The 46,851-nt window shown below is 64.0% G+C and carries 41 protein-coding genes and 1 tRNA gene (1 of these 42 cut by a window edge); 14 read left to right on the forward strand and 28 right to left on the reverse strand.

Annotated features, from left to right (window positions below; all coding sequences use genetic code 11):
• From VK792_RS07965 to VK792_RS08015, 11 genes are all read right to left on the reverse strand, one after another.
• Positions 1–186: the 5' portion of a TRAP transporter large permease gene (locus VK792_RS07965; protein WP_326296931.1), read on the reverse strand. Its footprint begins 2,169 nt before the window's first position; only the first 186 of its 2,355 coding nucleotides appear in the window; the start codon lies at positions 184–186; its stop codon lies off the left edge, out of view.
• 15 nt (positions 187–201) lie between these two features.
• Positions 202–1,140, reverse strand: a complete 939-nt coding sequence (locus VK792_RS07970) for a TRAP transporter small permease subunit (RefSeq protein ID WP_326296932.1) — start codon at positions 1,138–1,140, stop codon at positions 202–204.
• A 112-nt stretch (positions 1,141–1,252) separates the two neighbouring features.
• The gene (locus VK792_RS07975) at positions 1,253–2,341 is read right to left on the reverse strand and encodes a TRAP transporter substrate-binding protein (RefSeq protein WP_326296933.1); all 1,089 of its coding nucleotides are present in this window, start codon (positions 2,339–2,341) and stop codon (positions 1,253–1,255) included.
• Between the two features lie 212 nt (positions 2,342–2,553).
• Positions 2,554–3,282: an alpha/beta fold hydrolase gene (locus VK792_RS07980; protein WP_326296934.1), complete on the reverse strand. Its 729-nt coding sequence runs from the start codon at positions 3,280–3,282 to the stop codon at positions 2,554–2,556.
• Positions 3,279–4,127: a class III extradiol dioxygenase family protein gene (locus VK792_RS07985; RefSeq protein ID WP_326296935.1), complete on the reverse strand. Its 849-nt coding sequence runs from the start codon at positions 4,125–4,127 to the stop codon at positions 3,279–3,281. Before VK792_RS07985 ends, VK792_RS07980 begins: the two co-directional genes overlap by 4 nt.
• Positions 4,128–4,139: 12 nt before the next feature.
• Entirely contained in the window at positions 4,140–4,499 is a 360-nt protein-coding gene (locus tag VK792_RS07990; RefSeq protein WP_326296936.1) for a protocatechuate 4,5-dioxygenase subunit alpha, read from the reverse strand.
• 57 nt (positions 4,500–4,556) lie between these two features.
• Positions 4,557–5,447: an amidohydrolase family protein gene (locus VK792_RS07995; RefSeq protein WP_326296937.1), complete on the reverse strand. Its 891-nt coding sequence runs from the start codon at positions 5,445–5,447 to the stop codon at positions 4,557–4,559.
• Positions 5,444–6,493 carry a 4-oxalomesaconate tautomerase gene (locus tag VK792_RS08000; protein ID WP_326296938.1) on the reverse strand — a complete coding sequence of 350 codons (1,050 nt, stop codon included), beginning with the start codon at positions 6,491–6,493 and terminating at the stop codon, positions 5,444–5,446. Before VK792_RS08000 ends, VK792_RS07995 begins: the two co-directional genes overlap by 4 nt.
• Before the next feature lie 147 nt (positions 6,494–6,640).
• Entirely contained in the window at positions 6,641–7,315 is a 675-nt protein-coding gene (locus tag VK792_RS08005; RefSeq protein WP_326296939.1) for a 4-carboxy-4-hydroxy-2-oxoadipate aldolase/oxaloacetate decarboxylase, read from the reverse strand.
• A gap of 11 nt (positions 7,316–7,326) precedes the next feature.
• Positions 7,327–7,806 carry a cytochrome b gene (locus VK792_RS08010; RefSeq protein ID WP_326296940.1) on the reverse strand — a complete coding sequence of 160 codons (480 nt, stop codon included), beginning with the start codon at positions 7,804–7,806 and terminating at the stop codon, positions 7,327–7,329.
• Positions 7,806–8,543, reverse strand: coding sequence for a PIG-L deacetylase family protein (locus tag VK792_RS08015; RefSeq protein ID WP_326296941.1), 738 nt, complete (start codon positions 8,541–8,543; stop codon positions 7,806–7,808). The genes VK792_RS08010 and VK792_RS08015 overlap by 1 nt, the downstream gene beginning before the upstream one ends.
• A 114-nt stretch (positions 8,544–8,657) precedes the next feature.
• On the opposite strand from VK792_RS08015, the gene VK792_RS08020 reads away from it, so the two are divergent.
• The 9 genes from VK792_RS08020 (at position 8,658) to tcuB (ending at position 15,917) form a co-directional block, all read left to right on the forward strand.
• On the forward strand, positions 8,658–9,857 hold the full coding sequence (locus VK792_RS08020; RefSeq protein WP_326296942.1) for a LysR family transcriptional regulator: 1,200 nt from the start codon (positions 8,658–8,660) through the stop codon (positions 9,855–9,857).
• A 397-nt stretch (positions 9,858–10,254) separates the two neighbouring features.
• Entirely contained in the window at positions 10,255–10,644 is a 390-nt protein-coding gene (gene ligA, locus VK792_RS08025; RefSeq protein WP_326296943.1) for a protocatechuate 4,5-dioxygenase subunit alpha, read from the forward strand.
• Positions 10,644–11,525, forward strand: a complete 882-nt coding sequence (locus VK792_RS08030; RefSeq protein ID WP_326296944.1) for a class III extradiol dioxygenase subunit beta — start codon at positions 10,644–10,646, stop codon at positions 11,523–11,525. The genes ligA and VK792_RS08030 overlap by 1 nt, the downstream gene beginning before the upstream one ends.
• A 12-nt stretch (positions 11,526–11,537) precedes the next feature.
• On the forward strand, positions 11,538–12,482 hold the full coding sequence (locus tag VK792_RS08035) for a Gfo/Idh/MocA family oxidoreductase (protein WP_326296945.1): 945 nt from the start codon (positions 11,538–11,540) through the stop codon (positions 12,480–12,482).
• A gap of 122 nt (positions 12,483–12,604) precedes the next feature.
• Positions 12,605–12,694, forward strand: a tRNA-Ser gene (locus tag VK792_RS08040).
• Positions 12,695–12,793: 99 nt separating this feature from the next.
• Positions 12,794–13,030 carry a DUF6538 domain-containing protein gene (locus VK792_RS19520; protein ID WP_353962940.1) on the forward strand — a complete coding sequence of 79 codons (237 nt, stop codon included), beginning with the start codon at positions 12,794–12,796 and terminating at the stop codon, positions 13,028–13,030.
• Positions 13,031–13,265: 235 nt separating this feature from the next.
• Entirely contained in the window at positions 13,266–13,478 is a 213-nt protein-coding gene (locus VK792_RS08045; protein ID WP_326296946.1) for a hypothetical protein, read from the forward strand.
• Between the two features lie 2 nt (positions 13,479–13,480).
• On the forward strand, positions 13,481–14,872 hold the full coding sequence (gene tcuA, locus VK792_RS08050; RefSeq protein ID WP_326296970.1) for an FAD-dependent tricarballylate dehydrogenase TcuA: 1,392 nt from the start codon (positions 13,481–13,483) through the stop codon (positions 14,870–14,872).
• The gene (gene tcuB, locus VK792_RS08055) at positions 14,862–15,917 is read left to right on the forward strand and encodes a tricarballylate utilization 4Fe-4S protein TcuB (protein ID WP_435404836.1); all 1,056 of its coding nucleotides are present in this window, start codon (positions 14,862–14,864) and stop codon (positions 15,915–15,917) included. The genes tcuA and tcuB overlap by 11 nt, the downstream gene beginning before the upstream one ends.
• A gap of 129 nt (positions 15,918–16,046) precedes the next feature.
• Here tcuB and VK792_RS08060 read toward each other — a convergent pair whose 3' ends face one another.
• The 6 genes from VK792_RS08060 to VK792_RS08085 all read right to left on the reverse strand — a co-directional run bounded on the left by VK792_RS08060 (position 16,047) and on the right by VK792_RS08085 (position 27,040).
• Positions 16,047–21,335, reverse strand: coding sequence for a DUF4214 domain-containing protein (locus VK792_RS08060; RefSeq protein WP_326296948.1), 5,289 nt, complete (start codon positions 21,333–21,335; stop codon positions 16,047–16,049).
• 354 nt (positions 21,336–21,689) lie between these two features.
• Positions 21,690–23,312 carry an alpha/beta hydrolase gene (locus VK792_RS08065; protein ID WP_326296949.1) on the reverse strand — a complete coding sequence of 541 codons (1,623 nt, stop codon included), beginning with the start codon at positions 23,310–23,312 and terminating at the stop codon, positions 21,690–21,692.
• A 237-nt stretch (positions 23,313–23,549) separates the two neighbouring features.
• Entirely contained in the window at positions 23,550–24,047 is a 498-nt protein-coding gene (locus VK792_RS08070) for a hypothetical protein (protein ID WP_326296950.1), read from the reverse strand.
• Positions 24,048–24,207: 160 nt separating this feature from the next.
• The gene (locus tag VK792_RS08075) at positions 24,208–25,548 is read right to left on the reverse strand and encodes a serine hydrolase domain-containing protein (RefSeq protein WP_326296951.1); all 1,341 of its coding nucleotides are present in this window, start codon (positions 25,546–25,548) and stop codon (positions 24,208–24,210) included.
• Between the two features lie 271 nt (positions 25,549–25,819).
• Positions 25,820–26,197: an alginate export family protein gene (locus VK792_RS08080; protein WP_326296952.1), complete on the reverse strand. Its 378-nt coding sequence runs from the start codon at positions 26,195–26,197 to the stop codon at positions 25,820–25,822.
• A gap of 30 nt (positions 26,198–26,227) precedes the next feature.
• Complete coding sequence (locus VK792_RS08085; RefSeq protein WP_326296953.1) at positions 26,228–27,040, reverse strand: hypothetical protein; 813 nt, start codon at positions 27,038–27,040, stop codon at positions 26,228–26,230.
• A 104-nt stretch (positions 27,041–27,144) separates the two neighbouring features.
• On the opposite strand from VK792_RS08085, the gene VK792_RS08090 reads away from it, so the two are divergent.
• Positions 27,145–27,627, forward strand: a complete 483-nt coding sequence (locus VK792_RS08090; protein ID WP_326296954.1) for a hypothetical protein — start codon at positions 27,145–27,147, stop codon at positions 27,625–27,627.
• A 140-nt stretch (positions 27,628–27,767) separates the two neighbouring features.
• Here the strand turns inward: VK792_RS08090 and VK792_RS08095 are convergent, their stop codons facing one another.
• The 10 genes from VK792_RS08095 to VK792_RS08140 form a co-directional block, all read right to left on the reverse strand.
• Complete coding sequence (locus tag VK792_RS08095) at positions 27,768–28,214, reverse strand: MarR family winged helix-turn-helix transcriptional regulator (protein ID WP_326296955.1); 447 nt, start codon at positions 28,212–28,214, stop codon at positions 27,768–27,770.
• A 30-nt stretch (positions 28,215–28,244) separates the two neighbouring features.
• Entirely contained in the window at positions 28,245–28,946 is a 702-nt protein-coding gene (locus VK792_RS08100) for an ABC transporter ATP-binding protein (RefSeq protein ID WP_326296956.1), read from the reverse strand.
• Positions 28,939–29,709: an ABC transporter ATP-binding protein gene (locus tag VK792_RS08105; RefSeq protein ID WP_326296957.1), complete on the reverse strand. Its 771-nt coding sequence runs from the start codon at positions 29,707–29,709 to the stop codon at positions 28,939–28,941. Before VK792_RS08105 ends, VK792_RS08100 begins: the two co-directional genes overlap by 8 nt.
• Positions 29,706–31,571, reverse strand: coding sequence for an ABC transporter permease (locus VK792_RS08110; protein WP_326296958.1), 1,866 nt, complete (start codon positions 31,569–31,571; stop codon positions 29,706–29,708). The genes VK792_RS08105 and VK792_RS08110 overlap by 4 nt, the downstream gene beginning before the upstream one ends.
• Positions 31,572–31,710: 139 nt before the next feature.
• Positions 31,711–32,919 (reverse strand): ABC transporter substrate-binding protein, encoded by a 1,209-nt coding sequence (locus VK792_RS08115; RefSeq protein WP_326296959.1) that lies wholly within the window; start codon positions 32,917–32,919, stop codon positions 31,711–31,713.
• Positions 32,920–32,975: 56 nt separating this feature from the next.
• Positions 32,976–34,049 carry an aromatic ring-hydroxylating dioxygenase subunit alpha gene (locus VK792_RS08120; protein WP_326296960.1) on the reverse strand — a complete coding sequence of 358 codons (1,074 nt, stop codon included), beginning with the start codon at positions 34,047–34,049 and terminating at the stop codon, positions 32,976–32,978.
• 18 nt (positions 34,050–34,067) lie between these two features.
• Positions 34,068–34,646: an amino acid synthesis family protein gene (locus VK792_RS08125; protein WP_326296961.1), complete on the reverse strand. Its 579-nt coding sequence runs from the start codon at positions 34,644–34,646 to the stop codon at positions 34,068–34,070.
• Positions 34,643–35,227: an amino acid synthesis family protein gene (locus VK792_RS08130; protein ID WP_326296962.1), complete on the reverse strand. Its 585-nt coding sequence runs from the start codon at positions 35,225–35,227 to the stop codon at positions 34,643–34,645. The genes VK792_RS08125 and VK792_RS08130 overlap by 4 nt, the downstream gene beginning before the upstream one ends.
• Positions 35,220–36,107, reverse strand: a complete 888-nt coding sequence (locus tag VK792_RS08135; RefSeq protein WP_326296963.1) for a UPF0280 family protein — start codon at positions 36,105–36,107, stop codon at positions 35,220–35,222. Before VK792_RS08135 ends, VK792_RS08130 begins: the two co-directional genes overlap by 8 nt.
• Positions 36,104–37,552: a 6-hydroxynicotinate reductase gene (locus tag VK792_RS08140; protein ID WP_326296971.1), complete on the reverse strand. Its 1,449-nt coding sequence runs from the start codon at positions 37,550–37,552 to the stop codon at positions 36,104–36,106. The genes VK792_RS08135 and VK792_RS08140 overlap by 4 nt, the downstream gene beginning before the upstream one ends.
• Positions 37,553–37,976: 424 nt before the next feature.
• On the opposite strand from VK792_RS08140, the gene VK792_RS08145 reads away from it, so the two are divergent.
• From VK792_RS08145 to VK792_RS08160, 4 genes are read left to right on the forward strand one after another with little or no spacing between them, the layout of a single operon-like run.
• Entirely contained in the window at positions 37,977–38,810 is an 834-nt protein-coding gene (locus VK792_RS08145) for an FAD binding domain-containing protein (protein ID WP_326296964.1), read from the forward strand.
• Positions 38,800–41,526, forward strand: a complete 2,727-nt coding sequence (locus tag VK792_RS08150; protein WP_326296965.1) for a molybdopterin-dependent oxidoreductase — start codon at positions 38,800–38,802, stop codon at positions 41,524–41,526. The genes VK792_RS08145 and VK792_RS08150 overlap by 11 nt, the downstream gene beginning before the upstream one ends.
• Positions 41,523–43,586: a hydantoinase/oxoprolinase family protein gene (locus VK792_RS08155; RefSeq protein ID WP_326296966.1), complete on the forward strand. Its 2,064-nt coding sequence runs from the start codon at positions 41,523–41,525 to the stop codon at positions 43,584–43,586. The genes VK792_RS08150 and VK792_RS08155 overlap by 4 nt, the downstream gene beginning before the upstream one ends.
• Positions 43,583–45,274, forward strand: a complete 1,692-nt coding sequence (locus VK792_RS08160) for a hydantoinase B/oxoprolinase family protein (RefSeq protein WP_326296967.1) — start codon at positions 43,583–43,585, stop codon at positions 45,272–45,274. Before VK792_RS08155 ends, VK792_RS08160 begins: the two co-directional genes overlap by 4 nt.
• A 9-nt stretch (positions 45,275–45,283) precedes the next feature.
• Here the strand turns inward: VK792_RS08160 and VK792_RS08165 are convergent, their stop codons facing one another.
• Positions 45,284–46,687 carry a M20 family metallopeptidase gene (locus VK792_RS08165; protein ID WP_326296968.1) on the reverse strand — a complete coding sequence of 468 codons (1,404 nt, stop codon included), beginning with the start codon at positions 46,685–46,687 and terminating at the stop codon, positions 45,284–45,286.
• Positions 46,688–46,851 lie beyond the last annotated feature (164 nt).

The following is a 46,851-nucleotide window of genomic DNA, read 5'->3' on the forward strand; positions in this document are numbered from 1 at the left end:
CGACGACGTGTCGATTGCCTGGTGGATCAACAGGCCGGCGCTGTCCAGCGTGGCGATGATCCCAAAGGAAATGGCCCCCGCGCCACCGATGGCAAACGCCACCGGAAAACCCGACAGAATGGCCGAAAAGAGCGTGAGAAAGACGATGATCAGGCCGATCTCGACGCCATCAAGTCCGAATAGCATGTGTCAGTCCCCGCCTCAGAATTCCGCGTGGTCGTAGGCTTCTTCACCAGCCTCGAGCACGTCTTTGTCCAGATATTTACCTTCCGACGCTTCGCCCTCTTTCCATTCAAGGTAAGAGCGCCAGAAAAACGCCATCGCCTGCAGGAAGATCAGGCCGCAAAGCGCGACGATCAGGATCTTGAAGATGAAGTAGGCGCTGAAGCCGTTCGGGCTGAAGCCGATGGTTTCCACGTTCCACTTCAGCAGCCGGGCCTTGCGTTCCAGCAGTTCCAGCTTGTCCGAGGCCGAGATCTTGGGCGTGATAAGGTGACGCCACATGAAGAACCACGAATACATCCAGATCAGCGTCGCCATCGGCATCATGAAGATCAGGCTGCCGACCATGTCGATCACGCGCTTGGTGCGGAACTTGACCGCAGAATAGACCAGGTCAACCCGCACATGCCCGCCCTGCACGAAGGTGTAGGTCAGGCAAAGCGCCACCACCATGGCGTTATAAAGCTTCAGTTCCTCGGCGTACCACGAGATGTCGAACTGCAACGGAATGCCAAACCCGAACGAAATGTCGGGCCGGGTGAAAATCCGCTGCATGAAGACGATGACCACCTGCTGCAACACCATCAGCAGCCCGGCCCAGGCAAAGGTGCGGCCCAGCGTGTTGGCCAGGAATTCCAGCCCGCGCACCATGCCCCACATGAAGCTGTTCTTCCACATGCCGATGGCCGTCAGAACCAGGAACGTGGTGAAGACAACGTAGAAGAATTCAACCGACCCGCCATAATAGGCAAACCGCATGAGCGCGAGCGGATCGTTCCAGTTCAGCCAGCTGGCCGGATGCGTGATGGCGTAGCCGAAATTGTAGAAGGCCATGCCGATGTTGGTCAGGACCCAAAGGATGCCGTCGCCAAGGGCGGCAAAGGCTTCGCCCAGGCTGACCGCGCGGACCTCATCCATGTGTTTTCCCCCAAGGACCCCTCCCGGGTCCGCTAAGCATTGTCAGGACTTGCCCGAGCCGAAAGGGCCCCTGCGGTGCAAGGGCCCTTCCGATTTCAAGCGCTGGCGAGGATCACTCGCCGCCCAGCACGCGCACGCGCTGTGCAACATAGAAGCCGTCCGACTTGTTGATCCAGCTTGCCGACTTGGCCAGCGAGGCTTCGAACGAGGTGCGGATCTTGGCGAACAGTTCGTCGTTCATGTTCTCGTCCATGACCTCTTTCGAGGCGGCGCCGAACGCATCCCAGACGTCGTCCGAGAACTGAAGCGTCTTGACGCCCTGCGCCTGCAGACGGGCCAGTGCGGCACCGTTGTTGGCCAGGGTTTCCGACAGCTGGAAGAACGTGGTGGCCATCGAGGCGACGTTCAGGATCTGCTTGTGCTTTTCGCTCAGGTCGTTCCAGACATCCAGGTTGACCGAGGAGGACAGCGCCGAGCCCGGTTCGTGGAAACCGGCGGTGTAATAGATCTTCGCGACTTCCTGGAAGCCTGCGCGCTCGTCGGCCATCGGGCCAACCCACTCCAGACCGTCCAGCGCGCCCGAGGACAGCGCCTGATACAGTTCGCCGCCGGGGATGTTCTGCACCGATGCGCCCAGCTTGGACAGCACCTTGCCACCCAGACCCGGCATACGGAATTTCAGGCCGTTGAAGTCGGCGGCCGACGCGATTTCCTTGCGGAACCAGCCACCCGACTGCGACCCCGAGTTACCGGCCATCAGGCCCTTCAGGTTGAAGATCGAGCCCAGTTCGTCATGCAGTTCCTGACCGCCATCCTGATAGTACCAGTTGGTGACTTCCTGCGCGGTGCCGCCGAACGGCACGGCGGTGAAATAGGCATAGCCCGGGTGCTGACCGATGAAGTAGTAGTCGGCCGAGTGATACATGTCGGCCTGGCCCGACGACACGGCGTCGAACACTTCGAACGCACCCACCAGTTCGCCCGGTGCCTTCTTGTCGATGGTCAGTTCGCCATCGGACACGGCAGCGACATACTGCTCCAGGTAGCTGGCGGCATCATCCAGAACGGCGAAGCCACGCGGCCACGACGTGACCATGGTCAGAGTCCGCTTGCCCTGTGCATAGGCCGGAGCGGCCAGCGTGGACGCGGCGGCGGCGGCACCGCCAACAGCAGACGTTTTCAGAAAAGAACGACGATCCATATTTTTCCTCCCGTTTATGTGGATGCGCGAAACGCAAGCGTCCGCGTTGCGCGCGGATCGTTGAAGTGCCGCGACGGTAGCGGCAGCATTCAGCAGATGGAATACCCACTGCTACGGATTTTGGTGATTTTCGCGGTCGCCAACGGGCGCATGGGCCGTTTTTCTGCGCCCCGACAGCCTGTCGCCGGGCCCGACGCGCGCCCGTGTGGGTGTCAGCGCGCCGGGAAAAGCCCCTTGCGCCGCATCCAATCGGCAATCACGTTGGCGGTTTCGACCGGTTTTTCGATCGGCAGGAAATGCCCGGCCCCCTCGATCACCGCGACCTCCGCCTCGGGGGCCATGGCGGCGATCTCGTCATGATGAGAGACCGGGCTCCAGCGGTCATTGCGCCCCACGGACAGCAGGATCGGGCAATGGACCGCCGCAAGATAGGCCCCGGCATCAGGCCGGCCCATCAGGGCCCGGATCTGCGCCTCGTGCACCTGCGGCCCCTTGGCCAGCACCATCTCGCGCAGTGCACCCATCAGCACATAATCGCCGTGGCGGCTGTCATCCACCATCGGCGGCAACCACGCATCGCACAACGCGCCCATGTCGGCATGGCCCTGCGCGATCTTGGCTTCGCGCGTTGCGGTTTCCCCCTCGGCCAGCGGATGATGCCCGGTGTCGGCCAGAACCAGCCCGCGCATGCGATCGGGCGCGATCCGGGCCATTTCCATGCCCACGCGCCCACCCATCGAATGCCCCAGCACGATCAGCGGACCGTCAACGGCCGCCAGCACCCGCTCTGCCATGCCGGTGATCGACGCCGGCCCGTCGACATCCGCCGCGTACCCGCCAAGGCCCAACAGCGCGCGTACCGGCGCCCAGACCCGGGCATCGGACAAAAGGCCGGGGACGAAGACCAGCGTCACATCCCCGGCGGTTTTCAACAGGCTCACGCCGCGCATTCCAGCAGCAGGGTCCCTGCCCCGGTGTTCGAGATCGGAATATGGTAGTTCCGAGTGATCTCGGTCACGTCATCGCCAAGAGCGCCGCGCATCATCAACCACATCAGGAATTCGGTGCCCTGCGCGCCGGCCTTTTCGACCAGTTCCTGGCGGGTGATCTTGGTCAGCTCGTCGGGATTGTGCACGATGTTGTCCAGGCAATACTGGTCGAACTCCTTGTTGATGAAGCCCGCCCGCGCACCGTCCAGCTGATGGCTCAGCCCGCCGGTGCCCAGCACCACGATCTTGGCATCCTCGGGGAAGGACAAAAGCGCGCGGCGCAGCGCGCGGCCAAAGTCCAGCGCCCGCTTCAGCGTCGGGATCGGGTGTTGTACGGTATTGGCCGAAATCGGTACGGCGCGCGGCATGTCTGGGTTGTTCGGCGCCCCCGGCCAGAACAGCTGCATCGGCACCACGAACCCGTGGTCGACCGGCAGTTCCTGGCAGGACGTGATGTCGAATTCATCCGCCACCATGGATTCGATGATGTGCCACGACAGTTCCGGCGCCCCGGGGAACGGCGGCAGTTCGGGCAGGCCCCAGCCTTCGTCCTCGTTGCGGTATTCATGCGCCGCGCCGATCGCGAAGGTCGGCATCTTGTCCAGGAAAAACCCAAGCCCGTGATCGTTGTAAATGTTGATCACATAGTCGGGCTTGTTGTCCTTCACCCAGGCATGAACCTTGGGATAGCCATCGAAAAACGGCTTCCAATAGGGATCGTCATACAGTTCCTGCTGGATCGCATTGCCCACGGCAGGGATGTGCGAGGTGGTGATGCCGCCAAGAATTTTTGCCATGATCGTAACCCCTTATGCCTGGCTCTTCAGGAATTCTTTGAACTCCTCGGTGGTCCGGCCGGTTTGCAGCCCGCCGACGTCCTGCACTGACAGCTTGAAGATGCCGGCCAGCTTGGCGAGGTAGTAGATATTGCCACCCGCCGCGATCATCCCCAGGATATCGCTGTTGCGGATCGCCTGTTTCTGTTCCTCGTTCAGGCCGTATTTTTCCATCCACGCTTCGGGATCGGCCTTGAACGCCTCGCGGTTCACGGCCTTGTTGAAGTCATAGCACATCTTGTTCAGCGCATAGCCCTTCATCGCCTGCTTGCCATCGAAGATGGTCGTGCCGGGGATGTCGAGGTGATAGTCGTAACCGGGCAGGTCATGCATCGGTTTTCCTCCTGATCTATGCCTTGTCGTCCGGGTTTCGCCGGGCAGGCAAAGCGGTCACGCCCAGTACAGGCGCATCGGGTTGTCCACGAGCAGCTTTTGCTGTTCTTCGCGGGTTCGCGCGATTTTCGGAATGAAATCCACCAGATTGCCGTCGTCGGGCATATGCGATTTCATATTGGGATGCGGCCAGTCGGTGCCCCACAGTACGCGGTCGGGAAACCGTTCCACCACCGCCCGGGCAAAGGGCACCACGTCGTCATACTCCGGCGGACCGGATTTCGACAGCCGTTCCGGGCAGGTCACCTTGGACCAGACCCGCGGGTTGTCTTCCATCAGTTGCAGAAAGCGCTGGAAATCGGGGTGATCGACCCCCTTCTCCACGTCCGGACGGCCCATGTGGTCGACCACGATGATGGTTGGCAACTGGTTGAGGAACGGGATCAGCTCCTCCAGGTCCTGGCCCTCGAAATAGACCACGATGTGCCAGCCCAGGGGCGCGATCTTCTCGGCAATGCCCAGGAACACCTCTTTCGGCGTCGCATCCACCAGCCGCTTGACAAAGTTGAAGCGCACCCCGCGCACCCCGGCCTCGTGCATCTGCTGCAACTCGTCCAGGGGGATATCGGCGCCGACGCTGGCGATCCCGCGCGCCAGGTCGCCGGCGCTGCGGCAGGCATCGACCATGGCGCGGTTGTCCTTGCCGTGGCAGGTCGCCTGCACGATCACGTTGCGGGCAAATCCCAGATGATCGCGCAGCGCATAAAGCTGATCCTTGCCCGCGTTGCAGGGCGTGTATTTCCGCTCCGGCGCGAAGGGAAACTCGGGCGACGGCCCAAAGACGTGGCAATGCGCATCCACGGCCCCCTCGGGCAGCACGAAATCGGGTTTCTTGGGGTTGGGGTGAAACACCAGCCAATCCGCGTCCATCACCTGTTTCTCGCTCATGCGAAGACCTCTCCATCCATCAGTTTGCGCGCGGTGCGCAGAATTGCCGCCTCGGCCACAAGGCCCGTGTCATCCAGCGTGGCCACCACGGTCATTTCGCCGGTCGGGTGCTCCACCGACAGCACCCGTTCGCGGCCCACGCCGCGGTCTGCCATGTCATAGCCCACGGCCCCCGGCGTCAGGCAGGCGGTGGCGACGGAAACCGCCCCCAGCACGCCGATCGTCTTGTGGCAGCGGTGCGGAATGAACGTCCGCGTGCCGATTGCCCCACCGTTCACTGCGGGGCTGACCATGGTCATCTTCGGCACCGATTTCGCCGCCACGTCACCCAGGTTCATCCGCGGCCCGCAGGCCAGCCGGATCGCCTCCAGCCGTGCCCGCAGGTCGGCGTTGCCTTCCAGCTCCTCCGGCGTCTCTTGCCCGGAAATCCCCATGTCTGCCGCGCGCAGGACGACACAGGGCATGCCGTTGTCGATCATCGTCACCTCGACCCCCGCAACCACGTCGACCACGTTGCCCGTGGGCAACAAGGCCCCGCAGGACGACCCGGCGGTGTCCTGGAACGCAATCGGCACCGGCGCCGATGTCCCCGGCACCCCGTCGATCCGCGCCTCCCCCGCATAGCTGACCTTGCCGCCCGGGGTCTGCACCCGCGCCACCGCCACCTGGCCGGTATTCTCCATGAAAATCGTCACCGGCGTCTCGCCGTCCTGTGCCGCCACCAGCCCGCGCTCGATGGCGAAGGGCCCGACACCGGCAAGGATGTTGCCGCAATTCTGCGCGTCGGTCACGATGGCCTGATCGACGAACACCTGCAGGAACAGGTAATCCACATCGACCCCCACCCGTTCCGAAGCTTCCACCACCGCCACCTTACTGGTCAGCGGATCGGCCCCGCCCATCCCGTCGATCTGGCGGATATCCGGGGATCCCATCACCCCCAGCAGGAATGCGTCCCGGTCGGCCACGGCCACCAGGTCTTCGGCCAGGAAATACCCACCTTTCGAGGTCCCCCCCCGCATCCACATGCAGCGCACTGCGTCCACCAGCCCGATCTCCTCATCATCTTGCCGAAAATATCCCGGGGGTCCGGGGGCAGCGCCCCCGCACGCGCGCCAGCGCGCCCCGATCGGATCGCGCCAGCGATCCGAAACCTCTCATCCCGCCGGATCGCGCCTGCGATCCGAGCCGCGTCACAGGTATTTCAACCCTTTCTCCGCCAGGCGTCCGCGCATGTCATAGATGTCCAGCCCCAGCTCTCCCGCCGCCAGCCGCGCGCGCTTGGCAACCTCCGCCTCCTCGCGCTTCTGCGCCTTGACCAGCACGTCCTCGGCCTCTTCACGGCGCACGACGCACACCCCGTCATCATCGGCGACAATCACATCGCCGGGGGTGACCAGCGCCCCCGCGCAAACCACCGGGATATTCACCGACCCAACGGTTTCCTTCACCGTGCCCTGGGCAAAAATCGCCTTGGACCAGACCGGAAACTGCATCTCTTCCAGGTCCATCACGTCCCGCACACCGGCATCGATGATCAGCCCCTTGACGCCCCGTGCCTGGGCCGAGGTCGCCAGAAGGTCGCCGAAATAGCCGTCTTCACAGGGGCTGGTCGGCGCCAGCACCATGATGTCGCCGGCCTGACACTGTTCGATGCAGACATGCACCATCCAGTTGTCCCCCGGCGGCGCAGAGATCGTGACCGCGCTCGCCGCCAGCCGGGTGCCGCGATAGATCGGCCGCATGTAGCTGGCCATCAGGCCCTTGCGGCCCTGCGCCTCGTGCACGGTGGCGACACCGCATTTTCCCAGCGCCGCGACCACCACGGGATCGGCGCGCTCGATGTTTTGAACGACTACTCCGCCCATCTCATCCTCCCTCAGAACATCCGCTTGGGCACATCGGTCTTCCAGACCAGCTTGTGTGCCGCCACCGCGCCGACGTGGATCACCACCAGGGCGATCAGGATCGGTTTCATGATCTCGTGCACTTCGCCGATGCTGCCGCTGGCGGTGAACCAGGCCACCATCCCGCTGACCGGCATCAGGATCATGATCGCGTAAAGCGCCAGGTGCCCGACGACCGCCAACTTCTTGAACAGTTCCGGTTCGTTCTCGGGGGCCGCAGGCGCGCCCAGGCGGACCTTCAGCGCCATCCGCCACAGCGCGAAGACCAGAACGCCCGCGCCCATCGCGATATGCCCGATGACAACCCAATTGTAGTCATAGACCCCGTCCCGGACGACCCCGCGAAAGGCGCGGCCGATTTCCTCGAACAGGGTATAGTTCAGCGCGATCATTCCCACGACCGCCCAGTGCAGGACCTTTTGCAGGCCCGTGTATCCCGCCGCGACCTTCATCAGTCCAACTCGTCCACGGTGCGCGGGAAAATCGCCTGGAAGCCCTCGGCATAGCGGCAATCGCGCCCGCCCGACATGCCGCCAGAGTTGCGGCGGAAATGGTTGCCGCGGTTCTGGGCGACGTTTTCATAGAAGTGCCACAGGTGCTCTTGGCCCTGCATGCACTGGATCGCGGCCCATTTCTTGTCCCACACCGGGGTGATGTCCAGGAACACGTTGGGCTTCCATTCCATCTGTTCGGTCTGGTGCGGCTCGAACAGGTACAGCTGCGGCGCGCCCAGCACCTTCTGGCCGGGGTTGTGGCCCCAGGCCTGCGCCACCATCCGCGCCTCCAGCGCGAAATCGGTCGTGCGCATGTGGTCGGTGTTGTAGGGGTCCCATTTCGAATGGCTGAACATGAACTTGGGCTGCACTTCGCGGATGATGTCGACCATCTGCTCCAGCGTTTCGCGGCCCAGGTCCAGCGGATAGTCGCCGCGGTCCAGGAAGCGGATATCGGTCACCCCCAGCGCGGCGGCGGCGTTCTCGGCCTCTTCGCGGCGTGCGGCCTTCACCCGCTCCAGCGTCATACCGTCCTGTTTCCAAAGCTTGGCGCTTTCGCCGCGTTCACCGTAGCTTAGGCAAACGACGGTAACGTCGTAGCCCTTGGACTGGTGCAGCGCGATCGCACCGCCCGCCCGCCAGACGAAGTCGGCGGAATGGGCGCTGATCACAAGCGCGGTTTTCTTGTCGGACATGGGTTTCTCCCGGTTTCTTGGGCGGTGTCTTTGCGGCGGAGATTGCATAAAACCATCGGGTTTGCCTATTTCGATTAAGGCCGGTAGCATAAGTTTTCGCTATTAGGGTCTGCCATGGACTTCCCCAACCTTCGCCACATGCGCGTGTTCCAGGAGGCGGTGCTGAGCGGTTCGGTTTCCGAGGCCGCGGCGCGCTGCCACCTGTCGCAACCCGCCGCGACACAGGCCATCCGCAAGCTGGAGTCCGAGCTGGGCACCACGCTGCTGGTGCGGCGGATGCGGCGGTTCGCGCCGACGCCCACCGGGGCGCTGTTCGTGCGCCGGGTCAGCACGGCGCTGGAACACCTGGCGCAGGGCGCGCGCAACGCGACGCGGGGCGGCAAGGGGCGCGCGGGGTTCGACCGGTTGCTGACGGCGGCGCAGCTGCGCGCGCTGATCGCCATCGCCGCCACCGGCAGCTTCACCATCGCGGCGCGCTCTCTCGACCTGTCGCAACCGACGATTCATCGTGCTGCGCGGGGGTTGGAGGACCTCTGCGCCTTGCCGCTGTTCCGGGCGACACCTTCGGGGGTGGAACTGACGCCGGCGGCGCAGACCTTTACCCAGAGCGCCAAGCTGGCGCAGGCCGAAATCCGGCAGGGCATCGAAGAAATCGCGGCGGAACTGGGGGATACGCGCAGCACCTTCCGGCTGGGCAGCCTGCCGCTGGCGCGGTCCACCATCGTGCCGCGCGCGACCCACGCGCTGATCACGGCCAACGCGGGCGTGCAGGTGCGGGTGATCGACGGACGGTATACGGAACTGCTGCGCAGCCTGCGCGAAGGCGATCTGGACTGCCTGATCGGGGCCCTGCGCGACCCCGCCCCGGCCGAGGACGTGACGCAGGAACCGCTGTTCCGCGACGCGCTGGTGGTGGTGGCGCACCCGTCGCACCCGCTGGTGGGGCGACACGGGCTGACGCTGGAAGATACCCTGTCTTTTCCGTGGGTTGCGCCGCCGCGTGAAACCCCGGCGGGGCAATACCTGTTCGACACGCTGCGCATTCAGGACCTGCCGGAAACCCCGGTGCGGGTGGTATCGTCATCGCTGGTGATGCTGCGCGGGATGCTGGCCGAGGGGCCCTATATCTCGCTGATTTCCCGCCACCAGATCGCGATCGAGGCCGCGGCGGGGAATTTCGCCGCGCTGGATATCGCGCTGGAGGGCAGCGCCCGGCCCATCGGGCTGACCTATCGCACCGGGTGGCGACCAACGCGGATGCAGCAGCGCTATCTTGACCTGCTGCGGCAGGCATCGCGCGGCCTGGGGGAATAATCCGTCTATTCAGACAGGCTATGACCGGCGGCTGCCCGCAGGTGGTCAGATTTTGTTAACAAACTGAATTTCATCAGCAAACCCGGCATGCACATTGTATGCACATCCTATGCACAATCCATGCGCACAAGGATGCGCCTGCCGATGCAGCACACCGGGCGACACCAAACCGCCAGACGGCGAAACATGTGCCCACCCTGGCCGCCCCCCTCGCCCCCCGCACCAGTCGCCGGGCCGCCGGACCACCGTGTCCGGACGCACCGCCCGCACGCCCCCTATAGCAATTTCCAATACACTCACGCGCCTTTCAATTGGGCCAGCGCGGCCCCAGTTGCTACCTCTCTGCCACGAGAGAGGACCGGCTGGCCGCGCCAGCCCAACCGACAAGGAGTGCCAAATGGAAAAAGACTACGAGGACATTCCCGGCACCTTCGTCTTCGACGCCGACCGGTCGCGCGAGGGCTATCACCTGAACCAGTTCTGCATTTCCCTGCGGCTGCAGAAGAACCGTGATGCCTTCAACGCCGACGAGGAAGCCTATCTGGACAAGTACCCGATGACGGCGGACCAGCGCGAGGCGGTGCTGAAGCGCGACTGGAACCGGCTGCTCGAACTGGGCGGGAACATCTATTACACCTCGAAACTGGCCGCCAACGACGGGATCAACTTCCAGAACCTTGCCGGGATCATGACCGGCATGGGCGTCGAGGCCTATCGCGACATGATGCTGCACGGCGGCCGGTCGATCGAGGGCAACCGTTACAAATCTGAATGGGAGGACGAGTGATGGCACGGATCATCGCCGGCGTGGGCTGTTCCCACGTCCCCGCAATCGGTGTCGCCATGGACACGCATATCACCGATCAGCCCTATTGGCAGCCGGTCTTCAAGGGGTTTGAAAAAAGCCGCGCGTGGATGAAGGACAACACGCCCGACGTGATCTTCCTTGTCTACAACGACCACTGCACCGCGTTCGACGCATCGTGCATCCCGACCTTCGCGCTGGGGGCGGCAGCGGAATTCCAGCCCGCCGACGAAGGCTGGGGCCCGCGCCCTGTGCCGGTGGTGAAGAACCACCAGAAACTGGCGAGCCATATTGCGCAGTCGCTGATCCTGGACGAATTCGACATGACCATCATGAACGAGATGGAGGTCGACCACGGGCTGACCGTACCGCTGTCGGTGATGTTCGGCGACAAGACACCCGAAGACGACTGGCCCTGCCTTGTGATCCCGCTGGCGGTCAATGTGGTGCAGTACCCTGCCCCCACCGGGAACCGCTGTTACAACCTTGGGAAGGCCATCCGCCGCGCGATCGAAAGCTATCCCGAAGATCTGAACGTGATGATTTTCGGCACCGGCGGCATGAGCCACCAGTTGCAATACAAGCGCGCCGGCCTGATCAACCCGGAATGGGACAACGCGTTCCTTGACCGGCTGACCAGCGACCCGGTGGGGCTGAGCCAGATTCCCCATGTCGAATACCTGCGCGAAGCCGGGTCCGAAGGCGTGGAAATGGTGATGTGGCACGTCATGCGCGGCGCGCTGGAAGACAACGTGGTCGAGGTGCACCGCCATTATCACGTCCCCGCGTCGAACACCGCCGTGGGCCATATCATCCTGGAAAACCGTTCGTATCACGACGCCCGCAAGATCGCGGCGGAATAGGAAGGAAAAGACATGCGGATTTGTGTCGCTGGCGCCTATGGCGCTTTCGGGATCAAGCACCTTGACGCGCTGGCCAATATCGACGGCGTGACCGTGACCTCGGTCATGGGGCCGACCCGGGCCAAGATCGACGCACTGGCCGCCGAGCGGGGCATCGGCCACGCCGCCACCACGCTGGAGGACTGCATCGCCCGCGATGACGTGGACGCGGTGATCCTGGCCACGCCCACCCAGTTGCACGCCGCACAGGCCATTGCCTGCATGAAGGCCGGCAAGCCGGTGCTGGTGGAAATCCCGATGGCGGATTCGCTGGCCGATTCCGAAGAGATCGTGCGCGTCCAGCGCGAGACCGGGGTTCTGGCCATGGCCGGCCAGGTGCGCCGCTTCAACCCGTCGCACCAGTGGATCCACAACAAGATCGTGGCCGGCGAGCTGAAGGTCCAGCAGATGGACGTGCAGACCTATTTCTTCCGCCGGTCGAACATGAACGCCAAGGGCGAGCCGCGATCCTGGACCGACCATCTGCTGTGGCACCACGCCTGCCACACGGTTGATCTGTTCCAGTACCAGACCGGCGAAACCGTGTCGCAGTGCTACGGCCTGGAAGGCCCGCACCACCCTGATCTGGGCATCGCGATGGACATGTCCATCGGCATGAAGACGCCGTCGGGTGCGATCTGCACCCTGTCGCTGTCGTTCAACAACGACGGGCCGCTGGGCACGTTCTTTCGCTATATCTGCGACAACGGCACCTATATCGCCCGCTATGACGACCTTTATGACGGGCGCGAGAACCAGATCGACCTGTCGGACGTGGCGGTGTCGAACAACGGGATCGAACTGATCGACCGCGAATTCGTTGCCGCGATCCAGGAAGGCCGCGAGCCCAACGGCTCTGTCGCCCAGGTTCTGGAGGCGATGCGCACACTGGACCGGATCGAAAAGAGCTTCGCCTGACGCTCCCTGACCGGGGTGTGCCAGGTGCATGCCCCGGCCTTTTTCCCTGCGGGCACAAGAGATTGCAGCGAAGCCGCAATTTCTGCTTGTCATCGCCCGCCCTCCCCCATAGACAGGCCAGCGGAGACGTGGCCGAGTGGTCGAAGGCGCTCCCCTGCTAAGGGAGTAGACGGGAAACCGTCTCGAGGGTTCGAATCCCTTCGTCTCCGCCACTTGACCTGTAACCCACTGGTCAATCTACAGTTTTCCAAGAGCGAAACTGGCAAATCCGGCTCCTGCTACAGAATACTGCTACAGTGGGAGCGCCAAGGATGGGCATTACTCCGCATCTCGTGCTTCGCGGCACGACATATTATTTTCGCATGGCCGTGCCCCGCCACCTCGTCAAAAAGGTGGGTCGGGCCGAAGTCTCGACCTCTCTGAGAACTGTTCATCGCAAGGAGGCGACGCTAAGATGTCGCTATCTAAGCAATTCGTTGGACGTTTATTTTCAGGGGCTTGGAATGCAAGATGGCCCGAGCATTGAGGACATTGACGCCGAGATATAGGCGTACTTCCAGCGGGCGCTGAACTGGTCGCTGGAATACACCGAGGTGTTCATGGACGATCCGACGCTTGATGCTGACGCAGAAGCGGCAGGGATGCCTGATCTGATCGGGCACTATCAGGCCCAGCTCAAGTCCGGCAAGTTCAGTCAAGCCGTGCAGAGCGATGCAAGCGACCTTCTGGCTCCCTTACTCCCCATCGGAGGCAAGGCCGACCTGACACGCCTGTCGCGGTATCGTGCAAGCGAAGATCGAACAGTTCCGCCGCCTCATGGGGGATTTGACAGGGGACTACTCCGGCCTTGGTCAAGGCGATCCGCGATTTGCGGGGATGGCCGCGACGGGCTATCCGCCGCTGGCGGGTGATGAGGACGAAACAGACGGCGAAACATTGCAATCAATTGCAACGCGGTTCCGCGCTCATAAAGAAGAAGTCGGTGACCTGTTGTGAGCCTGTCCGAGACCCCCGATATTGTCGTGATCGGCGGCGGCAATGCCGCGCTTTGTGCCGCAATCACCGCCGCCGAGGCAGGTGCCCGCGTGCTGATCCTTGAAGCCGCGCCAAAGGCCTATCGCGGCGGCAATTCCCGCCACACGCGGAACTTTCGCTGTATGCATCATGGGCCGCTGGGCCCGCTGGTCGACAGCTACACCGAAGAGGAATACCTGGCTGACCTGCTGAAAGTCACCGGCGGCAAGACCCACGAAGGATTGGCGCGACTGGCGATCCGCACGTCCGAGGAATGCCTGCCCTGGATGGATGCGCATGGCGTGCGCTTTCAGCCGTCGCTGTCGGGCACCCTGTCTTTGGCGCGGACCAACGCGTTTTTCCTGGGCGGCGGCAAGGGGTTGGTCAACGCCTACTACCGCACCGCTGAAAAGCTGGGGGTGCAGGTGGCCTATGAGGCGTCGGTGACCCATCTGGAGCTGACCGAAGACCGGATCGACTATATCGACTACACCCAAGACGGCGGCACCCACCGCATCGCACCGAAATCGGTCATCGTCGCCTCGGGCGGATTCCAGGCCGATACCGATTGGCTGGCCCGCGCCTGGGGGCCGGCGGCAAAGAACTTTCTCATTCGCGGCACGCCCTACAATCGTGGCGTCGTGCTGGCCGATCTGCTGGCCCAGGGCGTCGAACAGGTGGGCGACCCGACGCAATGCCACGCCGTCGCCATCGACGGCCGTGCCCCAAAATTCGACGGCGGCATTGTCACGCGGCTGGATTGCGTGCCGTTTTCCATCGTCGTCAACAAGGACGCCCGGCGGTTCTATGACGAGGGCGAGGATGTCTGGCCCAAACGCTATGCGATCTGGGGGCGGCTGGTGGCCGCGCAGCCCGATCAGGTGGGCTATGTCATCATTGACGCCAAGTCGCTGAACCTGTTCATGCCCTCCGTCTTTCCGCCGATCCAGGCCGACACGCTGGAGGAACTGGCGCAAAAGATGGGACTGCCCGCCGATGCGCTGGTGCAGACCGTGGCCGAGTTCAACGCCGCCTGCGGGGATACCTCGAGTTTTCACCCGACCGAGCTGGACGGTGTCACAACCACCGGACTGACCCCGCCCAAGACCAACTGGGCGCGTCCGACTACCGACCCGCCGTTTTACGGCTATTCGCTGCGCACGGGCGTCACCTTTACCTATCTGGGGCTGAAGGTCGACGAGCGCGCGCAATGCGCCATCGGCAATCGCCCTGTCACCAACCTGTGGGCGGCGGGCGAAACCATGGCCGGGTCGATCCTTGGCCAAGGCTACCTTGCCGGGTTCGGCATGACCATCGGAACCGTTTTCGGACGCATCGCAGGCAAGGAGGCCGCAGCCCATGCAACTGCAAACTGATCTGCTGCAAGAGGCCCGTCGTCAGGCCGAGATCTGCAACGCCTGCCGCTACTGCGAAGGCTATTGTTCAGTGTTCCCTGCCCTACACGCGGAACGCGCGTTCAGCGATGGCGCGCTGACGCAACTGGCGAACCTGTGTCACAACTGCCGGGGCTGCTTCTATGCCTGCCAATACACTGCCCCGCATGAGTTTGACCTGAACCTGCCTCAGGCGCTGGCCAATGTGCGGCAGGAGAGCTGGGAAGACCTCGCCTTTCCACGCGCTGCCGGCAAGGCGTTCCAGAAGAATGGTGTGCTGATCGCCGTGGCGGCGGTCCTTGGCTTTGCGCTGCTGTTCTGGGCCGCACGGGCGTCGGGGTCGCAGGGCGGCGAAGGCTTTTACGCCGTGCTGTCGCACAATGCGATGGTGGCGATCTTCCTGCCCGCGTTCCTGTTTCCACTGGTCAGCATCGGCGTCAGCCTGCGCCGCTACTGGCGGCGGGTCGAAGCGGGGCCGTTCAGCGCCGCGCATCTGGTCGTGGCCGTGAAACAGGCCGCCCATATGAAGGACCTGAAAGGCGGGCACGGCGATGGCTGCAACTTCGAGGACGAAGATCGGTTCAGCCATGCGCGTCGGCTGGCGCATCAGGCGGTGATGTACGGGTTCCTGCCGTGCTTTGCGGCGACCAGCGTGGCGACGCTGATGCATTACGCGCTGGCCATGCCCGCGCCCTACGGCCTGCTTTCCCTGCCAAAGCTGCTGGGGGTGTCGGGCGGCCTGCTGCTGGTGCTGGGCTGCGCCGGGATGATCCGGCTCAAGCTGCGGTCCGACCGGGCCCTTGGTGCGCGCGGCGCATTTGGCGGGGAAATCGCGTTTGTCGGCCTCTTGGGGGTCGTGGGCTTCAGCGGGCTGGTGCTTTTCGCCCTTGGCCAGACGGCGGCGATGCCCTTGCTTCTGGCGCTGCATCTGGGGGCGGTGCTGGCGTTTTTCCTGTTGATGCCGTTCACCAAGATGGCACACGGGTTCTACCGGCTGGCCGCCCTCGCCGTGAATGCAAGAAATTGACGGGTGCGCATCGGCAAAAGCTGGACGACCCGAGTCGCCCGGCAGCCCGTCCGGTCGCCGGCACGCAATCCGGCAACGTTCCGATCCGGAAAAAGCACCGGCTTTCTTATGCGGATGCATCACATCCGGTCAGACGAACATTCCCACGTCCATGGTTGACAGGTCGGCACCCACGAACGTTACCATGGTCCCCGCGTCGTTGAACACGACATTTGCGCCGACCTGGGTCATGTACGCCCGAGCCTCTTGCGCCGTGGCATAGCCGAAGCCGTCGAAGCGCAGGCTGTCCCAAAGCTCCAGGTCCAGCACCCGGTGCGACCCGCCATCGGATTGGTCGAAGACGAAAGTATCGCTCATCAATCCGCCGATCAGCACATTCGCGCCTGCGCCACCGGCAAGAACGTCGTCGTTTCCCTGGCCGCGCATCCACGCCATCAAAGGCGCAGCCGTCGCATTGATGAATTCGCGACTCTGGGCAAAACCTTCGACCACCTGGGCGCAGGTCATGCCGGCCCCCAGTCGACCCAGCCAATCGGCCAATCCGCCCGCATCCGCCGCCCGGTCCAACACGTTCCGATAGAGCAGACTGACGAAGCCGGCATCGTCGAGCGCGCCGTAGGTGTTCTGGAATTCGGGGGAACCGGTGAAGCCCTCGATTGCGGTCAGAAAGGGTGTGCCCGAGCCCAGTCGCCCCACCCAGTCGCGGAAACCGCCCAGATCGGGCTGCCGGTCCAGCGTCGCCCCGTAGAGGCGAAAGACATCGTCCGACCAGTTGCTGTCGGTGTGACCATGGCTCCAGGCGACGGCGTCGGTTTGGGTCGTGTTCTGGAACTCGCGGCTGTCCGAGAATCCCAACACCACGTCCGCACGGGATGCCCCCCCTGCCAGCGCGTTCAACCACCCCTGAAGCCCTGCTGGGTCCGAGGGACGGCCCAGAACGTTCTGGTAGAGCAATTCCACGAAGGCCGGATCGTCCAGAGCGCCATACGTATTCTGGAATTCCTGGCTGCCCACGAAGCCTGCCGCCACCTTGGCGGGTGTCGACGCCCCTTCGAAAATCGCCTGCGTCCAGGTCAGATGCCCGCCCATATCGGGTTCGCGCGCAAGGGTGGCAAGATACAAGCGATAGACCTGCCAGGCCACGTCAAGAACCAGCGCCACCTTGAGCCCGTCGCCATAGACAAAATCGTCGCCGGGGCCGCCGTCCAGGTGATCGACACCGCCTTCTCCGGACAGGGTGTCGTTCCCTGCCCTGCCCTCGATCCGTTCAGGCGCCGCGGTCCCGTCCAGCCTGTCCGCCGCGTCGGTTCCGTCGATGGTCGCGCGCGCAACGATCGCATCGGTCGGCGTCGCCCGCATTTCCTCGTCCATGCCGAAGCCGTCGACATAGGTCACCCGGACAGAGATTGCCGCGCCAATGTCCGCAGGCGTCAGCCTGTAATCTTGTCCGGTCGCGCCGGTGATTTCGGTGTCGTTGCGGAACCATTGCCAGTTTGGCAAGCCAATCCCCTGTGCATCGCTAAAGGCGATGGCGGCCCGAAGCGTCGCACCTTCGACCCCGTCGCCCATGATGCGCAGTGCGCCCGTAGGCGCCGCGAAATCCATGGCCGCGATGGTCCGGTCTGTAAACTCGAGGAGGTCTATGCCTGACAGCGTGTCCGACCCCTCGTCAGAGCCGACCTGAAGGGTGCCATCGTTCAGACGGCGCACGGTCACCGTGTCCGAGGCGACACCGAACACCGCCGTGTCGGTGCCGCCGCTACCGCCGCCCAGCAGGTCGTTGCCGCCGCGCCCGGTCAATCGGTCATCCCCAACGCCGCCCAAAAGCTCGTCGTCGGCATTTGTCGCGACGATTTCGGTGCTTTCGAACTCCGAAAGAGACATCCGCTGATTGTACACCCGTCCGTCCGACGCCCGGGCCTGATAGGAGATCCCCCCGATCTCGGCCAGATCCGTGTCGGGTTCCGAGATGATGTAGCCGTCGAGATCGAGCATTCGCATGCGGACGACCTCATACCGCTCGCCACCCGGAGGAGTCGCGGCGTCGACAATCAGCCGGTCCTCGCCTGTCCCGCCGGTCACGGTGGCCCGGTTGAGCCCGCCAAGCGACAACCAAAGCGTGTCGTTGCCACCTCCCATCTCGATCTCGGTGTTGGTGGAACCCCCGGCATTGTTCGTGCCATTCCATGGCAAGTCGCGTACGTAATCGTCCGCACCGCCCAGCTTCAGTTGCAGGGTCTCGAAAGATGAGAACCGCACCGCGCCGTCTTCGGAGCGGTGCTCGCCGGTCGCCGCATCGTAGCGGATGGCAGAGCCAACGCCCGAGAGATCGGCGCGCAGGATGTCCGCCCAGTTTCCGCCGTGCCAGTTGCCGGCGGTCACGGTGCCTGCGATCACGACATCTTCGCCATCACCGCCGTCGATGCTGTCGATGCCGCCCGCGCCGACCAGCAGATCGTTGCCCGCGTTGCCGATCAGCGTATCGGACAGCGCCCCGCCAAAAAGCTCGTCGCCGTTTTGGGTGCCCGAGATCTGTACGCGCTCGAACCCTGACAGCTGAGACAGGCCGACGATTCCGTTGAAGTAGATGCGCCCCACGTCCGCAAGAGATCCCGTGGCAGCCGGGCGGTTCCCAGCGGCATCGCGCATAGCGACGGTCGCGACTGTCATGTTATCATCTGGCGCAGGGACCGAAGCGTCGAGGATCAAAAGATCCTCGCCATCGCCACCTTCAATCGTCGCACGGCCCATACCGCCCGGAGAGATATCGAGCGTATCATTGCCCGCACCCATGTCGATGGCTGGCGTGGTGTTGCCCAGTCCGCCAATTCCCACGGAATGGCCCGGCAAATCGCGTAGGAAATCGTCGCCACTGCCAAGTGTCAGTTTCAGACTTTCGAACGAGGTGAACTGCACCGCGCCGTCGCTGCTGCGATGGGCGCCGGTCGCCGCGTCGTACAGCACAGCTGCGGTCAGCGCGGACAGATCGGCCTCCAACAAGTCGATACCCGCGCTGCCATGCCAGTTGCCCGCGGTTGTCGTGCCCGCTACAACCCAGTCGTTGCCATCACCGCCGTCGATGCTGTCGATGCCGCCCGCGCCGACCAGCAGATCGTTGCCCGCATTGCCGATCAGCGTATCGGACAGCGCCCCGCCAAACAGGCTGTCATTCTGTTCGGTGGCGGCGATGCTGACCCGTTCGAAACCGTCTGTAGAGGTCCGCCTGTTGTAGGTCTGGTCGTTGAGAGCGCCGATAAAGGAGATTGCACGCACATCGGCAATGGATGCAGCGGTGTCGGTCAGAAACCCGTCATCGCCGCCAAACATCGCTATCCGGTCGACGCGATAGTAGTCGCCCGTGGCCGAGGTTTCCGCGTCAATAATCAGAAGGTCTGCGCCCTCACCCCCCGATATCGTCGCGTTGAAAGCACCGCCAAGAGCGACTGTCACGGTGTCGTCGCCAAGACCGGCGTTCAGGTGCTCACCGTTGCCGCCACCTTTGGAGTCCACGATGACATCGTCGCCGGACCCAAAGGCCACCGACAGGGTTTCGAAGCTTTCGAAGCGCAGGGAACCATCTGTGGTGCGATGTTCCCCGGATTGGGGATCGTAGACAATCGCCTGTGTCATGGCCGAGAAATCGCCCAGCAGAACGTCCCAGCCGGGGCCTCCGCTCCAATGCCCCTGCGTGGTCGTTCCTGCATTGACCACGTCGTTTCCGCCGCCGCTGTCCAATGCCGCGATACCGCCCAGAATCGTGACGCTGTCATTGCCTTCGCCGGTCTCGACACTGTCCTCGCCTTCGGCAAGCTCGACCGTGTCGTTGCCCAGACCGCCCAAGACCGTGTCGTTCCCTGCACCCGGGCGCAAAAGGTCGTTGCCGTCGCCACCTTCAAGCAGATCGTTGCCAGCGTTGCCCATCAGCGTGTCATTGTCGCCATTGCCGCGCAGCGTGTCGGCACGTGCGCCGCCATACACGCGGTCGTTGCGCGATGTGCCCGAGAAATCCAGGATCTCGAATCCGGCGACGTCGAGGACGTTGGCCGTGCGGAATCCTTCACTGACATCCGTGATGTCGGCGTTGCCGCCGCTCAGGTTGGTCATCCTGACACCGACACCCAGCGATACAGTCGTATAGTCGAGGATCAGCGTATCAGTCCCCTGGCCCCCGCGCAGCGTTGACTCGCTGTAGGAAAAGGGCCCCGGATCAGGAGCGCCGATGGTGTCGTCGCCGTCGCCAGCCAGGATCAGGTTCAGATCGCTGTTGGGTTTGCCTGCACCGGAATAGAAGAAATCGTTGCCCGTCGTCAGGTTGATCTGGAAGTTCTCGAAACCTGAAAACCGGGTTTCGTTCCATTGACCCGCATTCCATGTCTGGCTGGCGGTGCTGATCCGGGCGTCATAGACGATCGGTTCCGCGGCCCAGGACAGATCCGCCGCCAGCAGGTCCAGGCCCTCCCCGCCGTTCCAGTGGCCGTAAAGCCCGCCCAGCACGGTGTCATCCCCATATCCGCCATCGAGGTCATTCACGCCCTGGTTGCCAAAGATCAGATCGTTGCCGAAATAACCGTCGATCACGTCGTCTCCGGCCCCGCCGGTGAGCGTGTCGTTTCCGGTGGTGCCCCGAAAATCGACCGCCTCTATGCCGCTCAGGAACAGTCTTCCGGTGACGGGAACGCCGAAAGTGTTGTTGCCGCTGGTATCCGTCAGTTCGATCTCTGCCGGGACCGCATACTGCGAGTTGTGGTAAAGATAGTCTGAGCCCGGTTCGGAATAAGACAGTACCCGGACATGGACCTCGTGGGACTCAGCGGCCTGACCGGGGTCGGAATTGAAACCGTCGAACAGCGACCAGTCGATGACGACACGGTCGCCCCTGGAGTTGGCGCCATGCTCTGGGTCTTCGCCGACAAGGCGCGAACCGTCGTAGTAGTTACCCAATTCCTCGCGCCCGACCGCCCCGCCGAGGAAGATATCGCTGCCGTCGCCGCCCGAATACAGCTGCTGCTGCCTGAGATCGAACAGGACATCGGACCCCGCCGTCGCGGTCGTGGAGACGTCGCCGTCGATTGTTCCGCCAAGGGGTTCGGCCCGGGCGGCCAGATCGGCATAACTCAGCCGGGTAAGCCGTTCGACCGTGCCCGATGCAAACTCGACAAATTCGACATCATCCGCAACGAAGACCTCGATGGCGTGGTTCGCAAAGGCACGGAACCGCAACCCGCCATCGACCGCCTCCCATAGCGCAAGACTGCGCTCGAACGGCAGAATCGCAACATCTGTTCCCGATCCACCCAGCAATCGATCCGACAGGCGCTGCGCAACAAGCGTGTCGTTTCCACCATTTCCATTGATCGTGTCGTTTTCTGACGTGCCTTCAAGACGTTCGTCAGAGTCGGTTCCAATGACGTTTGCCATGAAAGGTTCCCAAGCACCCAAAGTGCCTGTCAAAATACAGAATTTCCAAGCAAAAGCGGCTTCTGCGCACAAAGCGGAAAGTCACCTTTCGCGGTCAACTTTTCAAAGCTGGTCCGATGATCGGCCATGTGTCAAGACTTTCCCGGTCCACTGCACGGGAACCGCAGTGCTCACGGCGCTGTGGGCCTGTCAGAGGCCCCTTTCCAACCTTTGCCAGCACCCATCGGTTTGGTTGCAGCAAATCCGCGTGAACCGGGCCAAAGCGCTGCGGCGCGCTGTGGGCCGTCCATCGACTTGACTGACGCCGGCGTTCCTTGCCGCTTTCGATATCGACGCAGTGGACAGCCCAGAGACTTATCGTTGGCGGTTCGCGCAACCGTGCTGGAAACCCATGTCGCAGTGCCGCTTGAGGCGGACGGTGTCGGCCCCGGTCCAACCCTCGGGCGCTGTCACCTGGACCCAGGGACCGATGTAGTCCTGTGCGTAATAGGCGTGCCCGAACCCGGGGGGCGCCCCGAAAGACAAGGCCATGTCCAAAGCCAGCTGGAACTGTGTCACGACAGGCATGAACATGAGGTGCGCCGACATATCCGGTGCCGGAGGATCGCGCATCCAGGGCGGCGCGCGCCACAGCGACCGTGGGTCATAGAACACCACCGGATCGCTGGAATATTGAAGAAATACGATCCGCATCGGCCCCCAGGCGGCGCCAGCGGCGGATGCGTCGGAAACGTGCGAAGCATAGCGCACCAGAGTGCTGTCACCGATGACCGGAAGGACCCATGTTGACCCCTGGGCCCGCTGGTTCTGAACATAGTTCCAGAACGCGGACGGGAATGGCGGCCCGGCCCAGAACGCCCCGTCGATCGGATCATCCAGCAAGCGAAACAGGTTGGTTGCATGCATCGACGACCATGCTCCGAGACTCAACCCATGAACATAAAGGCGCGGTCGGCTGTCTTTTGGCAGGGTTTTCCAATAGCCATGTATGACATCCTGCAAGGCGGTTGCCTGCTCTAGCCCCGTGTTCGTTTCCAGGATCAGCGCGAGCGGCGATTGCAGGTAGGAATACTGCGCCGCAACGGTCGCGATGTTGCCATCGTGCATGTATTCGACCGGGTCGTGTGATCCGGGGTCCATCCAGCCGGTGCCGGTCGGGCTGGCCACGATCAGCACATCCCTGTCAAAAGCCCCCTGGCGCTTGAGCTCGGCCAGGGCCAGTTCCGCGCGCGCATGAGGTGTGTCGCCGTTGGCACGCCCGACATAGACGCGGATCGGATCGCGTGCGGACCGCCCGGTGAAGGCGGAAATGTCTTCGGCCGTCGGCCCGGAGGTGATGAAATCGCGCCCTGGTTTCCCGATTGCGCTCCAGTCAATCAGCGACGCCGCGCTGCCTGTCATCTGCGGCGCGACTGGCGCCGGCGGCGCGTTTTCGAACAAGGCCTGGGCGGTCTCATAGCTTTCGTCGAGCCCGCGCACAACAACATCAACGATGCCGTCGCGCGTGACCACGAAAAGGATCAATACAACCGCGACAAACCCCAACACATTGGCGCGGCGGGCTGGCATCACGCGCCCCAGACGGCTTCGGATCAGGCGAAACAGCCCCGCGACAAGCCACCCGAGCAGGTAGACCGACAGAAACGTAACGAGTGCCGTGACAAGGATACTGACAAGCCCAAGCGCTTCGGCCGGCTCGAGGCCCATTTTCTGACGGATGTCGTTTTGCCATGTCAGGCTGGAGCCCAGAACCCAGAGAAAAAACACCACCAGAGGCACCGCGATGAGACCGGTCAGACCCTGTGCTTTGCGTCCAGACAGCTGCGGAAGATCCGCGGCCCGCCAAAAAAACGCAACGATCTGACCGATCAGGTATCCGATGGCTGTGACAAGCCCGCCAAGCACGCCCTGAACGTCCGGTCCGCGCGGGATCAGCGATGGCGTCAGCGACGCCGCGAAAAAGAGCAGCCCGAGCAACAGGCAAGGTAGCGAGAAGCGACCGAGAAGCTTGCCAACCAAGGCGATCCTCCAGACAGGTTTATCGGGTCCAAGGGGCGCGCGGCGCGGCGATCACGACAGGCCGGGCTTGCCTTGCGGCCCGGATGATCAAAACCCCAAAGCGATAGTGTTTGACGCAAGCCCCGATATCAAGCGCCCGATATCGGCAAGGACTGACCGCCGCCCAACAGCGCCCCCATGGCCCGACTGATGCCGCTAGTGGATCAGGTGTTTCAAGATCGCAAGTGCAAGACCGATCCCGCCAGCAAACAAGGCCCCAAGCAGAGCGTTCATGACGCTTCGGTCCAGCACCCAGCCGATCCGGGCGCCGGTCGTTGCAAGAAGTGCGATGCAAACGGCCTGAGAGCTCAGCAAAGCGGACTCGGGCTGCATCCAGCCCAAACCGGCGGCCACGAACAAGGCCGTGGGCAGGTTGGCCGCTGCCAGCGTCGGCGTGCTGTGCCGCCACGCGGCTTGCCAACCCGATCGCGTCAGCCGCTGCCCCGCCTCAAGCGCGTGCCCCAGAAATTCCGCGAAAGTCTTGGCCAGCGTGATCGCAAGAACCGAGCCAAAGAGCACCGCGGCTGTTTCGAACGGCGCTTCGGGATGGGCAGCCGTGGCCAGCAGGATGCTAAGCACCGTGATCGCCCCGTAGACGATGCCAAACGCCGCCTTGTCAAACCTTTGCCACCCTGTGGCCTTCGCTGCGCTCATTGCGGTTCACCCCTCCTCTCGCGTGTCATCTGGCCCCCTCGGCGTCGCCCGGCCCGGCGTCAGGGATAGCGCCGGGCCGGAAAAACAGCACGCACCCGACGGAACAGGCGAAACTGACCGGTCATCGGGCGCGCGGGCCGGTTCGCGCAAAGGCCTGTCCTCAGTCACGCGTCATCAGGAAATCGGCGACAGCCTGATAGGCGGGCAGCGACGTAGGGTCGATAAAGCCGTTTTGCGCGCGTGGGAACGACGCCAGTCGCACCAGCACCATCTCTGCGGTGGGATCGACATAGATCGTCTGACCATGCACCCCCCGCGCCGCAAAGGCACCATTGTCATTGTGGAAGACCCAGAACTGACTTGTATAGCTGCCATTGGGGATGGTCGCGAAACCGTGGAACTTCGACGGATCGCCCCCCGCAGCGATGCTTTCGACGACCTCGGCCGGAAACAGGCGCGTGCCATCTGCGGCGACACCCTTGTCCAGCAGCAACTGCCCAAGCCGCCCAAGATCGCGCAACCCTGCCGTGACGCCGCCGCCGGCGAACGGCACACCTTTGCCGTCGACCGTCTGGTAGGCGTCTTGTTCGGCCCCCATCCGCCGCCACAGCCGTTCAGAGGCAAGATCGGTAACCGCCTTACCGGTGACGCGGGAAATCATCCACCCCAGCATGTCCGAATTGATCGTCTTGTAGTGAAAGGCGTCGCCGTGGTTGCCCTCGGGTTTGACCTGCTGAAGGTATTCCCAATAGCCGTCGGGTCCATCATAGCCTTCCGGTTTCGGCAGCGGGCTGGCAGCGCGGGAATAAACCCAGATATCGGCGTTGGGATCCGAATAGTCCTCGGAATATTGCACACCGGTGGTCATATCCATGACCTGCCGCACCGTCGCGCTGGCAAAGGCGCTGTCACCGATGTCGGGGATCACATCGCGGACAAGCAACGTATCGTCCAACACGCCTTCCGTCACAAGGATTTCGCCCATCAAGCCTGTGATCGACTTGGTCATCGACATGATCGCGTGCTTGCCGTCTTCCTCGAGACAGCCGAAATAGCGTTCGTAGACCACCTGCCCCTTGTGCAGGATCAGCATCCCGTCGGTATAGTTGGCATAGAGCGATTGCTCCCAGGTCATCGGTTCGGTTCCACCGATCGGCATGAAGGTCAGCGCGTCGATCTTGCGGGCAAGATCAGCGAACTCGGCCGGGCTGGGATAGGCCAGCGGCACGGGCGCGCCGGTACCACGGCTGATTTCCTCGGTCGGCAGGAACTCTCGCAGGTGACAGACCGACCAGCGCAGCTTGGGAAAGCTGAAATAGTTGCTGTCAGGTTGCGTAATCAGCTTGTCGGGCGGTGGCGGAAAACCCTGCATCCACCCCATGACCTTCGGGTCTGACTCCTGCGCCGAAAGCGGGGCGGTCTGGGCTTGTGCGCCCGTCGCGCCTGCCGCAAGGGCAATCCCCATCGCCAGTGCGATGTGCTTAGAAGTTGACGACGACATTAATGAAACCTCCTGTCCATGGGGCCGCGCTCCTGCCTATGACAATGTCAATTCCGGCCCCGGGATAGGAGACCGAGACACCCGCGGTGAGGAACGTGTTGCGATTTAGGATCCGACTGTATTCGAGGAACAGATCGTCTGCGAGATGCTTGTCGGTGACACCTGAAACGACGTTGCCGCTCAGATCGACACGCGTCGCCTGCCCGAACTGGACAGGGCTGTTCAATTCGTTGGCCCGGATATGCGCATAGCGCAGCGTCCATGTGTCCTGTTACGTCGGCCTGACCTGAACGGCCAGGGTCAGGGCGTTGACGTTGGAGTTGATGAACGTCGAAGCCGATTTGGACCCCGTCGCCCACGCGCTTGGGCTGCCTTGGTAGTATAGGGGGTCGAAACGTTCGAGCTTTGCCGTGTTCGGGTCGTCGCCCGAAAAGCTTTGGTATCCCAAGGTCAGGCTGGGCGACCAGGACATCTCGGCAAAGGTATATCCCGCGGTCACGCGTCCGGCCCAGGCTTCCAGATCGACCCTGTCGTTCCACTGATAGGCGACATCGCCGGTGAACCTCCAGTTTTGCAAGGCGCCGCTGAACGGGCTGGTCTTTGCATAAAGGCCAAGCGTCTTTGTATCCTCGCGCGCGCCGGGCGTCACGGTCGGTGCTCCGACACCGCCCGGTGCGGCCTAGGGATATGGCGAGTCGGAATTGAGCACGGACACAAAGGTCGCCCCCAGATACCCCCCCGCCGGATCATCATAGCGCATGTCGAGGCCGGCCAGTTCGTTGTTGCCGTTCGTCGACGGCAGTTCGTTCGGATCGAGATAGAACGCCGTCCCGGTGACGTTTCCGTAAGTCAGCCGCCCGATAGCCGCCATTTCCCAGGCTTTGCGTGGGCCGAACTTCAACGCGCCCCGCTCGAACCCACTGGTCGCGCCGTTCGCAATCAACATGCCGGTCCCAAGGGTCAGTTCACGCGGCCCCAGTGACAGATCATAGGCAAGGCCGTTGCCCAGATCGCCACGGATCGCAAAATAGGCCTCTTCCAGCGTGGTGGCACCGGTGTCGCCCCGGTCAAACGCATCCGTTCCCCAAGTATATGACGAGACCGCCGACAGCTTTCCATACAGCACGGCCCCGGACTCAAGCTGCAAGTCAAAGCTGATGCCCGGCTTTATGTATCCTTCCAGCCAGTTGGTATCCGGATCAAAACCGCTGCCCGGGTTGGTCGTCGCCGCCAGGTCCCAGAACAGATTCCGTTCGGCAACCGCGTTCAAACCGAATTGCAGGTGACCACGGACGGTCAGGCCGTTCCGATCATGAAACAGCATCGGGTCGCGGTCTTGCGCCAGGGCCGGGACCGACGCGCAGCAAGCCAGAAGAACCACCCCAACCCCCTTGGCAGAGCGGTCATTCTGCTGCGTGCAGCCAGCGTCAGGCCGCCCGACCAGGAAAGCCTTGCGCGCGGAAATCAGTCTGCTCAGGGAAAATCCAGTCAACACGCCCTCGGCCTAAAATTCTTTCAGTTAAAGTGTTAACAGGTTTTGATTGCGGGAAAAGTCACTTGCCGCCCAAAATGGGCGCAAACCATAGGAGAGGCTGAATGCCACTGCGCAACACACGGCAGCGAACCTTTGTCAGGGAAAACTTTGATGCCATTTGGCCCGCGCACCTTTCGGGATTTACCAACCTGCTTGTGCAGCTCAGAAAACGCTTCGACGGCGATCTTGACCTTGTCCTGGTGCTGGCGACCATTAGCAGCCGGACACAGCCCGAAGAGTGGGTTCCGGCACTGGACCAGCTGGGGCGATTGACCCGGGAAACCGCGCCGGAGAGCAACCAAAGCGCGATCAACATTCAGTCGGTGGCAGAGTATTCCGGCATCCCGAGAGAGACCGTCCGCAGGAAGGTGACGCTTTTGCAAGCACGGGGCTGGGTCGACAGAGGCGCGGATGGGCGCCTGACGGTGACGCATGCCGCAGCGCGCGATCTGCAAGACGAAACCGGAAGCACAATCACTTACCTTGCGGCTTTGCTGATCGCGTTCGAAACCGCACAGGCGCAGGCCGCGAGCAGAAACGTTTGATCGTCAAAACCGCGTGACCAGTGTCTTTCGCGACTGGTCGCCGCTCTTTGCGCAGCCCTTGACATACCTGGCTTGCGCGGCTTTTCCGGCCGTGCAGGCCGGTCCACCGTCATCCGCATGCCGCGTCGCAGCGGTGTTCCTCACGCGATCCTGGCCAGCAGCCGTAGCAGCGTCGCCCGCTCTTTTTCGGTCAAAGGCTCAAGCGTGGCCTCGGTGACCTGCTTGGCGGCCTCGACCGCCTTGTCGATCAGGGTGACCCCCACCGGCGACAGCGAAACCAGGTGGCGGCGGCGGTCGTCGGGATCGCGCCGGGTGGACAGCAGGCCACGGGCGATCAGCCGATCGACAACGCCCTTTGTGGTCGCCCCGTCCATCGCCACCGACCGACCCAGAAGGTTCTGCGACATCGGGCCGTCCTCGGCCAAACGGTGCATCACCGAAAACTGCGTCGGGGTCAGGTTGCCCGGCACCTTTGACAGGAAGATCGTCGAATTGCGCTGATAGGCGCGGCGCAGCAAAAACCCGATCTGGTCATCGAGCACATAGCCGTGCTCGGCACTTGTCCGGGGCGTGCGGTCACCGGTCACGGCATCGGCCTCTGGCAACGTCGGGGCAGATCAGACCGAAAGATAGGCATCGCGGATCTCCGGGTGGGCCTCAAGCTCTGCGAAGGTGCCGTCGAACTTTTTCTCACCGCTTTCGATGATGATCGCCCGGTCCGCCACGGCTCGGGCAAAATGCAGGTTCTGTTCGGAAATCATTACCGTCAGACCTTCGGCCTTGAGCTGCTGGATGGTATGGGCCATCTGTTCCACGATCACCGGCGCGATGCCCTCGGACGGTTCGTCCAGCAAAAGCAGCATCGGGTTGCCCATCAGCGTCCGCGCGATGGTCAGCATCTGTTGTTCCCCGCCCGACATGTGCTTGCCCCGGTTTGTGCGGCGTTCGCGCAGGTTGGGAAACAGGTCGAACAGCTGCTCGACCGTCCATTCCGGCGCGTCGGCGCGGCGTGGCTGGCGGCCCACCTCCAGGTTTTCCAGAACCGTCAGATCGGAAAAGATCCGGCGGTCCTCCGGCACATAGCCGATGCCGCATTTGGCAACGCGGTAGGCCGGTTCACCCACCAGGTCGCGGCCCTGAAAGGTGACGCGCCCGCTGCGTGGGGACACGATCTGCATCACGGACTTCATTGTCGTCGATTTGCCTGCGCCGTTGCGTCCGAGCAGCGCCACGACCTCTCCGCGGGTCACGTCGAAACTGAGCCCGTCAAGGATATGGGCCTTGCCATAGTAGCTGTGGATGCCCTCGACGCTAAGCATGGCCCACCTCCTTGAACAGGGTTCCGCCGCCCAGATAGACCTCTTGGACCTGCGGGTTGGCGCGCACCTCTTCGGCGCTGCCGTCGGCGATCAATTCGCCCCGGTTCAGCACCATGATGTGATGGGCATGGGCAAAAACCACGTCCATGTCGTGTTCGGTGAACAGCACCGACACGCCCTGCTCTTTCACGATGTCGGCGACCAGTTGCATCAGCGCGACCCGGGCCGATGGCGCCATGCCCGCGGTCGGTTCATCCATCAGCAGCAGGTGCGGGCGATGTGTCAGGGCAATCGCCAGTTCCAGCCGCTTCAGATCGCCATAGGCCAGGATCGAACAGGGCCGGTCGGCCTGATCGGCCATCGATACCGTACGCAGGAATTCGAACGCCTCTTCGCGGTAGAGCTTCCACGCCCGCGGCGCCAGCGCAAAGAGCCGCCGATGGTGGCTCATCAACGCCATCTGTACGTTTTCGATCACGGTCATGGATTGGTACGTTCCGGTGATCTGAAACGTACGCCCGACCCCCTTGCGCCAGATCTCGCGCGGTTGCTTGCCAGTGATGCGTTCGCCGTTCAGGAACACCTCTCCCGCGGTCGGCTTCAACTGGCCCATCAGCATGTTGAAACAGGTGGACTTGCCGGCACCGTTGGGGCCGATCAGGGCCTTCAACTCGCCCTTCTGAACCGAAAAGGACACGCCGTTGACAGCCAGAAATCCGTCATAGCTTTTCTTCAGGGACTCGACCCGCAGGATTTCGGTCATGAGGCCACCTCTTCATCGTCGGACCGGTGCCGCAGCTTCTGCCAGGCCGTGCGCAACGAGCCGACGATGCCTTCGGGTGCGATGATCACCACAGCGATGATCAGCAGCCCCAACAGCAGGCGCCAGTATTCCAACCGCGTCAGCCAATGTTCGACAACGGTCAGGAAGCCCGCACCGACAACCCCGCCCGCCAGCGTCTTGACCCCGCCCAGGAAGACCACGATCAGCGCATCGAACGACGCGGCGATTTCCAGCGCGGTCGGAAAAACCGAGCCTTTGGAAAAAACGAACAACCCGCCAGCAAGGCCGGCCAGAACGCCCGCCAGCGCAAATGCGGCAAACTGGATACGCTTGACGTTGATCCCCATCGCCTCGGCCTGACGCGGGCTGTCTCGACCGGCACGCAGCGCATAGCCAAAGGGCGAATGGATGACGTGGCGCAGAAAGAGGATGCCGCCGACCCCCAGGACCAAGGTGAAATAGTAATAGGGCACCGTGTCATTCAGCCAGGGTGACGGCCAGATATTGACCAGCCCGTCATCGCCACGTGTCACCCCGCGCCACTGGAATGCCAGCGACCAGACCAGTTGTGAAAAGGCCAGCGTCAGCATCGCGAAATAGACACCGGTCAGCCGGATGCAGAACCACCCGATCAAAAGGGCCAGCAGGCCCGCCGCCAATGGCGCGAAAAGAAACGCGATCTCCATCGGGGTGTCGGTGTGATAAACCAGCAGCGCAGCGGCATAGGCCCCGCCGCCAAAGAACGCCGCATGACCAAAACTGACCAGCCCACCGCTGCCCAGGATGAAATGCAGCGAGGCGGCAAACAGGGCGAAGACGATGATGTCGATCATCAGGATCATCATGAACGCGTCGACGAACAGCGGCAGCGCCGCAAGCCCCAGCAAAAGCCCCGCAACGATCATCTGGCCGGTCGGGCCATAAGGCCGGATCGGCGCCTCTGGCGCGCCGACCTGACCGTGTTCACCAGCCACTTCCTCGCGGCCCAGCAGACCATAGGGGCGAATGATCAGCACGATGGCCATGACGACGAACATCAGAACCAGCGTCGATTGCGGCAGATAGGTCACGCCCACCACATTGAGCACAGAGATCAGAACCGCCGCGATGAAGGCGCCGGGCAGGCTGCCCATGCCGCCGATCACCACGACAACAAAGACGGCGCCGATAATGTTGAAATCCATCAGCAGATCGGCCCCGCCCTTGGGCAGTTGCAGCGCCCCGCCCCATCCAGCCAGTGCGCAGCCAAGCGCGAAGACCCCGGTGAACAGCCACGCCTGGTTGACGCCAAGCGCGCCCACCATTTCGCGGTCCTGCGTCGCCGCGCGGACCAGAATACCGACGCGGGTGCGCGCGATCAGGTACCACAAGGCAAACAGGATGAACGGGGTTATGGCGATGATGACCAGATCGTATTTCGGCACCGGCTCGCCAAAGATGCGCCAGACACCGCGCAGACCGGGCGCGCGCGGACCCAACCGGTCCTCTGCCCCCCAGATCATCAGCGCCAGATCCTGGATCACCAGGATCACCCCGAAGGTGGCAACCAGCTGGAACAGTTCCGGCGCACGATAGATCGGGCGCAGCACGATGATTTCAACGATCGCTCCGATTGCGCCCACCGCAAGCCCGGTCAGAACAATGGCGCCCCAGAACCCCACCGCACCGGGCAGAATATCCATCAAGGTGATGCCGATGAACGCGCCCAGCATATAAAATGACCCGTGCGCGAAATTCACGATCCGGGTCACGCCAAAGATCAGCGACAGGCCCGACGCGACCAGAAACAGCGACGACGCATTTGCAAGTCCTGTCAGGAACTGGGCAAAAAGAAAGGCCATGGGTCTTGAAAATCCGGCTGGAGGAATTGGGCCCGTGCGGCCCGGGGCAGGCCCGGAACGAACAGACGGGAAGGGTCAGCCGACGCTGCCCCCCCGGGGTCCCGGCCCCGGGGCGGTGCGAACCGCCGGCTGCTCCGGATCAGTCGGCCGGACGCATGGCCATGATCTCTTCATCCGAGGGCAGATAGCCGTCCGGCCCCTTGTAGGACCAATCGACCATCACCCCCTTGCCGTCTTCAAGCGCCAGCGTACCGACATAGGCCCCCATGGTGGACTGGTTGTCGACCTCGCGGAACATCATCGGGCCAATCGGGGTGTCGGCCACTTCCAGCCCTTCGAAGCCCGCGATGATCGACGCGGTGTCGGTGGCCCCTGCCCGGTTCAACGCGGCGGCGATGGATTTCGCCGTCAAGTACCCGACCAGGGAGCCGATTTTCGGAGTTTCGCCGGTTGCGGCCTCGTAGGCATCGACAAAGGCCTTTTCCGGGGTGCCGTCTTCGAACGCATACCAGGGATAGCCGGTGACAACCCAGCCTTCCGGCGCCTCGTCACCCAGGGGTTCAAGGTATTCCGGTTCGCCGGTCAGCAGGCCATAGACCTGACGGCCATCGAACAGGCCACGGTCACCGCCTTCGCGCACGAACTTGGCCAGATCGGTGCCGAAGGTCACGTTATAGATCGCGTCGGGCTTGGCGCGTTCAAGCGCCTGCACCTCGGCACCGGCATCGATCTTGAACAGCGCGGGCCACTGTTCGGCCACGAACTCCACCTCGGGCTTCAGCCGCTTGAGGTTGGCCTTGAACGCCGCCACGGCATCCTGCCCGTAGGCATAGTTCGGTGCGATGGTGGCATATTTCACCGCGTCGGTCTTGGCCGCCGCTTCCGCCAGCATCGCGGCCTGGATCCAGGTCGACGCCCGCAAGCGGAACGTATTGGCATTGCCCGACGACCAGACAAGGCTGTCGGCCAGCGGTTCCGCCGCAAGGTAGACATAGCCTTTCTCCGCCGCGAAGGACGACAGCGCCAGCCCCACGTTCGACAGGATCGTTCCGGTCAACATCACCGCGCCGTCCCGGGTCATCAGTTCTTCGGCGATCTTCACCGCCTCGGCCGGGTCGCCCTGGTCATCGCGAAAGACGAACTCCAGCGGTTTGCCCAGAACGCCACCCGCGGCGTTGATCTCGGCCAGGCCCAGTTCGATCCCTTTCTTGTAGGGTTCGGCAAAGGCTGCCATGCGTTTGTAATGGTTGATCTCGCCGACCTTGATCGTGTCCTGCGCCATGGCGGCGGCGGGCACCAGGGTCAGGGCCGCGGCAGCGGCCAGGATGGTCCGTCTTGTCAGGGTCATGTCGTACTCTCTCCTGTTGGGGGCAGAGGCTCTGCCGGGAACCGGTCTCACGCCGGTCAGTCGTGGTAAACAAAGGCAGGCGACAGGTCGCCGGCCAGATCTTCGGTGCGTTCAAGTTCAAGCAGGTCGTTGATCCGCTTGCGATAGACCAGCGGGGCCTTGTCGATGGCGATGCGGATCGGGCGGCGCTTCTGCGGGCGGTTCTCTTCGGCCTGCACCGCTTCGAGGATTTCCTTGTCCTCGGCAAAAGCCAGTCGGAACGCAGCGTCCATCCGCTCGACCGCGTCGGGATCCTCAAGCGCGGAATTGCGGATATGAGCCCAGCGGTCGATGGTATAGGTTTCGGTCACCGGCGTTATGAAATGCAGCGCAAAGATGCGGACGCCCTGGTTCCGGTCTTCCTCGGCGCAGTTCTTTTCGACCTCGATCGAGCCGAAGTCGATCACCGCGGTGCACGGCGTGTACAGATAATAGTAGTGCCAGCGGTCGACATTACCGGTGAAGCCGCCAAAGGCCTTGAAGAACCCGACGGGTTCGGCATCGCGGATCCAGCGCCAGGCGACGATGGCTTCGCCGTCCGTCTTCACATGCACGGGCACGTTTTCCGAGGCCGCACTGCCCAGCGTCGTCGGGTGAACAAAACTGATATGGGCCGGGTCGACCAGGTTTTCTGCGACGTTCAGGTAGTTGGATTCCAGGTGCAACGCGTCGCCCAGGTGCACCGCCCAGTTGGGATCTGTAAATTCCGGCATGTCGAAGATCCGGGCCGGGTCAGCCCGATCGGGATCCCCCATCCAGATCCAGACAATGCCGTGCTTTTCCTCGGTCCTGTAGCTGACGACATAGGCAGACGCCGGCAGGTTGGTCTGGCCCGGAACCCGGGTGCATTTGCCGGTGGTGCCATCGAAGGTCAGCCCGTGATAGCCACATTGCACCGTGTCGCCGATCCGCTTGCCCTTGGACAGAGGCAACAGCCGGTGCGGGCAACGATCCTCGAGCGCCGCGACAGAGCCGTCGGACTTGCGGAACATCACGATATGTTCGTTCAGAATGGTGTAGCGGCGAAGCTGGTCGTCGATTTCCCGGGACCAGGCAGCAACATACCAGGCGTTCTTTACGAAAATCGTCATCGAACTTGCTCCTTCGCTCTAGCGCAGCCCATCCGCGCCGGTGATTTCGCTGTGTGCCAGCCCGCCTACCCGCGGGTTCGGCCGCCCTGTGATCTGAAGCGCGACCGCGACGACAATCTCGGTCGCGCGGGGCGCGTCGGGCACGCGCAGCCGCATCCCGTCGAAATGGCTGCGGACATAGGCCGCGTCCTTGTGGCCCAAGGGAACGTCCAGGACATCGCCCGGGGCCCCCATCGCCTTGGACGAGGGCACCAACGCCTTGCCGCCGCCCAATACTGCGCGCAACGGTGCGCCCAACTTGGGGTGCAGCAGGGCGGCAGCGTGTTCCAGTTCGCCCGCTTCGCCCACCATTGCGGCCTTGCCATAGCCTTGCACATCGTGCGCCGCGCAGCCAAGTGCGGCCAACGCCTGTTCGCCCAGCAGCTGGCCCAGCGTCGCGCCGGTTTCGATCAATTCGGACAGGTCCTGCGCATATCGCCCGGCGAAGGGGTTCGCGATGACCGCCGCGGCCACGGCCCGGCGCGACGGCGGCGAAACCGCCTGTCCCATCTCGGTCCGGACCTCTTCGACTTGGGTGATCATCTTGCGCAGCTTCACCGCAGACCGTCCTCTCCCTTGACGTCCTTGGCCGCCAGGCCACCGACGCGGGCATGGACCCGGGGGCCTGTGGTCATGACCAGCACCAGCAGGATTTCATCGGCTTTGGGTGCATCGGGCAGGCCCACTTCCATCGCGTCGAAATGCGACCGGACGTAGGAGGCGTTGGCATGGGTGATCGGCACATCCAGCCGCGCGCCGGGCGCACCCACCTTCTTGGTGGAAGGCACGATGGCCATGGAGTTGGCAATTTTCTCGCGCATGGCATAGCCGCCGGGCACATGCCAGAGCGCGCCGTGCTCCAGTTCTCCGTTGGTGCCGACAATGGCCCCCTTGCCGTAGCCTTCGATGGTGTCGGGATCCCCGCCAAGCGCGTCGATCAAATCCTGCGCCATCTGCGCGCCCAGCGGCTTCAGATCGTCCATGAACCCGGCGATGTCCTCGACATACTGGCCGGCGAACGGGTTCGCGATCACCGCCATGCAGGCGGCCCGGCGCAGCGGCGTGTCCGCGACCGGACCGCCTTCGTGCCAGATGGTTTCGGTCAGGATCGCGGTCTTGCGGTTCTGCGGCTCAGGCATGGATCACCTCTTTCAAACGTTTTTCACCCGCCTTTCGCGGCAAGACCTGCCGCGTCACCGTCCGGCGCACCCCCTGGCAGGACAGGTAGGCGGCGGCGATCAGGCCGCGATTGGCAAAATCCCGAGCCACGGCTTGGCCGCGAGAAACCGCCGCGGCCTTGTCCGAGGACGACAACGCCCCCACATCGGTGGTCACCAGGCGATCGCCCAGGTCACTGTCGGGGGCCAGCCGGTTCGCCGGCACGCGGGTGATACCGGGATGGCCTGGCACATCGACCGCATTCGCGATCAGCGTCGCAGCGGCATCGGCCAGGGCGGCGGTCGCTGCCAGCACCGTGACGGCGTCGGCAATCCCAAGCGACTGCGACCGGCCACGCCAGCCCGAGGTCGCCACCCCGCCAATCCCGTCACCCGGCCCTACCCCCGCGTGCGAGACAATTCGACCGGTCGTCGGATCGTCGCAGATCGCCACGCGCAGCACCGGCCCCTCGGTCCAAAGTGCGATATCGCCGCCGTTGTTGATGTGCAGGCAGGCCAGCCCGTGATCGGGCGTCAGCACGCAGCGCAAAAGATGATCCGCAACCGCCCCGGCAACCGCCGCCATCGGGGTGACGAAAGCCGGTGAAAACCGTTCGACAGTGTCGGCCATGTTGCGGGCCACCGCCCCCGTGGGACCAGGCCCCGTCGCCGCACGCAGGCGCGGCAATTCCGCGACAAGGTCGGACAAAACCGGCGCGAAGGCCGCTTGCGCCCGACGATACGCCGCTTCGACCCGGTCCGGCGCGCCCTGACACGCCACGATCAGGTCAATCGGTCCATGGATCAGCCGCAGGCGGCCATCGCGCATCCGTTGCGCGCCGGGGCGCTCTTGCCAGCTCATTCGGCCTGCTCCTGTTGGCCACGGGCGCCGGGCCAGGGCATCCCCGCGGCAGGGCGTTCGGGGCGCTGGCCGGACAGGCGATGATCGTTCTGTCGGCCCTTCGCGCCCCGCAAAGCATCCTCCAGTGGCATGACATAGTCCATGTGCCCGCCAAGCGCGGCATAGTCCGCGGCCGTCATGGTAAATTCGATTGGTGCGACCAGGGCCGGCGTCGGAACGTAACCAAAGGCATTGCGCGGCATCTGCGTCACGTCCGCCATGAAGGTAATCCCGCCCCCCGGCCACATGCAGACCGGCGCGCCACCGACCGTGACCCGCGTCAGGCGCGATTGGACCGACCGCGTCAGCGAAACCGGATTCTCGGTGACCCCGGACCGCAAAGACCCGCCAGCACCCGCCATGAACAGGACAGACGCGATCGACGGTTCGCAGTTTTCCTCGATCCGCTGGACCGACGGCAGCAGCCGCGCGGGCATGTCCCGTTCCACCGGCACAAGATCGTCGTTCAGTTCATAATAGGCCGCGTTTTCGCCAGTGGTCGATACCATCAGCAGCGACAGACCAGGCCGCGCGCCCTTGTTCGGCTGCCAGCTGTCCAGGATCGTCAAGGGATCGGTCAGGTCGGTGCCGCCCCAGCCCGTGCCCGGCTCTGCCACCTGGAAATAGCGCCCGGGCGTCGACCGCCGGCCCTTGATCCGGATGCCGGTCGGTTGCCAGCCGATGACCTTGCCGGCCTGATGTTCGGACATTACGCCGGTGATGTGGTCGTCGACCACCACGACTTCGTCCACAAGGCCCTGCCATTGCGCCGCGAACATGCCGACCGTGGCCGAGCCACAGCCCACGCGCATCCGTTCCTCGCGCTGACCGTTCACCACCGGCGCTTGCCCGGCGGTGATCTCAAGCTCGGCTCCGCCGTCGATGGTCAAGGCCACGGTTTCGCCGTTGCACAGCGCCAGCAGCGCTTCACAGGTGGCGCGGCCTTCCTTTTTCGATCCCCCGGTCAGGTGATGGACGCCACCCAGAGACAACATCTGCGACCCGTATTCGGACGTCGTGACATGGCCGATGGTTTCGCCCTCGGCCCGCACCGGCGCACATTCGGTGCCAAGATGCCGGTCGGTGTCGATCTTCACCTTCGCACCGCAGTAGGAAAAGATGCCTTCGGTCACGACCGTGATCATATCGGCCCCCGCCGTGCGCGACGCGACGATGAAGGGCGCGGGCTTGTAGTCGGGATAGGTGGTGCCCGACCCGATGGCGGTGATGAAGGTGTCTTCGCCCGACACAAGGTCCCCGTCCCATTCGCGGTCAAGAAAGGGAACCAGCGGCGCGTCGCCATCGCGGTTCAGCAAGATCGTGTGCGGGTCCAGCCGCACCAGTTCTCCGCCGTCGTTGGCATAGCGATCACAGGCCCCGGCGCGCCCGTCGGCGATATAGCACATCACCGGGCAGGCATCGCAACGGATCTTGTCCGGCACGTCGGCCTTGTCGCGCTTGATGGGCGTATCGCTCACGGTGCGGACTCCGATGTCTGGGCGGCCGGGCTGCAAGCCGGGACCGCGACGGGCGGGATATTCGTTTGTATACGAACGCACGGCTGGCGTTTCCGAGTCAACAGTTTTGACACGGGCCACCCCCCGCAAACGGGGTCGCCCCCCAGCCCCACCGGGGTCTGTGCAAGTTTTCCGGGCACCGGGGCACCGGGAAAATCCATTCGCACACAAACGAAATTCTTTTTTCCGAAGGCGCGACGCAAAACCCGAAGGAGTCGATTGACAACTTTTGATGCAAGTTCCTACCGTGGGTCAGTATCGTTTGCACACAAATGAAGCTCCGCCCTCGCGCGGACAGCAGGTGAGGCCCCGGATGACGCTGCATCGCCCCGACTCGCTGGAAGACGCGCTTTCGCTTTTGTCGGGGGGCGGCGTGGTTCTTGCGGGTGGCACCGATGTCTATCCCGCGCTCAGGGATGGCCCGCCGCCGCCGCGGTTGATCGACATCACCGCGATTGCCGGGCTGCGCGGGATCGCCCGCGATGCGCACGGCTGGCGCATCGGCGCGGCGACCACCTGGACCGATATCTTGCACACGGACCTGCCGCCGCTGTTCGACGGTCTGAAAGGTGCCGCGCGCGAGGTCGGTTCGATCCAGATCCAGAACGCGGGCACGGTGGCAGGCAATATCTGCAACGCCTCGCCGGCGGCGGACGGCGTTCCCGCGCTGCTGACACTGGACGCAACGGTCGAGCTTGCCGGCGCGGACGGACAACGACAGATGCCGCTGGCCGCGTTCCTGAAAGGGCCGCGACAGACAGCGTTGAGGCCCGGGGAACTGGTGACCGCGCTCTGCATTCCCGAGGGCACAGGCCAAGGCGCATTCACCAAACTGGGCGCACGCCGCTACCTTGTCATTTCCATTGCGATGGTTGCCGCGGTGGTCGACCTTCACAACGGCCGGATCGGCCGCGCGGCGCTTGCTGTCGGGGCCTGTTCCCCGGTTGCGCGCCGCCTGCCTGCGCTAGAGGCCGCCCTGGTCGGAACGACCCCGGACGAAATAGCGCCGGTGGTGGCGGCCGCGGATCTGCCGGACCTGTCCCCGATCACCGACGTCCGCGCGCCGGCGGAATACCGGATGGATGCGGTAAGCACCCTCATCGCCCGCACGCTTTTTCAGGCAACGGAGCCCGCCCATGTCGCTTGACGAACCCCTGCCTCGGATTGCCTTTACCCTGAACGGTTCAGACATCGACATTGCCGTCGACCCGTCCGCGCGGCTGTCCGAGGTGCTGCGCAACGCGGCCGGTGCGAAAGACGTCAAGGTGGGCTGCAACGCCGGCGATTGCGGCGCTTGCACAGTGCTGATCGACGGTGCCCCGGTTTGTGCCTGTCTCACCGCGGCAGGACAGGCCGTCGGGCGCCGGGTGGATACCCAGGCTGGCCTCGTCGCGCATGCCCACGACGCACAGCGCCTTGCCGCAGCGTTCCAGCGCCACCAGGCGGCACAATGTGGGATCTGCACGCCGGGCATGATGGTCTCTGCCATCGCCCTGCTGCGGTCGGGCCAGCCGCTGACCGAGGCGCGTGTGGCCGACGCGCTTAGCGGCGTGCTTTGCCGCTGCACCGGCTATCGCAAGATCATCGCAGCGGTGCTGGATGCCGCCTCGGACGGCAGCGCGCCGATGACCGAAGGCGGGATCGGCGCGCCGATTTCCCGGCTGGATGGGGGGCCGAAGGTGGCCGGAACCGAACGGTTCGGTGATGACGTCGCCCCGGTCGATGCCCTGTCGGTACGGGTGATCCGGTCGCCGGTCCACCGTGCCCGCTTTGCCTTCGGCGACCTGGAGGCGTTTCAGCGGACCACCGGGCTGGAACTGATCCTGACCGCGCAGGATGTACCGGGAACCAACACGTTCGGGGTAATCCCCGGCTTTGAAGACCAGCCGGTCTTTGCCGTCGACACCACCCGGTTCAAGGGCGAGGCCGTGGCCGCGGTGGTCGGCACTGCCGCTGTGATCGACGCCCTGCCCGAGTTTCCGGTCACCTGGGAAGCCCTGCCCGCACACCTGACCCCGGACCAGGCGGCTGGCGCCGATCTGCTGCATCCCGACCGGGCCGAAAACGTCATGTGCCGAGGCTATGTTGCACGCGGCGATGCCGCGGCGGGCATGGCCCGGGCGGCGCATGTGGTTTCGGGCCGGTTTTCGACCGGGTTCATCGAACACGCCTATATCGAGCCCGAGGCCGCATCGGCGCGCCGCGTCGGCGACCGGATCGAGCTGCAGTGCTGCACCCAGGCGCCCTATATGAACCGCGACGCGATTGCCGGCATCCTGGGACTGTCCGCCGACGCGGTGCGCATCCTGCCGACGGCGGTGGGGGGCGGCTTTGGGTCCAAGCTTGACCTGACCGCTCAGCCCTACGTCGCGCTGGCGGCATGGATCCTGGATCGTCCGGTGCGGATGGCTTATACCCGCGCCGAAAGCATTGCCACATCGACCAAGCGCCACCCCTCCGAGGTCTGGATGGAAATCGGCACCGACGCCGACGGGCGCCTTGGCGCGATCCGGTTCGACGGGGTGTTCAACACCGGGGCCTATGCCAGCTGGGGCCCGACCGTGGCGAACCGCGTGCCGATCCACGCATCCGGCCCCTACCTGACACCCCATTACGAGGCGAAAAGCGCGGGCATCCACACCAACACCGCGCCGTCGGGCGCATTCCGCGGATTCGGCGTGCCGCAATCGGCAGTGGCGCAGGAACAACTGTTCGACGTGCTGGCCGACAAGCTGGGTCAAGACCGGCTGGAGTTCCGGCGCCGCAATTGCCTGCGCAACGGCGACCCAACCGTCACCGGGCAGGTTTTTGAGACCGGCATGGGCATAGCCGACTGTTTCGACGCTCTGAAACCGCAGTGGGACCGTGCCCTGGCCGATGCCGCTGCTTTCAACGCCACCAGTACGACCGTCAAACGCGGCGTTGGCGTGGCCGGCGGCTGGTATGGCTGCGGCAATACCTCGATGTCGAACCCGTCGACGATCCGTGCGGGCGTGACGCCGGCGGGCGACATCGTTCTGCACCAGGGGGCGGTGGATATCGGCCAGGGCTCAAACACGGTGATCCCGCAAATATTCGCCACCGCGCTTGGTGTGCCGGTCGGCGCGGTCACGCTGGTGGGTGCCGATACCGATCTGACGCCCGACGCGGGAAAGACCTCGGCCAGTCGACAAACCTTTGTCACCGGCAACGCGGCCCGTTTGGCAGGCGAGGCGCTGCGGGCACGGATCCTGCGGCTGGGCAATGTCGGGCCCGACGCGCAGATCCTGCCGACGGACGACGGGCTCGTCCTGTCCGACGCCGACACCACCCTCCGCATCGACCTGCCGCAAAGCGATGGATATGCAATCGAGGTGGTGGAAAGCTATGATCCGCCGACGCAGCCCCTGGATGAAAACGGCCAGGGCGCGCCCTATGCGGTCTTCGGGACCGCCGCGCAGATGGTGGAGCTTGAGGTCGATACCGATCTGGGCACCGTCACACTGCTGAAATTCACCGCCGCCCATGACGTGGGGCGCGCCATCAATCCGCTGCTGGTCGAAGGCCAGGTCGAAGGCGGCATCGCACAGGGCCTGGGCCTTGCCTTGATGGAAGAGTTCCTTCCCGGCCGGACAGAAAACCTGCACGACTACCTGATTCCGACCATCGGCGATGTGCCAGAGATCGACACCATCATCGTGGAAACCGGCGACGCGCATGGCCCTTATGGCGCCAAGGGGCTGGGGGAACATTGCCTGATCCCCACCGCGCCGGCGATCCTGAACGCCATTGCCCACGCCTGCGGAGCGCGGGTTCACCATCTGCCCGCAACGCCCGACAAGGTGCGCGCGGCATTTCTGGCTGCCAACGGAGGCACCGCATGACCTACAACGCCGACCTGACCGGTAGCTTCGCCGGGATCGATGTGGGCGGCACGTTCACCGACCTGGTCCATTACGACAGCCGCGCGGGCCGTGTCCGTCTGGCCAAGGTGCCGACGACGCTCGACAACCAGGCCGATGGGGTTCTTGCGGCGCTGGATGCCGCATCAGTCGATGCCGCTGCGCTTGACCTGATCGTGCATGGCACCACCACTACGACCAACGCAGTGCTGGAACGGCGGTTGTGCAAGACAGGGCTGATCACCACCCAGGGCTTCCGCGACGTTCTGGAACTGGGGCGGCGGACACGCCCGCAGGCCTATGGCATGAAGGGCCAGTTCCGTCCGCTGATCCCCCGCGACCTGCGGCTGGAGGTGCCGGAACGGATGCTGGCCGATGGCCGGGAATACCGGCCGCTGGACGAAGACGCCCTGCGCACCGCGCTGAGGACGCTAGTCGCACAGGACTGCGAAGCGCTGGTGATCCACTTCCTGCACGCCTATGCCAACCCCGCGCACGAGCTGCGCGCCGGCCAGATCGCGCGCGAGGAATGGCCCAACGGCAATATCACCCTGGGCCATGCCCTGCTGTCGGAAAGCCGAGAGTACGAGCGCGGCGTCACCGCAGCCGTCAATGCCTCGGTTCAACCTTTGCTCAGGCGCTATGTCGAGCGGCTGGCGGACCGGCTGGCCGGGCGCGGATATGGCCGCGACCTTCTGGTGATGAACGGCAATGGCGGCATGGTCTCGGCCCGCATCGTGGCAGAGGAAGCGGCGAAAACCGTGATGTCGGGCCCCGCGTCGGGCGTGATGGCGGCGGCCTATACCGGGCGCCGCGCCGGGATCCCGGATTTGCTGACCTATGACATGGGCGGGACTTCGACCGATGTGGCGATGATCCGCGGCGCCGATCCTGCGGTCAGCCACGAAATCGAGATCGAATATGCCATGCCGATCCACGTACCGATGGTTGACGTGCGCACGGTTGGCGCGGGCGGCGGCTCGATCGCAAGGGTCAGTGCGGCGGGGCTGTTGCAGGTCGGTCCCGACAGCGCCGGATCGACACCTGGGCCAATCTGCTATGGCAAGGGCGGCACGGACCCCACGATTTCCGACGCCAACATGCTGCTGGGGCGGATGAACCCGGGCAAGCTGAACACGATTTCCGGCACGGTCTCGATCGAAACGATCCGCGAGGCCTTTGCCGACAAGCTGGGAACGCGGCTGGGGCTTGATGCAGTCCAGGCGGCCGCGGCCGTGTTGCGCATCGCCACCGCCAAGATGGCCGACGCGGTGCGCATGGTGTCGATCTCTCTGGGTGAAGACCCGCGCGACTTCGCGCTGTTCGCCTTTGGCGGTGCCGGGCCGCTGCACGCCTGCGCCATTGCCCGTGAACTGGGTGTGCCGCGGGTGCTGGTGCCCGCACGGCCGGGCATCACCAACGCCCTGGGTTGCATCGTTGCCGACCTGCGGCACGATTTCGTCCAGACCGTGAACCGTCCTCTGCATGCCTGCGACATGGACGATGTGCATGCGGCGTTTGCCCGCCAGACCGAAGACGGCAAAGCCGCCATCGCCCGTGAACGGGTCGAGATCGCGGAGTTGCGTGTCCTTCATTCCGTCGACATGCAATTCATCGGCCAGACCCACTTGCTGCGCGTGCCCCTGCCCGATGGCACCCCGACCGAAGCCGAGTTGCAAACGCTGTTCGAGGACGCCTATTTCAAGCGCTTTCAGGTCACCCTGCCGGAAATCCGGCCGGCATTGGTCAACGTCAATACCTCTGTCATCGGGCGCCGGCCCGAGGTCGATCTGTCACTGCTGATCGACGCCGACGCGCGCAAGGCCACGCTCGACGACGCGCAGACCGGCAGCCGGCCGGTGTGGTTCGACGGCTGGCGTGACACGCCGGTTTACTGGCGCGACCATCTGCCTGCCGACGCCCGGCTGACCGGCCCGGCCATCGTGGAACAAATGGATTGCACGCTGGTGATCGAACCCGGCGACAGCGCCGTTCAGGACAGCGACGGCAACCTGATCGTCACCGTGAGGCGCGCGCAATGACCCTTGACCCGATCACCCTGACCGTCATCCAGTCCGGCCTGCAACAGGTCTGCGATGAAATGGATCTGAGCTTTTCCCGCGCCGCGTTCTCTCCGGTGATTGCCGAAGCGAACGACCGCTCCGACGGAATCTATTCGGCCACCGATGGCAGCCTGATTGCCCAGGGCTCGCAGGGGCTGCCGGTTTTTGTCGGTACGATGCAGTTTTCCACTCGGACGCTGATCGAGATGATCGCCGCGGGCAAGGCGGCGGCGCCGAAACCCGGCGACATCTACATTGTCAACGATCCCTATCTCGGCGGCACCCACCTGATGGACGTGCGCTTTGCCATGCCGGTTTATCGCAATGGTGAAATCTTCTGCTGGTTGTCCAATACCGGGCACTGGCCCGACACCGGCGGCGCGGTGCCCGGCGGGTTTTCCGCCTCGGCCACGGCGGTGGAACAGGAGGGCCTGCGCCTGCCGCCCGTGCGCCTGTTCAAGCAAGGCACGCTGGACCCCGAGATCTATGCCATCATCTGTTCCAACATTCGCGTAGCCGACCAGCGCATCGGCGATGTAAAGGCACAGGCCGCCGCGCTCTATGTCGGCCAGTCACGGCTGTTCCGGCTGCTTGATCGCTATGGCGACGACACGGTGCGCGCGGCAATCGAAGAATTGCGCGCCCGCGCCGCACAGCAGATGCGTGCCCATATCGCCGCGATCCCGGCGGGCACCTATTCCGCCAGCGCGTTCGTCGACAGTGACGGCGTGGTGAATGAACCGCTGGAAATCCGCCTGACGGTGACGGCGCAAGGCGACAGTCTGACCTTCGACTTCACCGGATCGTCAGCCCCCTGCCGGGGCCCGATGAATTCGGTCTGGGCGACGACGCAATCTTCTGTTTACCTGGCGATGCGGCACATCTTTCCAGATGTGCCGATCAGCGCGGGCGCGTTCGAGCCGCTGACCATCGTCCGTCCCGAAGGGACATTCCTTGACGCACGCTATCCCCGCCCGGTTTCCGGCTGCGCGGCAGAGGTCAGCCAGCGCATCGCCGAAGCCGTCTTTGCCGCGCTTGTCGTCCCCCTGCCCGACATCGTAACCGCGGCCCCCGCCGGATCGTCCGGCAACTTTGCCCTTGGCGGAGAGGTGCCCGAAGAAGGCCGCAGTTATGTCATGTACCAGATCTCGGGGGGCGGATATGGCGGCTATGCGGACGGCGACGGGATATCCAACGGGTGTTCGACCATCGGGATCTCCAAATCCCCGCCGGTCGAAATCATGGAACAGCAATTCCCCGTGCTCTATCACCGCTACGCCCTGCACGAAGGCTCTGGCGGGGCCGGTCGCCATCGGGGCGGCTTTGGTCTGGATTACGAAGTCGAGATCCTCAAGGGCACGGCCCGCGCAAGCTTTGTCATGGATCACGGCCGGTTCGGGCCGCAGGGTGTGCTTGGCGGACAGGACGGCGGCGTCAACCGTGTCACCGTCACGCAAAACGGCCAGAGCTTTGTGCCGGAACATCTGTCAAAAGCGCAGGACATCGCCCTGACCGCGGGCGACCGCGTACATGTGCGCACACCTGGCGGTGGCGGGTATGGCGCGCCAGACCAGCGCGATCCGGCACTGGTTGCCGAAGACGTCAGGCTTGGCCGCTACTCTGCGGATCAGGCGCGGGCGCTGTTCGGGTGGCAAGACCCGGACTGAGCGCCGCGTTCACGCCGCCTCTGTCCCGAAGTCCGGCAGACCGGTTTCTGCGATATCCGCGAACACCCCCGCCATGACGCCAAGCGCCTGGCGGCAGATCGGCTTGAGCACATGTTCGTTTGGCGCGTGTTGCGAACACCCGGCATAACTGTGCGGAATCCAGATCGTGGGCAGGCCCAGCACCTCGGAAAAACAATCGTTTGGCAACGATCCCCCAAGGTTCGGCAGCACATGCGGCCATGCCCCCGTGGTACGTTCGACCGACCGCGCCACGTAGCGCACCATCGGGTGATCGGGGTCCATCCGGGTGGCGGGAAAGGTATTGTGGTCATGCGCCACGATCTGAACCTGGGCAAAGCCCGCGCGGTCCAGGTGGCGGCGCAGCGCGGGCAGGATATCGTCCACATCCGTGCCAATGACATAGCGCAGTTGGCACGTCGCCCGCGCCCAGCCGGCAATCGCATTCAGCGGTGCATCGGGCACACCTGAAATCATCGCCAGGATCGCGAAGCTGTTCCAGCCGAACACCCGTTCTGCCGCGCTCAGGGCCTTTTCGCCCCAGTCCGGGTCCAGCGGGACGCCGGTGTCATGCGGCGGCAGTTCGGCCAGCACCTCGCGTATGCGCGGTGTCAGGCTGTCAGGCCGCCACTCGGGCACCTGGATTTGGCCGCGCGCATCGGTGATGCACGACAGGGCATGCGCAAGGATCATCGCCGGATCAGCCAGAAGCCCGCCGAAATTTCCCGAATGGTGCGCGCCGTCACGCAGATCGACCCGCAGGTCGAAACTGACACCGCCGCGCGACCCGCCGAACACCGTCACCGTTTCCGGCCGCAGCCGGGGCCCGTCCGAAGCGATCAGGACATCTGCCGCCAGCAAGGCGCGGTTGTCGCGGCAAAAATCCTTCAGCCCGGGTGATCCGGTTTCCTCGCCGGTCTCGATCAGGATCTTCAGGTTGAACCCCAGCGCGCCGCGCGTTTCGATCACGGCCTCAAGCGCAAGCAGGTTGACCAGGTGCTGCCCCTTGTTGTCCGCGGCGCCACGCCCGTAAAGCCGGTCTCCCTCTTCGGTCAGGGTGAAGGGCGACAGGCCTGCACGCCACAAGTCGTGCTGTCCCAGCACGACATCGCCGTGGCCATAGGTCAGGATCGTTGGCAGGTCTGGCGCTTCGATCCGTTCCGCCGTCAGGATCGGGGGCCGCGCGCCATGGGCGGCGTGGATTTGAACTGCAAAGCCAAGCGCCTCCAGCAGAGGGCGCAGAACATCGTCGAGATAGGACAGAAGGTGCGCTGCACCGCGCGCGTGCTGGCTTTCGCTGGGACAGGCGACAAGCGCGGCCAGTTCCCGCTGGAAACGGCCATCGTCGAAAAAGGCCACGGCCCGGGCGATGGTCTTGTCGCGAAGATCGGTCATGCGCGTTCCCCTTTGCCGGCCCAGAAAGGCAGGTTTTTGCGCGCAGTTCCAGCACGTTCTTGGTGCGCTTGCCGCGCGCGGGGCGCAACAAGGCCGCCGGTTGAACGGAACTGCGCCCGGCGGCGACCGCCGGGCGCTGAGGATCACGCGATCATATCCCCATC

Source organism: Mesobacterium hydrothermale (genome assembly GCF_035818635.1).
Classification (GTDB): Bacteria; Pseudomonadota; Alphaproteobacteria; order Rhodobacterales; family Rhodobacteraceae; genus Mesobacterium_A; species Mesobacterium_A hydrothermale.

What these genes read in the sequence shown, in the direction of transcription:
- VK792_RS07970 (WP_326296932.1), bottom strand. Translation starts at nt 1,140, where the DNA reads ATGGATGAGGTCCGCGCGGTCAGCCTGGGCGAAGCCTTTGCCGCCCTT.
- VK792_RS07975 (WP_326296933.1), bottom strand. Translation starts at nt 2,341, where the DNA reads ATGGATCGTCGTTCTTTTCTGAAAACGTCTGCTGTTGGCGGTGCCGCC.
- VK792_RS07985 (WP_326296935.1), bottom strand. Translation starts at nt 4,127, where the DNA reads ATGGCAAAAATTCTTGGCGGCATCACCACCTCGCACATCCCTGCCGTG.
- VK792_RS07990 (WP_326296936.1), bottom strand. Translation starts at nt 4,499, where the DNA reads ATGCATGACCTGCCCGGTTACGACTATCACCTCGACATCCCCGGCACG.
- VK792_RS07995 (WP_326296937.1), bottom strand. Translation starts at nt 5,447, where the DNA reads ATGAGCGAGAAACAGGTGATGGACGCGGATTGGCTGGTGTTTCACCCC.
- VK792_RS08005 (WP_326296939.1), bottom strand. Translation starts at nt 7,315, where the DNA reads ATGGGCGGAGTAGTCGTTCAAAACATCGAGCGCGCCGATCCCGTGGTG.
- VK792_RS08010 (WP_326296940.1), bottom strand. Translation starts at nt 7,806, where the DNA reads ATGAAGGTCGCGGCGGGATACACGGGCCTGCAAAAGGTCCTGCACTGG.
- VK792_RS08015 (WP_326296941.1), bottom strand. Translation starts at nt 8,543, where the DNA reads ATGTCCGACAAGAAAACCGCGCTTGTGATCAGCGCCCATTCCGCCGAC.
- VK792_RS08020 (WP_326296942.1), top strand. Translation starts at nt 8,658, where the DNA reads ATGGACTTCCCCAACCTTCGCCACATGCGCGTGTTCCAGGAGGCGGTG.
- ligA (WP_326296943.1), top strand. Translation starts at nt 10,255, where the DNA reads ATGGAAAAAGACTACGAGGACATTCCCGGCACCTTCGTCTTCGACGCC.
- VK792_RS08030 (WP_326296944.1), top strand. Translation starts at nt 10,644, where the DNA reads ATGGCACGGATCATCGCCGGCGTGGGCTGTTCCCACGTCCCCGCAATC.
- VK792_RS08035 (WP_326296945.1), top strand. Translation starts at nt 11,538, where the DNA reads ATGCGGATTTGTGTCGCTGGCGCCTATGGCGCTTTCGGGATCAAGCAC.
- VK792_RS19520 (WP_353962940.1), top strand. Translation starts at nt 12,794, where the DNA reads ATGGGCATTACTCCGCATCTCGTGCTTCGCGGCACGACATATTATTTT.
- VK792_RS08060 (WP_326296948.1), bottom strand. Translation starts at nt 21,335, where the DNA reads ATGGCAAACGTCATTGGAACCGACTCTGACGAACGTCTTGAAGGCACG.
- VK792_RS08070 (WP_326296950.1), bottom strand. Translation starts at nt 24,047, where the DNA reads ATGAGCGCAGCGAAGGCCACAGGGTGGCAAAGGTTTGACAAGGCGGCG.
- VK792_RS08075 (WP_326296951.1), bottom strand. Translation starts at nt 25,548, where the DNA reads ATGTCGTCGTCAACTTCTAAGCACATCGCACTGGCGATGGGGATTGCC.
- VK792_RS08090 (WP_326296954.1), top strand. Translation starts at nt 27,145, where the DNA reads ATGCCACTGCGCAACACACGGCAGCGAACCTTTGTCAGGGAAAACTTT.
- VK792_RS08100 (WP_326296956.1), bottom strand. Translation starts at nt 28,946, where the DNA reads ATGCTTAGCGTCGAGGGCATCCACAGCTACTATGGCAAGGCCCATATC.
- VK792_RS08105 (WP_326296957.1), bottom strand. Translation starts at nt 29,709, where the DNA reads ATGACCGAAATCCTGCGGGTCGAGTCCCTGAAGAAAAGCTATGACGGA.
- VK792_RS08110 (WP_326296958.1), bottom strand. Translation starts at nt 31,571, where the DNA reads ATGGCCTTTCTTTTTGCCCAGTTCCTGACAGGACTTGCAAATGCGTCG.
- VK792_RS08115 (WP_326296959.1), bottom strand. Translation starts at nt 32,919, where the DNA reads ATGACCCTGACAAGACGGACCATCCTGGCCGCTGCCGCGGCCCTGACC.
- VK792_RS08120 (WP_326296960.1), bottom strand. Translation starts at nt 34,049, where the DNA reads ATGACGATTTTCGTAAAGAACGCCTGGTATGTTGCTGCCTGGTCCCGG.
- VK792_RS08130 (WP_326296962.1), bottom strand. Translation starts at nt 35,227, where the DNA reads ATGCCTGAGCCGCAGAACCGCAAGACCGCGATCCTGACCGAAACCATC.
- VK792_RS08135 (WP_326296963.1), bottom strand. Translation starts at nt 36,107, where the DNA reads ATGAGCTGGCAAGAGCGCCCCGGCGCGCAACGGATGCGCGATGGCCGC.
- VK792_RS08140 (WP_326296971.1), bottom strand. Translation starts at nt 37,552, where the DNA reads ATGTGCTATATCGCCGACGGGCGCGCCGGGGCCTGTGATCGCTATGCC.
- VK792_RS08145 (WP_326296964.1), top strand. Translation starts at nt 37,977, where the DNA reads ATGACGCTGCATCGCCCCGACTCGCTGGAAGACGCGCTTTCGCTTTTG.
- VK792_RS08150 (WP_326296965.1), top strand. Translation starts at nt 38,800, where the DNA reads ATGTCGCTTGACGAACCCCTGCCTCGGATTGCCTTTACCCTGAACGGT.
- VK792_RS08155 (WP_326296966.1), top strand. Translation starts at nt 41,523, where the DNA reads ATGACCTACAACGCCGACCTGACCGGTAGCTTCGCCGGGATCGATGTG.
- VK792_RS08160 (WP_326296967.1), top strand. Translation starts at nt 43,583, where the DNA reads ATGACCCTTGACCCGATCACCCTGACCGTCATCCAGTCCGGCCTGCAA.
- VK792_RS08165 (WP_326296968.1), bottom strand. Translation starts at nt 46,687, where the DNA reads ATGACCGATCTTCGCGACAAGACCATCGCCCGGGCCGTGGCCTTTTTC.